This is a genomic window from Paraburkholderia sp. GAS199 (assembly GCF_050436585.1).
GTDB lineage: Bacteria > Pseudomonadota > Gammaproteobacteria > Burkholderiales > Burkholderiaceae > Paraburkholderia.
The window spans coordinates 519,044-576,714 of sequence record NZ_JBNDMM010000002.1; the positions used below are offsets into that span (position 1 = coordinate 519,044).

At 63.4% G+C, this 57,671-nt stretch carries 45 protein-coding genes (2 of these 45 running past the window's edge); 10 read left to right on the forward strand and 35 right to left on the reverse strand.

What is annotated here, in order from left to right; translation table 11 throughout:
* From rsmA to P3T18_RS08405, 4 genes are all read right to left on the reverse strand, one after another.
* A protein-coding gene (gene rsmA, locus P3T18_RS08390) for a 16S rRNA (adenine(1518)-N(6)/adenine(1519)-N(6))-dimethyltransferase RsmA (protein WP_429299453.1) crosses the window boundary here: on the reverse strand, positions 1–342 show its 5' portion. It extends 501 nt beyond the left edge of the window; the window shows 342 of its 843 coding nt (coding positions 1–342); the start codon lies at positions 340–342; its stop codon lies beyond the left edge, outside the window.
* A gap of 146 nt (positions 343–488) precedes the next feature.
* Positions 489–1,499, reverse strand: coding sequence for a 4-hydroxythreonine-4-phosphate dehydrogenase PdxA (pdxA, locus tag P3T18_RS08395; protein ID WP_429299454.1), 1,011 nt, complete (start codon positions 1,497–1,499; stop codon positions 489–491).
* Positions 1,500–1,504: 5 nt separating this feature from the next.
* Positions 1,505–2,866, reverse strand: coding sequence for a peptidylprolyl isomerase (locus P3T18_RS08400; RefSeq protein ID WP_429299455.1), 1,362 nt, complete (start codon positions 2,864–2,866; stop codon positions 1,505–1,507).
* 72 nt (positions 2,867–2,938) lie between these two features.
* Positions 2,939–5,305 carry an LPS-assembly protein LptD gene (locus P3T18_RS08405; RefSeq protein ID WP_429299456.1) on the reverse strand — a complete coding sequence of 789 codons (2,367 nt, stop codon included), beginning with the start codon at positions 5,303–5,305 and terminating at the stop codon, positions 2,939–2,941.
* 222 nt (positions 5,306–5,527) lie between these two features.
* On the opposite strand from P3T18_RS08405, the gene P3T18_RS08410 reads away from it, so the two are divergent.
* Both P3T18_RS08410 and murU read left to right on the forward strand, forming a co-directional pair.
* Positions 5,528–6,595: an aminoglycoside phosphotransferase family protein gene (locus tag P3T18_RS08410; protein ID WP_429299457.1), complete on the forward strand. Its 1,068-nt coding sequence runs from the start codon at positions 5,528–5,530 to the stop codon at positions 6,593–6,595.
* Between the two features lie 3 nt (positions 6,596–6,598).
* On the forward strand, positions 6,599–7,312 hold the full coding sequence (gene murU / locus P3T18_RS08415) for an N-acetylmuramate alpha-1-phosphate uridylyltransferase MurU (RefSeq protein ID WP_429299458.1): 714 nt from the start codon (positions 6,599–6,601) through the stop codon (positions 7,310–7,312).
* An 80-nt stretch (positions 7,313–7,392) separates the two neighbouring features.
* Here the strand turns inward: murU and P3T18_RS08420 are convergent, their stop codons facing one another.
* Complete coding sequence (locus P3T18_RS08420; RefSeq protein WP_429299459.1) at positions 7,393–9,273, reverse strand: ABCB family ABC transporter ATP-binding protein/permease; 1,881 nt, start codon at positions 9,271–9,273, stop codon at positions 7,393–7,395.
* Positions 9,274–9,588: 315 nt separating this feature from the next.
* On the opposite strand from P3T18_RS08420, the gene P3T18_RS08425 reads away from it, so the two are divergent.
* Positions 9,589–9,984, forward strand: a complete 396-nt coding sequence (locus P3T18_RS08425; RefSeq protein ID WP_429299460.1) for an acyl-CoA thioesterase — start codon at positions 9,589–9,591, stop codon at positions 9,982–9,984.
* Between the two features lie 30 nt (positions 9,985–10,014).
* Here P3T18_RS08425 and P3T18_RS08430 read toward each other — a convergent pair whose 3' ends face one another.
* The gene (locus tag P3T18_RS08430) at positions 10,015–10,923 is read right to left on the reverse strand and encodes a LysR substrate-binding domain-containing protein (protein ID WP_429299461.1); all 909 of its coding nucleotides are present in this window, start codon (positions 10,921–10,923) and stop codon (positions 10,015–10,017) included.
* 161 nt (positions 10,924–11,084) lie between these two features.
* On the opposite strand from P3T18_RS08430, the gene P3T18_RS08435 reads away from it, so the two are divergent.
* Positions 11,085–11,699 (forward strand): glutathione S-transferase family protein, encoded by a 615-nt coding sequence (locus tag P3T18_RS08435; RefSeq protein WP_429299462.1) that lies wholly within the window; start codon positions 11,085–11,087, stop codon positions 11,697–11,699.
* A gap of 22 nt (positions 11,700–11,721) precedes the next feature.
* Here the strand turns inward: P3T18_RS08435 and P3T18_RS08440 are convergent, their stop codons facing one another.
* Positions 11,722–14,832 carry a sensor domain-containing protein gene (locus P3T18_RS08440; protein WP_429299463.1) on the reverse strand — a complete coding sequence of 1,037 codons (3,111 nt, stop codon included), beginning with the start codon at positions 14,830–14,832 and terminating at the stop codon, positions 11,722–11,724.
* Between the two features lie 192 nt (positions 14,833–15,024).
* Positions 15,025–15,501 (reverse strand): nitrate reductase associated protein, encoded by a 477-nt coding sequence (locus tag P3T18_RS08445; protein ID WP_429299464.1) that lies wholly within the window; start codon positions 15,499–15,501, stop codon positions 15,025–15,027.
* 178 nt (positions 15,502–15,679) lie between these two features.
* Here P3T18_RS08445 and fdhD point away from each other — a divergent pair, with 178 nt between their 5' ends.
* The gene (gene fdhD / locus P3T18_RS08450) at positions 15,680–16,519 is read left to right on the forward strand and encodes a formate dehydrogenase accessory sulfurtransferase FdhD (protein WP_429299465.1); all 840 of its coding nucleotides are present in this window, start codon (positions 15,680–15,682) and stop codon (positions 16,517–16,519) included.
* 45 nt (positions 16,520–16,564) lie between these two features.
* Here the strand turns inward: fdhD and P3T18_RS08455 are convergent, their stop codons facing one another.
* The 18 genes from P3T18_RS08455 to P3T18_RS08540 form a co-directional block, all read right to left on the reverse strand.
* Positions 16,565–17,335, reverse strand: a complete 771-nt coding sequence (locus P3T18_RS08455; RefSeq protein WP_429299466.1) for an enoyl-CoA hydratase — start codon at positions 17,333–17,335, stop codon at positions 16,565–16,567.
* Positions 17,336–17,464: 129 nt separating this feature from the next.
* Positions 17,465–18,664: an acetyl-CoA C-acyltransferase gene (locus P3T18_RS08460; protein WP_429299467.1), complete on the reverse strand. Its 1,200-nt coding sequence runs from the start codon at positions 18,662–18,664 to the stop codon at positions 17,465–17,467.
* A 24-nt stretch (positions 18,665–18,688) separates the two neighbouring features.
* Complete coding sequence (locus P3T18_RS08465; protein ID WP_429299468.1) at positions 18,689–21,124, reverse strand: 3-hydroxyacyl-CoA dehydrogenase/enoyl-CoA hydratase family protein; 2,436 nt, start codon at positions 21,122–21,124, stop codon at positions 18,689–18,691.
* 118 nt (positions 21,125–21,242) lie between these two features.
* Complete coding sequence (locus P3T18_RS08470) at positions 21,243–23,030, reverse strand: acyl-CoA dehydrogenase C-terminal domain-containing protein (RefSeq protein ID WP_429299469.1); 1,788 nt, start codon at positions 23,028–23,030, stop codon at positions 21,243–21,245.
* Between the two features lie 99 nt (positions 23,031–23,129).
* A complete protein-coding gene (locus P3T18_RS08475) occupies positions 23,130–23,729 on the reverse strand; it encodes a TetR/AcrR family transcriptional regulator (protein ID WP_429299470.1) in 600 nt (199 codons plus the stop codon).
* A 227-nt stretch (positions 23,730–23,956) separates the two neighbouring features.
* On the reverse strand, positions 23,957–25,216 hold the full coding sequence (clsB, locus tag P3T18_RS08480) for a cardiolipin synthase ClsB (RefSeq protein WP_429299471.1): 1,260 nt from the start codon (positions 25,214–25,216) through the stop codon (positions 23,957–23,959).
* Entirely contained in the window at positions 25,213–25,713 is a 501-nt protein-coding gene (nudB, locus tag P3T18_RS08485; protein WP_429299472.1) for a dihydroneopterin triphosphate diphosphatase, read from the reverse strand. The genes clsB and nudB overlap by 4 nt, the downstream gene beginning before the upstream one ends.
* A gap of 183 nt (positions 25,714–25,896) precedes the next feature.
* A complete protein-coding gene (gene aspS, locus P3T18_RS08490; RefSeq protein ID WP_429299473.1) occupies positions 25,897–27,696 on the reverse strand; it encodes an aspartate--tRNA ligase in 1,800 nt (599 codons plus the stop codon).
* 64 nt (positions 27,697–27,760) lie between these two features.
* Complete coding sequence (locus tag P3T18_RS08495) at positions 27,761–28,414, reverse strand: DUF502 domain-containing protein (RefSeq protein WP_429299474.1); 654 nt, start codon at positions 28,412–28,414, stop codon at positions 27,761–27,763.
* Between the two features lie 76 nt (positions 28,415–28,490).
* A complete protein-coding gene (locus P3T18_RS08500; RefSeq protein WP_429299475.1) occupies positions 28,491–28,877 on the reverse strand; it encodes an FmdB family zinc ribbon protein in 387 nt (128 codons plus the stop codon).
* Between the two features lie 179 nt (positions 28,878–29,056).
* Entirely contained in the window at positions 29,057–29,680 is a 624-nt protein-coding gene (locus P3T18_RS08505) for a methyltransferase domain-containing protein (RefSeq protein WP_429299476.1), read from the reverse strand.
* A gap of 17 nt (positions 29,681–29,697) precedes the next feature.
* The gene (ubiB, locus tag P3T18_RS08510) at positions 29,698–31,275 is read right to left on the reverse strand and encodes a ubiquinone biosynthesis regulatory protein kinase UbiB (protein ID WP_429299477.1); all 1,578 of its coding nucleotides are present in this window, start codon (positions 31,273–31,275) and stop codon (positions 29,698–29,700) included.
* 15 nt (positions 31,276–31,290) lie between these two features.
* The gene (locus P3T18_RS08515; protein ID WP_429299478.1) at positions 31,291–31,935 is read right to left on the reverse strand and encodes a ubiquinone biosynthesis accessory factor UbiJ; all 645 of its coding nucleotides are present in this window, start codon (positions 31,933–31,935) and stop codon (positions 31,291–31,293) included.
* Between the two features lie 168 nt (positions 31,936–32,103).
* Complete coding sequence (locus P3T18_RS08520) at positions 32,104–33,099, reverse strand: TIM44-like domain-containing protein (RefSeq protein WP_429299479.1); 996 nt, start codon at positions 33,097–33,099, stop codon at positions 32,104–32,106.
* A gap of 38 nt (positions 33,100–33,137) precedes the next feature.
* Entirely contained in the window at positions 33,138–33,869 is a 732-nt protein-coding gene (gene ubiE / locus P3T18_RS08525; RefSeq protein ID WP_429299480.1) for a bifunctional demethylmenaquinone methyltransferase/2-methoxy-6-polyprenyl-1,4-benzoquinol methylase UbiE, read from the reverse strand.
* A gap of 69 nt (positions 33,870–33,938) precedes the next feature.
* Complete coding sequence (locus tag P3T18_RS08530; protein WP_429299481.1) at positions 33,939–34,352, reverse strand: gamma-butyrobetaine hydroxylase-like domain-containing protein; 414 nt, start codon at positions 34,350–34,352, stop codon at positions 33,939–33,941.
* 7 nt (positions 34,353–34,359) lie between these two features.
* Complete coding sequence (locus P3T18_RS08535) at positions 34,360–34,788, reverse strand: HIT family protein (protein ID WP_429299482.1); 429 nt, start codon at positions 34,786–34,788, stop codon at positions 34,360–34,362.
* Between the two features lie 34 nt (positions 34,789–34,822).
* Entirely contained in the window at positions 34,823–38,917 is a 4,095-nt protein-coding gene (locus P3T18_RS08540) for a DUF3683 domain-containing protein (protein ID WP_429299483.1), read from the reverse strand.
* Positions 38,918–39,418: 501 nt separating this feature from the next.
* Between P3T18_RS08540 and ilvA the strand changes: the two genes are divergently transcribed.
* Genes ilvA through queF form a run of 3 tightly spaced genes read left to right on the forward strand, consistent with a single transcriptional unit; the run spans position 39,419 to position 42,689 of the window.
* Positions 39,419–40,942, forward strand: a complete 1,524-nt coding sequence (gene ilvA, locus P3T18_RS08545; protein ID WP_429299484.1) for a threonine ammonia-lyase, biosynthetic — start codon at positions 39,419–39,421, stop codon at positions 40,940–40,942.
* A gap of 23 nt (positions 40,943–40,965) precedes the next feature.
* Positions 40,966–41,868, forward strand: a complete 903-nt coding sequence (locus P3T18_RS08550) for a 5'-nucleotidase (protein ID WP_429299485.1) — start codon at positions 40,966–40,968, stop codon at positions 41,866–41,868.
* Positions 41,865–42,689 carry an NADPH-dependent 7-cyano-7-deazaguanine reductase QueF gene (queF, locus tag P3T18_RS08555; protein ID WP_429299486.1) on the forward strand — a complete coding sequence of 275 codons (825 nt, stop codon included), beginning with the start codon at positions 41,865–41,867 and terminating at the stop codon, positions 42,687–42,689. Before P3T18_RS08550 ends, queF begins: the two co-directional genes overlap by 4 nt.
* A 670-nt stretch (positions 42,690–43,359) precedes the next feature.
* Here queF and P3T18_RS08560 read toward each other — a convergent pair.
* The 3 genes from P3T18_RS08560 to P3T18_RS08570 all read right to left on the reverse strand — a co-directional run bounded on the left by P3T18_RS08560 (position 43,360) and on the right by P3T18_RS08570 (position 46,196).
* Positions 43,360–43,746, reverse strand: coding sequence for a RidA family protein (locus tag P3T18_RS08560; protein ID WP_064265547.1), 387 nt, complete (start codon positions 43,744–43,746; stop codon positions 43,360–43,362).
* Positions 43,747–43,820: 74 nt separating this feature from the next.
* Complete coding sequence (locus P3T18_RS08565) at positions 43,821–45,302, reverse strand: N-acyl-D-amino-acid deacylase family protein (RefSeq protein ID WP_429299487.1); 1,482 nt, start codon at positions 45,300–45,302, stop codon at positions 43,821–43,823.
* 3 nt (positions 45,303–45,305) lie between these two features.
* A complete protein-coding gene (locus P3T18_RS08570) occupies positions 45,306–46,196 on the reverse strand; it encodes a MurR/RpiR family transcriptional regulator (protein ID WP_429299488.1) in 891 nt (296 codons plus the stop codon).
* 152 nt (positions 46,197–46,348) lie between these two features.
* Here P3T18_RS08570 and P3T18_RS08575 point away from each other — a divergent pair, with 152 nt between their 5' ends.
* Positions 46,349–47,626: an amino acid deaminase gene (locus tag P3T18_RS08575; protein ID WP_429299489.1), complete on the forward strand. Its 1,278-nt coding sequence runs from the start codon at positions 46,349–46,351 to the stop codon at positions 47,624–47,626.
* Between the two features lie 67 nt (positions 47,627–47,693).
* On the opposite strand, the gene P3T18_RS08580 is transcribed toward P3T18_RS08575, so the two are convergent.
* Complete coding sequence (locus tag P3T18_RS08580) at positions 47,694–48,170, reverse strand: MarR family winged helix-turn-helix transcriptional regulator (protein WP_429299490.1); 477 nt, start codon at positions 48,168–48,170, stop codon at positions 47,694–47,696.
* Between the two features lie 41 nt (positions 48,171–48,211).
* Complete coding sequence (locus P3T18_RS08585; protein WP_429299491.1) at positions 48,212–49,807, reverse strand: MDR family MFS transporter; 1,596 nt, start codon at positions 49,805–49,807, stop codon at positions 48,212–48,214.
* Positions 49,808–49,944: 137 nt separating this feature from the next.
* Here P3T18_RS08585 and P3T18_RS08590 point away from each other — a divergent pair, with 137 nt between their 5' ends.
* Positions 49,945–50,787 carry an EcsC family protein gene (locus P3T18_RS08590; RefSeq protein WP_429299492.1) on the forward strand — a complete coding sequence of 281 codons (843 nt, stop codon included), beginning with the start codon at positions 49,945–49,947 and terminating at the stop codon, positions 50,785–50,787.
* Here the strand turns inward: P3T18_RS08590 and P3T18_RS08595 are convergent.
* The 4 genes from P3T18_RS08595 to aqpZ all read right to left on the reverse strand — a co-directional run.
* Entirely contained in the window at positions 50,757–51,725 is a 969-nt protein-coding gene (locus P3T18_RS08595; RefSeq protein WP_429299493.1) for an alpha/beta hydrolase, read from the reverse strand. The two genes, P3T18_RS08590 and P3T18_RS08595, sit on opposite strands and share 31 nt — an antisense overlap.
* 79 nt (positions 51,726–51,804) lie before the next feature.
* The gene (locus tag P3T18_RS08600) at positions 51,805–52,239 is read right to left on the reverse strand and encodes a CHRD domain-containing protein (RefSeq protein WP_429299494.1); all 435 of its coding nucleotides are present in this window, start codon (positions 52,237–52,239) and stop codon (positions 51,805–51,807) included.
* Positions 52,240–52,587: 348 nt separating this feature from the next.
* Positions 52,588–57,045, reverse strand: a complete 4,458-nt coding sequence (locus tag P3T18_RS08605) for a transporter substrate-binding domain-containing protein (protein WP_429299495.1) — start codon at positions 57,043–57,045, stop codon at positions 52,588–52,590.
* A gap of 25 nt (positions 57,046–57,070) precedes the next feature.
* Positions 57,071–57,671 carry the 3' portion of an aquaporin Z gene (gene aqpZ / locus P3T18_RS08610; protein WP_429299496.1) on the reverse strand. The gene runs 146 nt beyond the window's last position, so the window shows 601 of its 747 coding nt (coding positions 147–747); its start codon lies beyond the right edge, outside the window; it ends in the stop codon at positions 57,071–57,073.

Here is a 57,671-nt window from a genome sequence, read left to right on the forward strand (position 1 = left end):
CGCTTTCTCGCCCGGCACGGCCAGCGACCCGAAGTCGAAGGCGAGCGCGTCGCCCGCGTGCAGTTCGAGCAGATCGCCAAAGCGCGTTTTCAGACGGCCGATCAGATCGCGGTCGAGTTCAACCGCGTGCAACGGCGCCTCGGGCGTGGCCAGCCGCTCGATCAACGGTTCGGTGAGTGCGCCCAGACCCGGCCCGATCTCGACCATGCGTTCGCCGCGCCGCGGCTGGATCACGTCGACGATCGAATCGATCACGCCCATGTCGACCAGAAAGTTCTGACCGAAACGCTTGCGCGCGATATGGCCCTGGTGGCGGCCCTGTTGCTGTCTGCTGGTGGACATCGAAGAAACGCTAAGAAAAGAGAACTGCGAAAAATAACAATGCGCGGAACGCGCCGCCTGCCGCGAAACGCCGATCGCGCTGCCGCGCCGACGAGGCGATCTAACCTATGCCGCCCGCCCGGCCATGCTACGCCAACTGGAACGGCTTAGCCCGCGCGACGATGCTGCGCCATGGACACCGCCGTGTCGATGGCGGCGATCAGGCTGCCGGCGTCGGCGCGGCCAGTGCCGGCGAGATCGAGGGCCGTGCCGTGATCGACCGACGTGCGGATGATCGGCAAGCCGAGCGTGACATTAATGCCTTCGCCAAAGGTGGCGTACTTCAGGACCGGCAAACCCTGGTCGTGGAACATCGCCAGCACGCAATCGGCGCCTTCGAGATAGCGCGGCTGAAACAGCGTGTCGGCCGGATACGGGCCGGGCGCGTCGATGCCCTGCTCGTTGGCGCGCTTGAGCGCCGGCGAGATGACGTCGATTTCCTCGCGGCCCAGATAGCCGTTCTCGCCCGCGTGCGGATTCAGGCCCGTGACGAGAATACGCGGCGCCGGCAAACCGAAATGATGACGCAGGTCGTGATCGACGATACGCAGCGTGTCGACGATACCGTCGATCGTGAGTGCCGCCGACACGTCTTTCAGGGGCAAATGCGTGGTGGCGAGCGCGACGCGCAGCGGACGCTTGCCGGTGCCGGCCAGCATCATCACCACGCGCGGCGTATGCGTGCGCTCGGCAAGATATTCGGTGTGGCCGGTGAAGGGAACGCCGGCGTCGTTGATGGTGCTTTTTTGCAGCGGTGCGGTGACGATGGCGTCGAACGTGCCGGCCATCGCGCCGTCGATTGCGCTGTCGAGCAGACCGAGCACGTAGCGGCCGTTCGCGGCGTCGAGCTTGCCCGCCTGCGACGGCGCGCCGAGCGGCCGATGCTCGATCTTTACGCGTTGGCCGTCGGCCACGAGCGCAGCCCAATCGACATTCACCGCATGCGCGCGCTCGGCCAGCAGGTTCGCGTCGCCGAGTACGGTGAACTGCGCGCGCGGCCAGTGCGCGGCCGCGCCAGCCAGCGCCTGCACGGTGAGTTCGGGACCGACGCCGGCGGGCTCGCCGGTCGTGATCGCGATCTGCAACGGATGGCTGGCGGACTGCGCGGCGCTTGTCATGACGATCAGTTCAAACCGGTAACGGTGGGCTTCACTTCCACGTAGGCCGTGTCGCGCAGTTCGCGCAGCCAGTCGGCGTAAGCCTGTTCGGCTTTGCGCTGACCGATTGCCTGACGCGCCAGGTCCATCTGCTGCGAAACCGAGCCTTCCGATTCGCGGCGGCCGAGCACCTGGATCAGGTGATAGCCGTACTCGCTGCGCACCGGGTCGCTGATCTGCCCGTCTTGCAGGCTGTTCATCGCGCGTTCGAATTCCGGCACCGTTTCGCCGGGGCTGATCCAGCCCAGGTCGCCGCCTTGCGACGCCGAACCGTCCTGCGAATACGTGTGAGCGAACTTTTCGAAGTCGCCACCCGCTGCGATCTGGTTCTTGATCTCGAGCAGCTTCTGACGCGCTTGCGGCTCGGACATGCCGTCGCCGACGCGCAGCAGAATGTGGCGCACGTGCGTTTGCACGAGCTTCGGTGCATCGGAGCTGTTGCCCTGACCCGAGCGGCGATCGACCAGACGCACGATTTCGAAGCCGTCGTTCGTGCGGATCAGATCCGGATTGACTTCGCCCGGACGCAGCGTGGACGCGGCCTTGACGAACTCAGGCGGCAGCTTGGTCGGCGTCATGAAACCCAGATCGCCGCCTTTCGACGCGTCCGGTGCCTGCGAATTTGCCTTGGCGAGCTTTTCGAAATTGCCGCCGCCCTTGGCTTCCGTCAGCAGACCCTGCGCCTTTTTCTGCGCTGCTTCGATGTCGGTTTCCGACGCGTTCAGCGGCGCCTTCAGGAAAATGTGCTCGATGCGCAGATCGCTCGTCAGACCGGCGCCGGGGCCGCGCTGGCTGGCGATGTAGTTCGCGACTTCCGCGTCCGACACCGTGACCTTGCTGTCCACTTCCTTTTCACGCAGACGCGACAGCGTCAGCTCGGTACGCGCGTCGTTCGTGAACGTGGTCCAGGGCACGCCTTGCGCCTCGATGCGCGCACGGTACATGTCGAGCGTGAGGTTGTTCGCCTGGGCGAGACGTTCGAGCGTTTTCTGCACGGCCGCGTCGTCGATGTTGATGCCGTCTTCCTTCGCCTTCTGCAACTGGATGCGCTCCAGCACCATCTGGTTCAGCACCTGCTGGCGCAACTGGTCCATCGGCGGGACCGGCGCGTTCTGCTGGTTCAGACGGCGCGTGATCAGGCTCATGCGCTCGTCGAGTTCGCGCCGCGTGATGACGCCGTTGTTGACCACGGCGGCGATGGTGTCCACCGTCTGACCGTTGCTGCCCGCGAGGGCCTGCGCCTGAACCGGCGCGACCGACAGGAAAGACGCCGCGGCGGCCAGACCGGCCGCAAGCGTTGCCAAGCGAAGCTTTTTCATGATTGCCACAAATACTCCAATGATGTCGGGCGCGCCTGGCCCGTCTTTTCGCATGCTATGAACGGTCGGATCGGACGAGCGTCATTCGTAGTTGGTGAAACGTGCTTCCGGCGGCGGCGGCGGCGGCAACGGCGTGTAGCCGGCAACACTGCTGCGGAACGCGGAAATCAGCCCGTTGTCGACGCTCGACAAGCCCTTGAACGTCAACTGCGCGAGGAACCGCGTGCTGGACTGCTGCTGCGACGAGGTGTTCAAACCGTTCGCATAGCGCTGGATGCCCGCGCCCAGCGTCCAGCAGTCTGCGTCGTATTGCAGACCGACCAGACCGTCGACGATCCGATGGCCGCCCAGATCGTAGTTGAAGCGGCCGACCCCGAACACGCGATGCGACAGCGGCCATTGCCCCGAGATCAACACCTGGTTGATCGGCTGGTTGTCCAGCGTGGTGTTGGCGCGCGTGTAGCGGTACGCGACGTTGACCACGCGGCCCGTGCCCGGACTGAAGCCGAAACCGACGCTCGTTTTCACCAGCTGATTGTTGTCGGCATTATATTGGAACGCTGTTTCCGACGCGAAACCGGCCCCGAGCTTGAGCGACGCGCCCGCGATCAGGTCCGAGTGCGTGGCTTGTGTGCTGGTTTGCCCAGGCAGCAGCGTGACCCGCTGATCCTGGAAGTAATACTGCTGCGCGATCACGAAGCGCGCGCGTTCGTCGCCCGTTGCCGGGTTGATGAAGCGCGTGGTGATGGCGGCGGTCAGACGGTTCGCGTCCGCGATGCGGTCGTTACCGACGAAGGTATTCGGCGTGAAGATTTCCGCGAGGCCGAAGTCGGAATCCGCGGTATCGAACAGCGGCGCCGATTCCTGATTGCGATACGGCGTGTACACGTAGTACAGCCGCGGCTCCAGCGTCTGGATGTAATCCTCGCCGAAGATGCGCACCGAGCGGTCGAAGACCAGCCCGGTGTCGAAGCTGAGCGTCGGGATCGATTCGGTGAAATTCTTCGGCGTGCCGACCGGGACGTCGTCGCTGATGTTGTGCAGGTTGTACGACGCGAAGTGCCATTGCACCTTCGGCGTGATGAAGTAACCCGGCCCGACCACCGAATACGAAATGTACGGGTTGAACATCACCCGCTGACCTTCGGTCATGTCGGCGGTGGTGATGCGGAAATTCGAGTAGTCGGCTTCCGCGCCGAAGTCGAATCCGCCGACGTTGTACTTCGCGTACTTCACGTTCAACTGCGGTTCGCGGCCGTACGGCGCCGTGGACGGCGCCAGCGTCTGCCAGTGCTGTTCGCGCGCCAGCACGGACCACGGACCGTTGTTGTAGGTCAACCCGGCTTCCTGCTGGTACAGGAGCTGGGTGCCGTTCATGAACTGACTGACCGACGACGACAGGTCTTCCGGATACGTGTTGTCCGAAACCTTGTTGTAGTAGATGTAACCGCCGAACCCGTTGCCGAAGTTCTGGTTGTGCTGGATGTACAGCGCGTAGCGGTTGGTCTTGGTCAGACGGTCGTCCGGCAGGAATTCGCCGGTGATCGAGCCGGAGTACGTAGGCGACAGATAGCGGAACGTCGACTGCAGCTGCACGCCGCGCTTCGAGATCAGGCGCGGCGTGACGGTCAGATCGCGGTTCGGCGCGATGTTGAAGTAGTACGGAACCGACAGTTCCAGACCGTTCGACGAACTGATCGAAAACGTGGGCGGCAAGATGCCGCTGCGCCGCTCGCCCGACAGCGGGAACGACAGCCACGGCGACGCGAATACCGGCACGCCCTGGAAGAACAGCACGCCGTTGTAGGCGACGCCTTCGTCCGCGCCGGTGTCGAAGTCGAACTCGCTGCCCTTGATGTACCAGGCCGGGTTGTCTGTGCACGCGCAGGCCGTGTAGGTGCCCTTGGTGAACACCGAGCGCTCATTGTCGAGCAGATCGACCCGCTCGGCGCTGCCCGAGCCACCCGTCACGTTGAAGCGGTATTTCGGCGTGGACATGAAGCCCTCGCTCGAATCCACCCGCATGTGCGCCTCGGGGCCGGCGAACGTCGCGCCGTTATTGTTCACATGGACCTGGCCATAGCCGTCGGCCATGTCCGTGTCCTGATCGTAGTGCAGCGCGTCCGCCTTGATGACGAACGTATTACGGCGCACCTCGGCCGAGCCTTTGGCCGCCATGTCCTGATCGGTGGTGCCGCTGGTGCTGTCGCCGAGCACGAAGGTGGCCGGCTTCTGTCCCGCCAGCAACGGATGTTCTTCGAGCTGCGGGGCGAGCTGCATGCCCCATGGCGCGTCGATCGGCTGCGGCTGCGCGGCTTCACCCACCAGCTGGGCGTGCGCAAGCGCGGGCATCAGGCCCGGAACGGCGATCAACGCCGCGACGAGCCGCCTTTTGCGCGGCACAACGGCACAAGAGGGAGTCGTTTGGGAAAGCTGTCTAGGCGGCATGTATCGTTTGGCGAATCGGCCCGTTCGTCAGCCTGTGTAGTCACGATCCACCGCCTGCACATCCCGACCGTGACAGTCGGTTGCACATCGAAATTTCAAATTTGTCGAACGGTGCGGCGGGCGGTAAAGCGGAATACGCGAAAGCTGGCGTGAGTCGCGTCAAAAAAGTCGTGGGGTATTATATGGCAAGACGTTGCCCCTCTGAATTTGCTGCCGGTTTTCATGACGCCCCCCTCTTCAAAAGACTCCACCGATACCCGCCTCGAACTGCTCAATGTCTGGCTGCAAGGCCATGCCGGGCGCTACGGGCTCGAACTCGACACCCTCGCGCCGGCGTCGTCCGACGCCAGTTTTCGCCGTTATTTCCGCCTCGCCGGTAAGGCGGCGGAAGGCGAAAGCATCGGCACGCTGATCGCCGTCGACGCCCCGCCGCCCGAAAAGTGTCGCGAATTCGTGCAGATCTCGCAGTTGCTCGACGCCGCCGGCGTTCACGTGCCACGCGTGCTGGAGGTCGATTCCGAGGCCGGCTTCATGCTCGTCACCGATCTGGGCACCGAGGTGTACCTCGGCGCGCTCACGAAAGCGCAAACCGACGGAGAACCGCGCGTGGCCCGCACGCTGATGCGCGACGCGCTCGACGCGCTGATCCGCTGGCAACTCGCCACGCAGGAAGACGTGCTGCCGCCGTTCGACGAAGCCTTCCTGCGCCGCGAGATGGAATTGATGCCGGAGTGGTTCATCGGCCGCCATCTGGGCCGCGAGATGGACGACAAGACCCGCGGCGTGCTCGACCGCACCTTCGCGCTGATGGTGGCGAGCGCCCGGTCGCAACCGCAGGTCTTCATGATGCGCGATTTCATGCCGCGCAATCTGATGATCGCCACGCCGAATCCCGGCCTGCTGGACTTCCAGGACGCGGTCTACGGCCCGATCACGTACGACGTCGCCTCGCTTCTGCGCGACGCCTTCATCAGCTGGGACGAAGAATTCGAACTGGATTGCTTCGTCTACTACTGGGAACGCGCGAAGAAAGCCGGCCTGCCGGTCGATCCGGATTTCGGCGAGTTCTACCGTCAGCTCGAGTGGATGGGCCTGCAGCGGCACATCAAGGTGCTCGGCCTCTTTTGCCGGATCAACTATCGCGACGGCAAACCGCATTACATGAAGGATCTGCCGCGTTTCATCGGCTACGCCCGCAAGGTTGCCGAACGCTACGCGCCGCTGCGCCCGTTCGCCAAGCTGCTCGACGACCTCGAAGGCCGCGCGAACGAAGTCGGCTACACCTTCTGATCCATGACGATGTCCCTGACTAAAGCGATGATTTTCGCCGCGGGCCGCGGCGAGCGTATGCGTCCGCTGACCGACACCTGCCCGAAGCCGTTGCTGGAAGCCGGCGGCAAGCCGCTGATCGTGTGGCAGATCGAACGGCTTGCGCGCGCGGGCTTCACCACGATCGTGATTAACCATGCGTGGCTCGGCGAACAGATCGAAACGTCGCTCGGCGACGGCTCACGCTGGGGCGTGCAATTGCGCTACTCGGCGGAACACCAGGCACTGGAAACGGCGGGCGGAATCGTGCAGGCGCTGCCGCTGCTCGAAGACAACGGCGCGCCTGAAGTGTTCGCCGCGGTCAGCGGCGACGTCTACGCAGACTTCGATTACACGTCGCTGGAGGCGCATGCGGCGAGGCTCGCGGCATCGCGCGAAGCGGGCATGCATCTGGTGATGGTGCCGAACCCGGCGTTTCATCCGGATGGCGATTTCGGTCTCGTGGAAGGCACGCTCTCACTCGACGCGCAACCGCGCTTCACGTTCGGCAACATCGGCCTTTACGACACCCGCATGTTCCGCGATCTGCCGCGTGGCACGGCGCGCGCGCTGTCGCCGTATTACCGCGAAACCATTACACGCGGTCTGGCGAGCGGCGAGCTTTATGAAGGCATGTGGGAGAACGTCGGCACGCCCGCGCAATTGCGGGCGCTCGACGCGCATCTGCGCGCGCAGTAACAGCGTCATGCAGGATCAGGACGAACGGCGGCGCGCTTCGTCCTGATCGTCGCGTCACTTCGGCTCACTCGCGGCTCACCTCAATGGCCGCCGCTCACCTCTTCCGCCGATTCCGGCGCCTGCTCCGCGCGTTGCTGCTGCAACGCCCACATCTGCGCGAACAGGCCGTTCGCTCGCAGCAACTCGGCGTGCGTGCCACGCTCGACGATGCGCCCTTTGTCCATCACAATGATCTGCTGTGCGTGCACCACGGTCGAGAGACGGTGCGCGATGATGAGCGTCGTGCGCTCGCGGGCAATCTGGTCGAGTTCGTGCTGGATCGCGCGCTCCGAACGCGAATCGAGTGCGGACGTCGCTTCGTCGAATAGCAGAATGGGCGGATTTTTCAGAATCGTGCGCGCAATTGCGACGCGCTGCTTTTCGCCGCCGGACAGCTTCAAGCCGCGTTCGCCCACCGGCGTGTCGTAGCCGTTCGGCAGTCCTTCGATGAACTCGTGAATATGCGCCGCGCGCGCCGCCGCGATCACTTCATCGCGCGTCGCCGACGGACGGCCGTAGGCGATGTTGTAGTAGATGGAATCGTTGAACAGCACCGTATCCTGCGGCACGATGCCGATCGACGCGCGCAGCGAATCCTGCGCCACGTCGCGGATATCCTGCCCATCGATGGTGATCGCGCCGCCCGTGACGCGATCGAGATCGTAGAAGCGGAAGATGAGTCGCGCGAGCGTCGATTTGCCCGAGCCGCTATGGCCGACCACCGCCGTGGTGGTGCCCGCCGCGATCGTGAAGCTCACGTCGTGCAGAATCTGCCGCGCCGGTTCGTAGGCAAAATTCACATGTTCGAAACGCACCTGCGCGCCGCTCACTTGCAGCGCCGGCGCATCGGGCGCGTCGGGCACTTCCTGCGCCGCGCCGAGCAGCGTGAACATGCGATCCATGTCGGTCAGACTTTGCTTCAACTCGCGATACACCACGCCGAGGAAATTCAGCGGAATGTACAGTTGCAACATGAACGTGTTGATCAACACCAAGTCGCCGAGCGTGAGCCGTCCGGCCATCACGCCCTGCGTGGCGCGCCACAGAATGAACACCAGCCCCGTGCCGATAATCGCCTGCTGACCGAAGTTCAACGCCGACAGCGAGCGCTGCGATTTGATCGCCGCCGTGCGATAACGCTTGAGGTTTTCGTCGTAACGCGATGCTTCCCACTCTTCGTTGCCGAAGTATTTGACGGTCTCGTAGTTGAGCAGCGAATCGATCGCGCGCGAGTTCGCCTTCGAATCGAGATCGTTCATCGTGCGGCGGAAATGCGTGCGCCACTCCGTCACCTTCACCGTGAAGGTGATATACGCGGCCAGCGCGATGAACGTGACGATCGCGTAATACGCCTCGTATTTGACGACGAAAAAGCCGAGCACGAGACCGACTTCCACCAGCGTCGGCAGAATGCTGTAGAGCGAATACGAGATCAGTTGCGTGATGCCGCGCGTGCCGCGTTCGATATCGCGCGACATGCCGCCGGTCTGCCGTTCGAGGTGAAAGCGCAGCGAGAGCGCGTGCAGATGGCGGAACACTTTGAGCGCGAGTTGACGCACCGCGCTCTCGGTCACTTTCGAAAAGAGAATTTCGCGCAACTCGGTAAAGAGCGACGTGGACAGCCGCACCACCGCATACGCCACCACCAGCAGCCCCACTCCGCCGAGCAACACGATGCCGGGAGAATCGTGCGCACGGCCAAGCGCGGTCAGATGCTGGACGGAGGCGAGACTGTCGACGATCCGCTTCATCACGATCGGCACGCCGAGATTGGCAACCTTGGCGCCGATCAGGCAACTCAGTGCGAAGCCGACGCGCCATTTGTACGTGGCGAGATAAGGCAGCAGCGACAGAATCGTCTGCCAGTCGTTGCGAGGCTGGGTGGAGATTGGCGAGAGTTCGGGCGAGGGCGTACGGCGCATGGGATCCGGCTGGGGAGAGTGTGGAAGCGACGGAGTTCGCAGCGGCGCGCCGACCTGCAGCAGCCGCCCTGACAAGCCCGGCGCACTGCTTTTTGTCGCGCGACCTTGGCTGGGCGCTTTCCCGTACAATTCCTGATCTTTCTATTGTCGCAGAAGCCGGCTGGCGCCGCTTTTAATGGAATGGCCGGCCGTGGTTGCAGATAGTCCGTGCCGCTGCGCCGTACAGCTTGCCCGCAGCCGCGCTGTGCAGTTGTCGTGCAATCCCCGCCCGCTGGTCGAACCGACCTGGCCTATACGTTTTTCAAGGGTGCCCCGATGACCGATCTTCTCCAACTTCCGCAAAAACACTGTGCGCTGCGCGTCGTGCCGCAGCCGTCGGACGCGAATGTTCACGGCGACGTGTTCGGCGGCTGGATCATGGCGCAGGTGGATATTGCCGGCTCGATTCCAGCAAGCCGGCGCGCCAATGGCCGGGTGGCGACCATCGCCGTCAATTCGTTCGTCTTCAAGCAGCCCGTGTTCGTCGGCGATCTGCTGAGTTTCTACGCGGACATCGTCAAGACGGGCAATACGTCGGTCACGGTGTCGGTCGAAGTTTACGCGCAGCGCATGAGCCTGACCGAAGACCTCGTGAAGGTGACCGAAGCCACGCTCACCTACGTCGCCACCGACAGCGACCGCCGTCCGCGCGCGTTGCCGCTGCTCGACTGAGCGGCCGCAAAACGCTCACGCACTATCCATTCAATTGCGCGCGGCGCGCAGATACGCATCGACCTGCGCGTCGATCCACTGCGCGAAATGCGCCTGTTTGGCATTCAGAAACTCGCGTTGCTGCCACACCAGCCAGTACGGATAACGATACGGCACGCGAATCTCCGTGATCTGCACCAGGTCGCCGCGCGCCAGCGCATGCGCGACCAGACTGCGCCGTTCGAGCGCCACACCTTGCCCTAGCAGCACCGCGCCGATCACGATGTTCGAATCGTTCGCCGACAACACCATCGCCTCGGCGGCGGGTTCGCCGATCTGCGCGGCGCGGCACCACTCGCTCCACGGCGCGTCGGGGCTCGAGATCAGCGGACAGGCGAGCACGTCGGCGGTGCTCTGCGGCAAGCGTCCATTCGGACCGAGTGCGAAATGCGGCGCCGCGACCACCACCATCTCGTCGTCGAACAGCTTTTGCTGCGCCACGTCGGGCCAATGGCCCTGGCCCATGCGAATGCCGATGTCGCTCGTACTTTGCCGGAAGTCTTCGATCTGCAAATTGGTCAGCAGACGCACGCGATAGTACGGATGCGCCTCGCGAAAACTCGCCAGGCGCGGCATCAGCCAATGCTGCGCGAACGACGGCAAGGTGGAAATCACCAGTTCGCTTTCCTGCGGACGCGCCTGCGCGCGCCGTGTCGCGTGCGTGAGATCGCGCAGCGCCGCGCGGATATCGAGCGCGTACAGACGCCCCTCTTCCGTGAGACGCAAGCCGCGCGCTTCGCGCACAAACAGCGCGACGCCCATCGACTCTTCCAGTACCTTGATCTGCTGACTCACCGCCGAATGCGTGACGTGCAACTCGCGCGCCGCCGGCGTGACGCCGCCGAGCCGGGCGACGGCCTCGAAGCAGCGCAATGCCGTGAGAGGTGGAATGATCTTCATGTAAGCAATTCTGACGAAAATCGTCGAATAATGTCGCTTTTTTTGGCGCCACGTGTCGGGTTAATCTATAGGTCGATCGCCTATCGCGCCGAGCCGGCCGGAGATAAGTCCACGACGCAGGCGGTTCGGCCGGACCATAAAGATCTTCTAACGGGAACGACATGAAACTGATCGGAATGCTGGATTCGCCCTACGTTCGCCGGGTGGCGATCTGCCTGAAGTTGCTGAAGCTCGACTTCGAGCATCAGTCCATTTCCGTGTTCAGCACCTACGACGCCTTCGCGAAGATCAATCCGGTCGTCAAGGCGCCTACGCTGGTGCTCGACAATGGCCAGACCGTCATGGATTCCACGGTGATTCTTCAGTACGTGGCAACGCTCGCGGCTCCCGAACATCGAATCTTCCCGACCCTGGCCGAGCATTGCCTGCGCGCCGCCCGTCTGACAGGCCTCGCGCTCGCCGCCTGCGACAAGAGCGTGCAGATCGTCTACGAACGCAATCTGCGCCCCGCTGAAAAGCAGCACGAACCGTGGATCGAGCGCGTGACCGAACAGTTGCACGCGGCTTACCGTGAACTCGAAGAGGAATTGACGGCCGCCGCGTTGCCCGTCGAGCCCGGTCATATGGGCGCGGCGGATGTCGCGGTGGCGGTGGCATGGAGCTTCACGCAGATGATGCTGCCGGACTTCGTCTCGCCCACGGCGCATCCGCGTTTGCAGGCGTTCGCGCAAGCGGCCGAGCAGACACAGGTGTTCCTCGACACGCCCGCCGTCTGATGCGGGCGAGCAGCGCGGCGCATTACGCCAGCGCCGTTTCCCGTCGAAGACCGTCCTGGAACAGCGCCGAAATCGCCTCGGTCGACAAGGGCTTCGCGAAGTAGAAGCCCTGCATTTCGTCGCACGCGCGCTCTTTCAGGAAGTCGAGTTGCGCCGACGTTTCCACGCCTTCCGCGATGACCTGCAGCTTCAGCGAATGGGCGAGCGCGATGATCGCCGAGGTGATCGTTTCGTCGTCGCCCGAGACGCCGATATCGGACACGAACGAGCGATCGATCTTCAGCCGGTCCACCGGGAAGCGCTTCAGATAGCTGAGGCTCGAATAGCCGGTGCCGAAGTCGTCGATGGCGAGGCCGATGCCTAGCGCGTGCAGTTCGTTGAGCATCGACACCGCCTCTTCGGCGTTGCGCATGATGGTGCTCTCGGTCAGTTCCAGTTCGAGATACTGCGGCTCGAGTCCGGTTTCGGCGAGCACCTGCATCACCAGCTTGGCGATATCGCGTTGCTGGAAAACGCGCGCGGACAGATTCACCGAAACGCGCGCCGGCGGCAGACCTTCGTCCTGCCAGGCCTTGTTCTGCCGACATGCCTCGCGCAGCACCCATTCCGACAGCGGTCCGATCAAACCGCTTTCCTCGGCCATCGGAATGAACGACGACGGCGGCACGAGTCCGACTTCCGGATCGCGCCAGCGCACCAGCGCCTCGGTGCCGACGATCTGTCCGCTGCCGATATCCACCTGCGGCTGATAGTGCAGCAGGAACTCGTTGTCGCGCAGCGCGCGGCGCAAACGCCGCTCCAGATTCAGACGCGCACCGGCGCTGGCGTTCATTTCCGGCTGATAGAACTGGAAAGTGTTGCGGCCCATGTCCTTGGCGCGGTACATGGCCAGGTCGGCCTTCTTCATCAGCGTTTCCGCGTCTTCACCGTCTTGCGGGAAGAGGCTCGCGCCCATGCTGCAGCCCACGTACAGTTCGGTGCCGTCCAGCCAGACCGGTTCGGAAATCGACGCGCGCACGCGCTCCATCCACGCGATCAGCGACTGCTCGTCGACGGTGTCGGTCATCACCACCACGAACTCGTCGCCGCCGTGACGCGCCACCGTGTCGCTGGTTCGCGTGCAGCGAGCAAGCCGCTCCGCCACCACGGTCAGCAGTCGGTCGCCGACACTATGGCCGAGGCTGTCGTTGACGTTCTTGAAGCCATCGAGGTCCATGAACACGACGGCCACGCCCTTGTGATGCCGTTGCGCGACGATCAGCGCATGCTGCAAACGGTCGCGCAGCAGATTGCGGTTCGGCAGACGCGTGAGGCTGTCGTAATTGGCCTGATATTCGAGCTGCTCCTGATAGCGCATCAGATCCGTCACGTCGTTAATGACGCCGATGTGGTGCGTAATCACGCCTTCGGCGTTCGGCACCGGCGCAATGAACAGCTGATTCCAGAACAGCGCGCCGTCCTTGCGATAGTTGCGCACCACGGCGCTCACTTCGCGATTCGCGGCAAGCGCCTGACGGATCAGCGCGACGCCTTCCTGCTCGCGGTCGTCGCGCTGCAAGACGCGGCAATCCTGGCCGAGCAGTTCGGCCGGATCGTAGCCGGTGATGCGCTTGAACGCCGGGTTCACGTATTCGATCAGATTGCCCGACGGCGACGGCGCCGTGATCAGAATCGCGTTGACGCTCGCGTCGAGCGCGCGGCTTTGCAGACGCAAGGCAAGATCGGCGCGCTTGCGCTCGGTGATATCCGTGTACGAACCCAGCACGCCGATGATGCGGCCGTCGCCGTCGGTGAACGGCAGCTTGCTCGTCACCGTGGTGCGGTGCACGCCGTCGATCACGAGATCCACCTCGAAATTCATCTTCGGCACGCCGGTGTTCATCACTTCCTGGTCGTGCGTCTGCAGCAGATCGGCAAAGCCGCGCCACGGCATGTCGGCGTCGACCTTGCCTTCCACCTGCTCCGGATAGGAGAGCCCGGCGTCCCGTGCAAACGCCATGTTGCAGCCGAGGTAGCGCGAGTCCAGACCCTTCCAGAAGATGCGCTGCGGAATGTTGTCGATCACCGTTTCGAGCATCTGGTTCGAACGATGCGCTTCGGCTTCGGCGTTGATCTGCTCGGTGACGTCGTCGGCGAGCACGAAGAACGAAGCGCGGCCCATGAAGTTCAGCGCGTGGTACGAGATATCCGCGCTGATGGTCGAGCCGTCCTTGCGCCGGTGATGCCACACGCCCGCCATGGTGCGGCCGGGCGAGGCAGCGTCGCTGCGCTGCAGATGCGATTCGAGACGCGTGATTTCTCCGCTCGGCCGGATCGCGCGGATCGTCATGCCGAGAAATTCGCTTTCCGTGTAGCCGTATTGCTGCACCGCCGCCGCGTTGACGGCGAGAAAGCGCAGCGTCTCGCGATCGAAAATGTACATCGGCACCGGATGATCGTCGAACAGACTGCGGAAGCGCTCGTCGTTACGGCCGAGCGCGCGGACCGAGCGCAGCTTTTCGCGCGCGCTGATCTCGCGCATGCCGAACGTGAAAATCAGCAACGCGCTGCCGGCCAGCATCGTCGCGATCAGCAGGAACATGGCGCGCTGCGTCCGGCTCGCGGAAGCCGCCGCCGACGTCTGCAAGGCGCGGTTTTCCTGCTCGCGCAAGGTCGCGAGCGCCGCTTCGACGCGATCGAGTCCGAGCCCGAGATGCGTGTAGGTCGAGGCCGCCCAGGCGCGCGAGTCGTTGGCGCCCGCGCTGGCGCTCTTCAGCAGCGCGTCGTCGATGTCGTGTTGCAGGGCCTGACTGTCGGCGCTCAGACGCGCGAGCGTGTCGAGCATTGCCGGTTCGCCGGCCAGTTCCTTGCGCAGATCGCGCTCCAGTCCGGCAATCGAACTCGACATCGCGACCGCCGCATTGACCGGCGCGGCCTGCCCCGACGCTTCGAAGCGGCCGAGCGCAGCCAGTCCGCCGTCGAGGGCGGTATGGTAGGCGTCGAGATGCTGACGCACGCTCGTCGAACGCAGCAGGCGCGCGTCGGCGTCGCGTTGACCGCAAATCTGCGTGTAGGCGACGAACGCATTCGTGCCGACCGCGATAGCGACGACCGCGAGATTGATCAGCAGCCGCTTCGAGAAAAAAGGAGTCATGGGTTCCGAACGTCAATCGTTCTGCTGACGGGAGCGCGTGGTCGCCACCGGTGCGTCGGGCCACACCGGTCGAGTGCTTTACGCGCCAACCCATGGATAACGGCAGCGATCGGAACGGGGTTGAGGGTGTAGGGTGAAATTAATTCATTCTATTGCCGGCGCGCCTGGCCGGCTGCACCTAGCCGGCCGCGCCTAGCCGGCAGCGCCAAATTCCTTCATTGCGGGGATGAAGTCGTGGTTGGCTTCGGGCTTGCGCGACAGTTTGGCGAGCACGTAGCGTTTGAACGGCGGCAAGTCCGCCCATTGCGCGACGCCGGGCACCGGCAGGCTGGCCAGCCCCGCCTGCCGCACGACGCCTTCCGGCACGCTGTCCGTACGCCGCCACGCCGGATCTTCCTCCGGCGTGAACCATTCGGGCTCGACATTGGCATGCGTGCGCAGCATTTCGAACAGCGCGTGATCGAAGTTCGGCTCGATTTCCGCGTCGTCTTCGACCGGGAAACGCGCCAGCAGCTTGCGGTCTTCGAGCGGCAACAATTGCCACTGTTCGAGCGAGATGCGCAGCCCGAAGCGGTCGAGGTTGAATCGCACCGACATCGGGATGAAAGTGAAATTCTCCGAAGACGCGACTTCGAAGTCGAACAGAAGCGGTGCTTCGCTGAGTCCCATGACAGTGTTCCTCGTTGATGATGGGCGACGCTCGGGCCCGGCTTGAGGTATTTTAGAACCTTATTCGCGCGATAGCGGGCCGGCCTGCCGTCGCTTCGGGCCGTGACACGAGGCCCGAAGCCCGACCGAAAGGCAGGCGGCCCGCCGTTGCGCGAGCATGAAACGAAGGAGTCAAGCAGTGAACGAACTGGAAACGGCCGGGCAGCCGGGCGCCGTCGAGCGCCGTGTGCACCGTCATCGCGGCGCGGGTGTCGAAACCGTGACGGATCACGTCGGTCAGGAATGGCCTGTCGCGCTCGTCTTCAACGGCATTTCGCACGCCGTCATGATGTGTACGCCGCGCGATCTGGAAGCGTTCGCGGTCGGCTTTGCGATTTCGGAAGGCATCGTGGAGCGCGGCAGCGACATCCGCGACATCGAGGTCGAGCTACACGACGACGACGAATTGCCGCATGCCGAAGTGCAGTTGCAGGTGGTGCAGCAGGCGTTCGTCGCGCTGAAGGAAAAACGCCGCGCGCTGGCGGGACGCACCGGCTGCGGCGTGTGCGGAATCGAAAGTATCGATCTGCTGGATCTGGAACCCGAACGTGTGCCGGACACCGGTTTTCTGCAGCGCCTCGCGCCCGATGCCATCGCGCGCGCCGCCCGCGATCTGCCGGAACATCAGGCGCTCACGCGATTGACGGGCGGGCTGCACGCCGCCGCCTGGTGCGACGCGGCGGGCGCGATCCAGTACGCGTTCGAAGACGTGGGCCGCCACAATGCGCTCGACAAACTGATCGGCCAGCTGGTGCTCGACCGGGTGGATACAAAGGACGGCTTCGTGTTCCTGTCGAGCCGCGCCAGCTACGAGCTGGTGCGCAAGGCCGCGCGCGTCGGCGTGCCGATGGTCGCGACCATTTCGGCGCCGTCGTCGCTGGCCATCGCGATCGCTCGCAAGGCCGGCGTGCGGCTCGTGAGCTTCTGCCGCGAAACCAGCTACGTCGATTACGACACCTTGCAGCCGGCGCAGCCCTGATCCGGGAAAGTTTGCCGGGGCCGAAAAACGGCCCCGCTCGCGCAATCAGTCGAACTGGCGGAAATCCGGCTTACGCTTTTCGAAGAACGCCTTGAAGGCTTCGCGCGCCTCGGGGGCGAGCAGCATCTTGCCGAAGTGCAGCGCTTCGTCCGTCATCTGCGTCTGCAATTCCTGGTGGCTGGCGCGCTTCATCAGGCTCTTGGTGACGCGCAGCGACGAAGCCGGCAACGCCGCCAGCCTGGCTGCCTGCGCCGCGGCAAACGCCTCGACCTCGGCGGCCGGCAGTACGCGATTCACGAAACCCATGCGCAGCGCCTCGGCGGCGTCGAATGCTTCGCCGAGCAACAGCTTTTCCGCCGCCGCCTGATAACCTGCCACGCGTTGCAACAGCAGGCTCGACGCCGCCTCCGGGCAGAGACCGAGCTGCGTGAACGGCAACGAAAAGCTGGCGGTGTCGGCAACGTACACCAGGTCGCAATGCAGCAACAGCGTCGTGCCGATGCCGACCGCCGGACCCCCGACCGACGCCACCACCGGCTTCTCCGCCGAACTGATCGCGCGCAGAAACTGGAAGACCGGCGCGTCTTCGCCCATCGGCGGCGATTTCATGAAGTCTTCGAGATCGTTGCCCGCGCTGAAAATGCCGGCGCTGCCGCGAATCAGGATGGCGCGGATCGACGCGTCGCCCTGCGCTTCGACCAGCGCGTCGGCCATCGACTGATACATCGCGGCCGTGATCGCGTTTTTCTTGTCGGCGCGGTTGAAGGCGATTGTCAGCACGCCGTCCGCGCGCTCGACCAGAATGTCCATTGTCATCTCCTCGTACTCCTGCTGAATGTAAAAACGGTTCGCGAGCCACGTGGCCGGCGAACCGTTTCTGCGATTCCTACGCGCTCGCCGCGGCCGAAACTGCCGCGAGCGCCGTCGAAACCGTGGCGAACACGATTACAGACGCTCGATGATGCCCGCCGCGCCCATGCCGGTGCCGACGCACATCGTCACCATGCCGTACTTGTAGTTACGGCGACGCAGGCCGTGCACCACCGTCGACGCACGAATCGCGCCCGTTGCGCCCAGCGGGTGGCCGAGTGCGATCGCGCCGCCAAGCGGGTTGATCTTCGACGGATCGAGACCGAGGTCCTGAATCACGGCGAGCGACTGCGCGGCGAATGCCTCGTTCAGCTCGATCCAGTCCATGTCTTCGATCTTCAGACCGGCCGCCTTCAACGCAGCCGGAATCGCTTCCTTCGGACCGATGCCCATGATTTCCGGCGGCACGCCGCGCACGGCGAAGCTGACGAAGCGTGCGAGCGGCGTCAGGTTGAATTCCTTGAGCATCTTCTCCGACACGACGATCAGCGCACCCGCGCCGTCCGATGTCTGCGAGCTGTTGCCCGCCGTCACCGAACCCTTGTTGGCGAACACGGTGCGCAGCTTCGCGAGACCTTCCATCGACGTATCACCGCGCGGACCTTCGTCCAGCGATACTTCGCGCGTCCTGACCTTCACTTCGCCGGTGGCGAGATCGGGGAAGCGTTCGGTGATCGTGTAGGCGGCGATTTCGTCGTTGAATTCGCCGGCCTGCTGCGCGGCGATCGCACGGCGGTGCGATTCCACCGAGAACGCGTCCTGCGCTTCGCGGCTGATCTTCCAGCGCTCGGCGACCTTCTCGGCCGTCAGGCCCATACCGTAAGCGATGCCGATGTCTTCATTGCGATCGAAGATATGCGGCGACATGGACGGCTTGTTGCCCATCATCGGCACCATGCTCATCGATTCGCAACCGGCGGCGATCATCGCGTCCGATTCACCGACGCGAATGCGGTCGGCCGCCATGGCGAGCGCCGTGAGACCGGACGCGCAGAAGCGGTTCACGGTCACACCGCCCACCGTATTCGGCAGACCGGCCAGCAACGCGCCCATGCGCGCCACGTTCAGACCTTGCTCGGCTTCCGGGATCGCGCAGCCGACGATGGCGTCTTCGATCACCTTGGTGTCGAGGCCGGGCACTTGCGCCACGGCCGAGCGGATCGCGTGCACCAGCAACTCATCCGGGCGCGTGTTCTTGAACATGCCGCGCGGCGCCTTGCCGATCGGCGTACGGCTCGCGGCGACGATGTATGCGTCTTGCAATTGCTTTGACATTTGGAGTTCCCCTATCCGCGTCGCTTAGTTGCGCACCGGCTTGCCGGTTTGCAGCATGCCCATGATCCGTTCCTGCGTCTTTTGCGTGCCGAGCAGATCGACGAACGCACGACGCTCGAGCTTCAGCAGCCATTCTTCGTCCACCAGGCTGCCCGCTTCGACGTCACCGCCGCACACGGCTTCGGCGATGCGGCTCGCGATCAGGAAATCGTGCTCGCTGATGAAGCGGCCGTCGCGCATGTTGACGAGCGACGCCTTGATGGTCGCGATGGCCGAGCGTCCCGCCACCGGCACCTGCGTGACACGCAGCGGCGGACGATAGCCCGCGGCCGACAATGCGCGCGCTTCTTTCTTCGCGACGTCGAGCAGTTCGAACACATTGAACACGATCGTGTCCGACGGCTTCAGATAACCCATCGCGCGGGCGTCCAGCGCGGAGGCCGAGACCTTCGCCATGGCCGCGTTTTCGAACGACTTCTGCACGAACTTCAGCAGGTCGCTGGTAGCGCCGACCTGCGTGGCGGCTTCCGCCGCGCGCAGTGCCGCTTCCTTCAGACCGCCGCCCGCCGGCACGAGACCCACGCCGACTTCGACCAGACCGATATAGCTCTCGATGTGCGCGACGCGCTTCGCGCTATGCAGCGCGAGTTCGCAACCGCCGCCGAGCGCGATGCCCGAGACCGCCGAGATGACCGGCACGCTGGCGTACTTCACGCGCAACATGCCTTGCTGGAACTTCTGCACGAACGGCTCGATGCCCTTCGCGCCGCCCATCATGAAGGCCGGCATGGCTTCTTCGAGGTTCGCGCCTGCCGAGAACGGGCCGCCCGGCGTGCCGAGCTTCAGCGACGTGGGCTGCCACACCACCAGACCCTTGTATTCCTTCTCGGCGAGTTCGATCGCCTGCGTCAGGCCGTCGATTACCGACGGTCCGATCGTGTTCATCTTGCTCTTGAACGAGACGATCAGAACGTCGTTCTCGCCAGCGCGGTCGTCCACCCACGCGCGAACCGCATCGGTTTCGAACAGCGTCTTGCCGTAGGTTTTCGGATCAGCCGAGGTTTCGCCGACCAGCGGCGCGCGGAACACCTGCTTGTCGTAGACCGACAGCGACGAGCGCGGCACGAACGTTTTCGAAGCCGGCGACCACGAACCGTCGTTCGTGTGCACGCCGCCCTTCTCGGCGACCGGGCCTTCCAGCACCCACGAAGGCAGCGGCACGCTGGAGAGCGCCTTGCCCGCCGCGATGTCTTCCTGCACCCATTCGGCGACCTGCTTCCAGCCGGCCGTCTGCCAGCCTTCGAACGGACCTTCGTTCCAGCCGAAGCCCCAACGGATCGCGAGATCGACGTCGCGCGCGTTGTCGGCGATCGATTCCAGATGCACGCCGATGTAGTGATACACGTCGCGGAAAATCGACCACAGGAACTGCGCCTGCGGATGCTGCGATTCGCGCAACAGCTTCAGACGCTCCGCCGGCGGACGCTTCAGGATGCGGCCGACCAGTTCGTCCGCCTTTGCGCCGCCGTCCACGTACTCGCCCGTCTTCGGGTCGAGCACCTTGATCGCCTTGCCTTCTTTCTTATAGAAGCCGCCGCCGGTCTTCTGACCGAGCGCGCCCTTCTTCACCAGTTCGGCCAGCACGGCCGGCGTTTCGTAGACCGGGAAGAACGGATCGTCGGGCAGCGTGTCCTGCATCGTCTTGATGACGTGCGCCATGGTGTCGAGACCGACCACGTCAGCGGTACGGAACGTCGCCGACTTGGCGCGGCCCAGACGCGAGCCCGTCAGATCGTCCACTTCGTCGAAACGCAGGCCGAATTTCGCGGCTTCGGTAATGACGGCGAGGATCGAGAAAATACCCACGCGATTGGCGATGAAGTTCGGCGTGTCTTTGGCACGCACGACACCCTTGCCGACCACGCTGGTCAGGAACGATTCGAGCTGATCGAGGATTTCCGGACGCGTGGTCGCGGTCGGAATCAACTCGACGAGATGCATGTAACGCGGCGGGTTGAAGAAGTGCACGCCGCAGAAGCGCGCCTTCAGTTCGTCCGAGAAACCGTTCGACAGTTCGGTAATCGACAGGCCCGACGTGTTGGTCGCGAAGATCGCGTTCGGCGCGATGTGCGGCGCGACTTTCTTGTACAGGTCGTGCTTCCAGTCCATGCGTTCGGCGATCGCTTCGATCACGAGGTCGCATTCGGCGAGCTTGGCGATGTCGTCGTCGTAGTTGGCGGGCTGGATGTACTGCGCGTCGTCCTTCACGCCGAACGGCGCCGGCGACAGCTTCTTCAGGTTCTCGATCGCCTTCAGGGCGATGGCGTTCTTCGGGCCTTCCTTGGCAGGCAGGTCGAACAGCAGCACGGGCACCTTGGCGTTGATCAGGTGCGCGGCGATCTGCGCGCCCATCACGCCGGCGCCGAGCACGGCTACCTTGCGAATGATCAGATTGCTCACGTCGTTCCTCCGGGGGAGTTATGCGGTGTCGCGAATGTCTCTTGTGTGTCGCGATGATGGTCTGACGGAGCGCCGCGCCCTGTGTCGAATCGCGCGGCGCCCGTCGTGACGGGGCGGCTTAGAACAGCGCTTCGTCGACTTCCATCATCGACTTGGAACCGGCGCGCGCCTGACGGATGGTCATGGCGGTTTCCGGCAACAGCTTGGCGAAGTAGAAACGCGCGGTGGCGAGCTTCGCCTTGTAGAACGGGTCGCCCGACGCTTCGTTGTCGAGTGCGATGCGCGCCATGCGCGCCCAGAAGTACGAGAACACCAGATGGCCGACGGTACGCAGATACGGCACGGCGGCAGCGCCGACTTCGTCCGGGTTCTGCATGGCCTTCATGCCGATTTCCATCGTCAGCTTCTGCACCTTTTCACCGATGTCGGCGAGCGGGTTGATGAACTCCTGCATTTCCGGCTTCACGCCTTCGGCTTCGACGAACTCCGACACCAGCTTTCCGAACTTCTTCATCTTGGCGCCCATGTCGCCGAGAATCTTGCGGCCCAGCAGGTCCAGCGCCTGAATCGCGTTGGTGCCTTCGTAGATCATGTTGATGCGTGCGTCGCGCACATACTGCTCCATGCCCCACTCGGCGATGAAGCCGTGGCCGCCGTAGATCTGCATGGCGTGGTTGGTGCTCTCGAACGCGTTGTCCGACAGGAACGCCTTCAGAATCGGCGTGAGCAGCGCGACCAGATCGGCGGCTTCCTTGCGCACCGATTCGTCGGCGTGCGAGAGTTCCTTGTCGATATGCAGCGCGGACCAGTACGAGAAAGCGCGCGCGCCTTCCGCATAAGCCTTTTGCGTGAGCAGCATGCGGCGCACGTCCGGATGGACGATGATCGGGTCGGCGGCCTTTTCCGGCGCTTTCGGGCCCGTCAGCGAACGCATTTGCAGACGCTCTTTCGCGTACACCAGCGAGTTCTGGTAGCCGACTTCCGTCAGACCCAGACTTTGCATGCCCACGCCCAGACGCGCGGCGTTCATCATCACGAACATGGCGTTCAAGCCCTTGTTCGGTTCGCCGACCAGCCAGCCCGTCGCGTTGTCGAGATTGATGACGCAGGTAGCGTTGCCGTGAATGCCCATCTTGTGTTCGATGGAACCGCACTTCACGCCGTTACGCTCGCCCGGCTCGCCCGCTTCGTTCGGGATGAACTTCGGCACGATGAACAGCGAAATGCCCTTGGTGCCCTTGGGCGCATCCGGCAGACGCGCGAGAACCAGGTGAACGATGTTCTCCGAGAGATCGTGTTCGCCGCTGGAGATGAAAATCTTGGTGCCGCTAATCGCGTACGAACCGTCGCTGTTCGGTTCGGCCTTGCTGCGCAGGATGCCGAGGTCGGTGCCGCAATGCGGCTCGGTCAGGCACATGGTGCCCGTCCACACGCCGGCCACCAGCTTCGGCAGATAGCGCTGCTGCAGTTCCGGCGTGCCGTGCGCGTGCAGACATTCGTACGCGCCGTGCGACAGGCCGGGATACATCGTCCACGCCTGATTCGCAGAGTTGAGCATTTCGTACAGCGCGTTGTTGACGAATGCGGGCAAGCCCTGACCGCCATATTCCGGGTCGCAGCCGAGCGCCGGCCAGCCGGCTTCCACGTACTGCTTGTAGGCTTCCTTGAAACCCTTCGGCGTGGTCACGACGCCGTCGCCGACGTACGTGCAGCCTTCCTGGTCGCCGCTGTGATTGAGCGGGAACAGCACTTCGGAGCAGAACTTGCCGGCCTCTTCGAGCACGGCGTTGATCGTGTCCGCGTCGAGATCCGCGTGCTTCGGCATCTGCTTGATTTCGGCTTCGACGTTAAGCAGCTCGTGCAACACGAATTGCATGTCGCGCAGCGGCGCGGCGTACTGTCCCATGACTCTCTCTCCCAAGTTTGACAAGGAGCCAGGCTGCTAGCTGAGTCCGTGGATCGGATCTTTAGGCGCCGCTGGAATGGATGAAATCCGGCGGCCCCGCTAACGGCTTTCGCTCTGATACGAAACAATCAATTTTTCCAGCGCGGCCCACGTCAGGCGCACTGCATCCGGCAAGTGCAGGAAGCGTGCGTCGTGATGCAGACCGAGCGTGAAGCTGTACAGTTCGAACAGCATCAGCTGCGGATCGGTGTCGGCTCGCAGATGCCCTTCTTCCATTGCCTGCGAAATTGCGCGCGTGAGCGCCGCACGCCAGATCGTCACGCTCGACACCAGTTGCTCGCGCACCGGGTTATCGCCACGATCGTCGTATTCGACGGCGCCGCTGATATAGATGCATCCCGTGGTGACTTCCTGAATGCGTTTCTCGATCCAGCGGGAAATCATCGCGCGCAAGCGCGGCAAGCCGCGGGGCTCGCGCAAACTCGGGAAAAACACCTCTTCTTCAAACCGGCGGTGATATTCGCGCACGACTTCGACCTGCAAATCTTCGCGCGACCCGAAATGCGCGAACACACCGCTTTTGCTCATTTGCATGCGCTCGGCCAGCAGCCCAATCGTCAGACCTTCCAGTCCGTCGCGGCTTGCCAGATCGAGTGCTGCATCGAGAATCGCGGCTCGCGTTTGTTCGCCTTTTCGCATAGCTTTTTACCGTTCTAATGTGACCGAAAGAAAATCGAACGGCCGTACTATTATTGAGTGCTGCCGTCCGCGAAACAAGGACTTTATTAGAAACCGGTTTCTAACCGAGTTTCAATTCTGCGACATCCTGCAATCAGACGAAGTGGATTTTTTTAGAGGCATTTGCCTTCTCTTTTGTCTTCATCCTGGCGTCGCGTCCTTGCGCGTATCAGAGAGGAAAGGAGCGCCTAGTCATAACCGCCTACTGTCAGCAGTTTCATGACCGCGCGGTACGTGTTGTAGGCCAGCCAGTTCACCAGCCGCTCGCCGGCCGGACGAGCTTCGTAGCGCGCTTCGTCGATCCGGCGCGAGTCTTTGAAGGCGGCGATGATGGCTTCGCGCAGGGCGTCGATCGCGGCGTCGTTGACCAGCACCACGTTGGCTTCGTTGTTGAGCATGAGGCTCAGCGCGTCGAGATTAGACGAACCAACGGTTCCCCAATTCGAATCCACCACGGCCACTTTGCCGTGCAGCAGGGTTTTCTCGTACTCGGCGATCTGCACGCCGGCCTTCAGCAAGGAACGGTACAGAAACGGCACGGCGTAATCCAGCGCCGCGAACTCCTTGCGTCCGATGATGAGTTTCACCTCGACGCCACGCCGCGCCGCCAGCACCAGCGCCCGCCGCAGCTTGCGGCCCGGCATGAAATACGGATTGGCGAGCAGCACCTCACGTCGCGCCTGGCCGATTGCCGTCAGATACGCTTTCTCGATCGCACGACGATTGACGAGGTTGTCCCGCGCGACGAACGCGACACACGGCTGGCCGCCGGCCCACAGCGCTTCGTTGCGGCTGCGGCGACGCCGCCGCAAGGTGCCCAGCGACGCGACAGCCTGCGGCCCGAGGTCCGGTCCGAGCGCTTCCAGCGGACGATGTCCGAGGCGAATGCGCCGCCATTGCAACTCGAAGGCCTGACGCACGTCGGCCACGACGGGTCCGCGCAATTCGAGCGCGAAATCCCAGCGCCGGAACGGCAGGCGGTGGCCGTTGTTTTCGTAGTCGTCGACGATGTTGATGCCGCCGCAATAAGCGAACTGGTCGTCCACGACGGCCAGCTTGCGGTGCGTGCGCGAGAAACCGAAGCGTCCGAAAATATGCGGGTTATAGATGCGATGGTCGATGCCGGCGACCGGCCACTCGTTGAACAGATCGAGCCGCGCGGTGCCGATGCCGTCGGTAATCACGCGCACTTTCACGCCGCGCGAGGCGGCGCGCAGCAATGCCGCGCTGACGGTCTGGCCGGCTTCGTCGTTGCAGAAAATGTAGGTTTCGAGAACGACGTCGCGCTGCGCTGCGTCGATGCGCTCGACCAGTGCCGCGAAGAATTCGTCGCCGGAGCGCAAGAGTTTGACTTCGTTGCCGCTCGTGAAACGGTAACGCTGCCAGTAGCGGCGACCGAGAAGCGACTGCCGGAGTCGCGCGAAGCGGCGTGCGCCGCCGATACTCATCGGGAACGCTCCCCGGCGCGACCGGCCTGACGCTTGTCGAGTCGGCGCGGCAATTGCAGAATCGCATCGGCATTCGACGACGAGAAGCAACGCTCGGCCGCCTCTTCGAACGGCAGCCAGACGAACGCCGTGTGCTCGCGCGGCGCGAGAACGACGTCGAGCTGCTCCGGTACGCACAGGCTGAACCAGTGCTCGGTGTTGTGGATCACGCCTTCCGCATAACGATGGCGGAACTCCAGATAGATTTCGTATTCGATCGAGTACTGCCAGTCGAATAGACAATCGGCCGGTACCAGCCTGCCGCCCACGGTGATTCCGGTTTCTTCCGCCACCTCACGCGCCGCGGTTTCGACGAGCGGCTCGTCCAGTTGGTCTTTCGAGCCCGTGACGGATTGCCAGAAGCCCGGATGATCGGCGCGTTCGATCAGCAGCACCTCGAGCGCGGGCGTATGAATGACGACGAGAACGGATTGCGGGATCTTTGGCGGTTTCGGCATGGCGTGGAAACTGGGCGCAACGCTTGGCGCGCTACATGTCGCAAGTGGTCCAGGTGAGCGGTCGAGACCGGTTGCATCGACTGTAACGCAAAAAACGAAAAAGGCGCATGACGCGCCTTTTTCGTTTGCTTGAAACTGCCGATGTTCTGGCAGTTCCGATCTTGCCGCTCGATACCGGGACCGTTATGCCTTCGGTTCCGGCGTACGCAGACGGATGTGCAACTCGCGCAACTGGCGCTCGTCGACTTCGCTCGGCGCCTGCGTGAGCAGACACTGCGCGCGTTGCGTCTTCGGGAACGCGATCACGTCGCGGATCGAATCGGCGCCGGCCATCATCGTGACGATGCGGTCCAGACCGAATGCGATACCGCCGTGCGGCGGCGCGCCGTATTGCAGCGCGTCGAGCAGGAAGCCGAACTTGGCCTGCGCTTCTTCGGCATTGATCTTGAGCGCGCGGAACACCTTGCTCTGCACTTCTTCACGGTGGATACGCACCGAGCCGCCGCCGATTTCCCAACCGTTCAGCACCATGTCGTAAGCCTTGGCGAGGCAGCGCGCCGGATCCGTTTCCAGATACTCGAGGTGCTCGTCTTTCGGGCTCGTGAACGGGTGATGCGCGGCGACGTAGCGGTTGTCTTCCTCGTCGTATTCGAACATCGGGAAGTCGATCACCCACAGCGGCTTCCAGCCGGTTTCGACCAGGCCGTTGGCCTTGCCGAATTCCGAATGGCCGATCTTCAGACGCAGCGCGCCCAGGCTGTCGTTCACCACCTTCGCGCGATCCGCTGCGAAGAAAATGATGTCGCCGTCTTGCGCACCGGTGCGCTCGATGATCGCCTTGACCGCTTCGTCGTGCAGGTTCTTGACGATCGGGCTTTGCAGACCGTCACGGCCCTTGGCGACTTCGTTGACCTTGATCCACGCGAGACCCTTTGCGCCATAGATGCGCACGAATTCCGTGTAGCTGTCGATATCGCCACGCGAAAGCTCGCCGCCCTTCGGCACGCGGATCGCGGCAACGCGGCCGTCTTTCGTGTTGGCCGGCGTGCTGAACACCTTGAAGTCGACGTCTTTCACGGCGTCGGTTAGGTCCGTGAATTCGAGCTTCACGCGCAAGTCGGGCTTGTCCGAACCGAAACGGCGCATGGCTTCCGAATACAGCATGACCGGGAATTTTTCGTCCAGCGTGACGCCGATCGTTTCCTTGAAGACGTGACGGATCATCGCTTCGAACAGATCGCGGATTTCCTGTTCCGACAGGAACGAGGTTTCGCAGTCGATCTGCGTGAATTCCGGCTGACGGTCGGCACGCAGGTCTTCGTCGCGGAAGCACTTGACGATCTGGTAGTAGCGATCGAAGTTCGCCACCATCAGCAACTGCTTGAACAGTTGCGGCGACTGCGGCAGTGCGAAGAACTGGCCCGGGTTGGTACGCGACGGCACCAGGTAATCGCGCGCGCCTTCCGGCGTGCTCTTGGTGAGCATCGGCGTTTCGATGTCGATGAAACCGAGCGAGTCCAGATACTTGCGCACTTCGATTGCGACGCGGTAACGCAGACGCAGGTTGTGCTGCATCTGCGGACGGCGCAGGTCGAGCACGCGATGCGTGAGACGCGTGGTTTCCGAGAGGTTGTCGTCGTCGAGCTGGAACGGCGGCGTGATCGACGCGTTCAGCACGATCAGCTCGTGACACAGCACTTCGATCTTGCCGCTCTTGAGCGCGGCGTTCGTGGTGCCTTCCGGACGAGCGCGAACCACGCCCTTGATCTGCAGGCAGAACTCGTTGCGCACGCCTTCGGCGGCCTTGAACATCTCGGCGCGGTCCGGGTCGCACACGACCTGAACGAGGCCTTCGCGATCGCGCAGGTCGATGAAGATGACGCCGCCGTGGTCGCGGCGACGGCTGACCCAGCCGCACAGCGAAACGGGTTGGCCCAACAGTTCTTCGGTCACCAGACCGCAGTATTCAGATCTCATCGACATGATGTTTGTCTTTCGTTTTGCATGGGTTGAACGGCGCGCAGCGGCGAAGCACTGCGCACCGGCATTACAGCGGAGGCTCGACTGTCGTGCGGCGCACCGGCGCCGGCGGCGCGGACGGCGCCACGACGCCCATCGAGACGATGTACTTGAGCGCAGCGTCGACCGTCATGTCGAGTTCGATCACTTCGCTCTTGGGCACCATCAGGAAGAAGCCGGACGTGGGGTTCGGCGTAGTCGGCACATACACGCTGACGTGATCTTCTTTCAGGTGGTTGACCACGTCGCCGCCCGGAATGCCGGTCAGAAACGCAATCGTATAGGAACCGCGACGCGGATATTCGATCAGCAAGGCCTTGCGAAACGCGTTGCCGCTGCTCGACAGCAATGTGTCGGACACCTGCTTGACGCTGGTATAAATCGGGCCGACCACCGGAATGTGGGCAACGACGACTTCCCACCATTTCACGAGCTTCTGCCCGATGAAGTTCTGCGTCAACAGCCCGACGACAAAAATGAACGCCAATGTAAGCACCGCGCCGAGACCCGGCAAGCGGAAGCCGAACACCCGCTCCGGCTGCCACGAACGCGGCAACAGCAACAGCGTCTGGTCCATCGTGCCGATGATCAGGCCGAGCACCCACAGTGTGATGGCCAGAGGCACCAGCACCAGCAGGCCAGTCAGAAACACCGATTTGAGCGTCGTTTTTTTCGTCGTCATGTGTACCGCCAGAAAGCCGCGCGAGGCCGAAAAACGTCGCGCGGCGTGTGCGCCGCCCTAATGGACGGCTGTTCCGCTAGGCGTTGCCGGAACCGCTCGTGCTCGCCGGAGCGGCCGCTGCGGCTGCAGGCGCGGCCGGCGTTGCAACCGCGGCCGTGCCGCTGGCAGGAGCCGAATCGGACTTCGCGGCGTTGCCATTCGAGGTAGCGGCGCTCTCGCCCGCATTGCCATTCGAGGCACCGTTCGCGTCGGGCTTGGCAGGCGCACTCGCGCCGCCGTTGCCGCCGCGGAAATCGGTGACGTACCAGCCGGAGCCCTTCAACTGGAAACCGGCTGCAGTCACCTGCTTGCGAAAACTGTCTTTCCCGCATTCGGGACATTGCGTCAACTGGGGGTCGCTCATCTTCTGAAGCACGTCCTTCCCGAAGCCGCATGATTCGCAACGATAAGCGTAGATCGGCATGATCTTTTCCCTACTGAAATCTTGTAAACGCTTGCAAAGCCTTGAATTATAGCCGCAAACGACACCCCTTCCCCGGATTTTGGGGACGAACGCCCGACGCAGCCGCCGTTCGCATAAATGGGGGCGACCGCTCGCGAATCAAGTGCGGCCGCATGGCGCTCGAAGCCGGCGCCGACGCTTCAGGCTCGGCGACGCCACGTGAGCCAGCGCTCACGTCCTGCGAAAACGGCTATCGAATCGTTCACGGCTTCGTCTTCGATCAAATCGAAGTACGGCGTGAGCAGCGCGTCGAGTTCCGGCCGCTCGATGCCGAACGGCGGTCCTTTCGGCGTGGCGCCGAGAAAATAGAAGCCGGCCAGCAACGCGCCCGCCGGCAGCAGTTCGGCCATACGCCGCGCGTAGTCTTCGCGACGCGCCAGCGGCAACGCGCACAGGAAAGCCCGCTCGTAAATCCACGCGCATTCGAAAGGCGGCGCGTAGGTGAAGAAATCGGCCTGCTCGACCAGGTCCGCATGCTGCGCGCCGAGTTGCTCGCGCGCCGCCGCTACGGCCGCCGGCGAAAAGTCGATTGCACGCACGGGGTTGCCGCGGCCGGCGAGCCATAGTGCCTCGTAAGCACTGCCGCAGCCGGGAATGAGAACCGGTGCGCCGGGATGCCGGTCGGCGAACGCCTTGAACGCGGCCGGCACGCCTGCCTGATCCCACGGCATGAAACGGCGCTCGAAGCGCTCGCTCCAGAACTCAGGCGAGTTGGGATCGCGGGACTCGAATTCAGGCACGGGCGCCTGCTTAGGATCGCTCATTTGCCACTCCTTGCGGATCAACCGCCGTATGCGAACGCGAGGAACGCGCGTGCCAGCACGGCACCGACGCCGACCGCCACGCCGAACAGCAGCAGTCCCTGCAGCAGCCGGTTGGTGCGTTTCTGTTCGAGCAGAATCTGCCGGATCATGTCGTCGTTGGCGCCGCGGGTATTGTCGTGACGCTCGGCCAACACGTGATGAATCAGACGCGGCAACTGCGGCAGGGTCTTGCTCCACTGCGGCGCCTCGATCTTGAGCCGCTCGTACCAGCCGCGCAGACCGATCTGTTCGTTCATCCAGCGTTCGAGGTAAGGCTTGGCGGTCTTCCACAGGTCGAGTTCGGGGTCGAGCGAACGGCCGAGACCTTCCACGTTGAGCATGGTTTTTTGCAGCAGCACGAGCTGCGGCTGGATCTCGACGTTGAAACGGCGCGAGGTCGAGAAGAGGCGCATGAGCACCTGACCGAGCGAAATATCTTTCAGCGCGCGGTCGAAATACGGCTCGCATACCGCGCGGATCGCGCTTTCGAGTTCTTCGACGCGCGTAGTGGGCGGCACCCAGCCCGACTCCAGATGCAGCGTGGCAACGCGATGGTAATCACGCTTGAAGAAAGCAAGGAAGTTCTGCGCGAGGTAGTTTTTATCGAAGTCCGACAACGCGCCGATGATGCCGAAATCTAGCGCGATATAGCGGCCGAAGTGCGCGGGATCGAGGCTCACCTGAATATTGCCCGGATGCATGTCGGCGTGAAAAAAGCCGTCGCGAAACACCTGGGTGAAGAAAATCTCGACGCCCTCGCGCGCCAGCTTCGGAATATCGACGCCCGCCGCGCGCAAGGTCTCCACCTGGCTGATCGGCACACCGACCATGCGCTCCATCACCAGCACGGTGGGCGTGCAGAACTCCCAGTACATTTCCGGCACGAGCAGCAAGTCGAGCCCGGCGAAGTTGCGGCGCAACTGGCTGCCGTTGGCCGCCTCGCGCATCAGATCGAGTTCGTCGTGCAGATATTTGTCGAACTCGGCGACCACCTCGCGCGGTTTGAGACGTTTGCCGTCCGCCCACAGGCGCTCGGCCCATACGGCGATGTCGCGCAGCAAGGCAAGGTCGGAGTCGATCACCGGCAGCATGTTCGGGCGCAGCACCTTGACCGCGACCGCCTTGCCCGCGTGCTGACCAGCCTTCACCTTTGCGAAGTGGACCTGCGCGATCGACGCGCTCGCCACCGGCACGCGCTCGAAGTCGTCGAACAGGACGTCGACCGGCGCGCCAAGCGACTTCTCGACCAGCCCGATCGCGACCGCGGAATCGAACGGTGGCACCTGATCCTGCAGCTTGGCGAGTTCGTTGGCGATGTCGACCGGCAACAGATCGCGCCGTGTGGACAGCACCTGACCGAACTTCACGAAGATCGGGCCGAGGCTTTCCAGCGCAAGCCGCAGACGCACACCCGGCGGTGCGTCGAATTTGCGGCCGATCGTGGTGATACGCAACAGCAGACGCACGCGCCGGTCGTTGACGCGGCTGAGCATCATCTCATCGAGACCGAAACGGATGACGGTAAAGAAAATCTTGAGGAAACGCAGAAAACGCATAGTTGTGCCCGGTGACTAGCGCGTGCCGCGCGACGTGGCGGCGCCGCCCGGCGCATTCTCGCCGCGGGCTTCGACCTTCTGTTCAAGACGCTCGATGCGCTTTTCGACCCGCGCCAGCGCGTCGCGCGCGCGGGCGAGTTCGACGTTGAAGCCGTCGAGCGCGGCGCGCCGCACCAGTTGCGGGTTTTCGTCCAGCAGATACTCGGCGGCCGTATCGAGCAGATTGCGCCCGCTGCGCTGCACGTGTTCGCCGACCGAGCGCACCACTGACGCCACCCGCCACGCCGGACCGTCGCCGATCAGCTTGGCCAGATCTTCCTCCGGCTCCCAGCGCAGATGCTCGGCCAGCTTCGCGATCACGGTTGCGAACTCGGCGTCGCCTTCGATCTTCACGTGCTTCATGACGGCCGCCTGACCGCCTTGCACGAAGGCCGGCAGCGCATCCGAGGGCACCGAAATCGTGACGTCGAACTGCTGCGCCCCGGTTTCATCGACCGCGGCCAGATAGCCGTCGGGCTGCACGAGCAAGCTCAGCACGACCGGCGGACACGACAACCGGGCGGTTTTGCCCGCGTAGGGGGCAAGGCGCTCACGAGCCCACGATTCACGGGCGAGCAGATGATTGACGGCAGCGGCGAATGGCTTGGCGGCGAGGGTCATTGAAAGTGGCAAGAAAAAACCCGCGCAGGCGAGGTGCCCGCGCGGGTTCCTATTGTAACGTCCGTTCGCTTCGCGGCCTGCTATGCCGAACGGCCAATCCTGTGCGCAAAATCAAGGCGGCCGGCCAGCGCCGCCCTGCTCTTGCGGTGTTGCCGCAGCGGCGCCGGCTCAGTGCTGCTGCACTTGCTGGATACCAGCCAGCAGCCAGCCTTCGCCGGGACGGTTCGCCTTCGACAGATTCCACACTTCGACGAACGGTTCGGCCGCCGCGCCCGCCGACTCGCGGATCAGGCCGGAGAAGCGCACGCTCGCGAAATACTCGTTGGCGCGCTCCTCGACGCCGAGCAGGTCAGCATTCAACTGGACCACGTCGGTCTGGTTCGAACCCGCCCCGCGCGACGACAGATCCACCCGCACCTCGGCGAACATCTCCGGCGTGGTGAATTCGCGGATGTCTTCGATGTTGCCGACGTCCCACGCTGCCTGCAGGCGCACGAAATAAACCTTGGCGTTGCGCAGGAAAGCTTCCGAGTCGAAGCCGGCCGGAACCGCAGTCGGCGTGGCGATGGACGGCGTGCTCAGCGGATTGCCTTGCGGCTCGAGGTAAGAGCCGGTGGGCGGAGCGTTGTAGCGCGGTTCCTGCGCATAACCGGTGCCGCCGGCGTTCAGCGACGGCGAGCCGCCCGCGTAAGCCGGCTGCGCCGTGTCGCGCTTGCGGCCCATGAAGCGGCGGATCAGCCAGATGCCGATCATTGCGATCAGCGCGATCACGATGATGTTGGCCATGGCGCCCGCGAACGCGCCGCCCAGACCGAAGTGCGACAGAAGCGCCGCGATACCGAGACCCGCCGCGAGACCCGCGATCGGTCCGAGCCAGCGCGAGCGGTTCGGCTGCGCCACGGGCGGCGTCGGCGACGGCGCGGGCTGCGCGCGCTGCTGCATGGCCTGATTGCTTTGGGAAGGTTGCGACGGCGTCGCCTGATGCTGCTGTTGAACAGTGTTCGACTGACGGCCAATGCTACGGCCACCGCCCATGCGACGAGCTTCCGCATCGAGCGAAGCGACAGAGCCGGCCACGATCAGACCGACCATCGCGATCAGTCCGATTCTTCTCGCCAGCGACCGCCCAACCTTACGGGGAGATAACACACCTGAATCGGACATTTTCGTACTTTCCTTTAAAAATCGATGGGTTAGGGACCCTAGTATTTGGTCCCCACATGTAAAGCTACCACGCCAGCTGACAAATTGTAATATTTGACGCCGTCCAGGCCAGCTTGTTCCATCATTGTTTTTAAAGTTTCCTGGTCAGGGTGCATCCGGATCGATTCGGCGAGGTAACGGTAACTCTCCGCGTCTTTCGCAAACCGGTCGCCCAACCACGGCAGCACCTTGAAAGAATAGACGTCGTAGACTTTTTTGAGCGGATCCCACACCTTCGAAAATTCCAGCACGAGCAAACGCCCGGCCGGCTTCAGCACGCGGCGCATTTCCGCCAGCGCAACATCCTTGTGCGTCATGTTGCGCAAGCCGAATGCCACGGTCACGACGTCGAAGTAGTTGTCGGGGAACGGGATTTTTTCAGCGTCGCAGAGCAGCGCCGGGGTGATGACGCCCTTGTCGAGCAGACGGTCGCGGCCCACGCGCAGCATCGATTCGTTGATGTCGGTATGCCAGACCTCGCCGGTGTCGCCTGCCTGTTTGGCGAAAGCCTTCGACAGATCGCCCGTGCCGCCCGCGATGTCCAGCACCTTGTAGCCCGGCCGGACGTTGGCCTGGGCGATCGTGAACATCTTCCACGCCCGGTGCAACCCGCCCGACATCAGGTCGTTCATCAGGTCGTAGTTGGCGGCGACGGAGTGGAACACGCCCGCCACTTTCTGCGCCTTTTCCTGTTCGTCGACCGATTGAAAGCCGAAGTGGGTTTTGCTCATCGCGCTCGTCCTTTCGCGTATTCTGGAATGTTGCGCCGCATCAGTGCGACGACCAAGGGGCGAATCGTATCAGTGACAGTGTCCGTGCGCAGCACCCGCGGGCGCCATCGGTGCGTCGCGATCGAGACCGGCCGCGGCCAGCCTCGCGAGATAGTCACGCCAGAGTTCGTCCTGGCGAAGCGCGAAGTCGTGCAGCAGATCCCACGAATAGATGCCGGTGGAATGGCCGTCGGAGAACGTCGGCTGCAACGCATAGTTGCCGACGCCTTCGATCATGGTGATGGTCACGTCGCGCTTGCCGGTCTGCAAGGTTTCCTGACCGGGACCATGCCCCTGCACTTCCGCCGACGGCGAATACACGCGCAGCAGTTCGAACGGCACGCGATACGATTCGCCGTTTGCGTACTGCAGTTCGAGCACGCGCGATTTCGAATGCACGACGACACCGGTCGGCACCGGGGTATCGGGAGTCAGTCCGCTCATGATGACCTCAGGCTAGAGCTTGTTCGATTTCCTGCCGCACCGCTTCGCGCAGCAGGGTTGCCTGCGCGCGGCGCGACGACAGCATGGCCTCGGACACCGTGCGCTGGCGCGGCGCCCAGATGGGCAGGGGAAAATGAGCGTCGTTCGAATAACGCGGGATCACGTGCCAATGCACGTGCGGCACCTGATTGCCGAGACTCGCCAGATTGACCTTGACCGGCTGCATGATGCGCCGCGTGGCGCGTTCCACCGCGTACACGGCTTTCATCACACGGTCACGCTCACCGGCGGCGAGATCGGAAAACTCGGCAACGTGCGCGTTCCAGATTACCCGGCAGAAGCCGGGGTAATCGTGTTCGTCGGCAAGGACGACACGCAGGGTGTCGTCCTGCCACAGCACATCGCCGCCATCTTCACGGCAAAAAACGCAGTCCATCGTCGTCCTCAGGCAAAAATCGTCAGTCGTGCCATTAAACCAGCACGCGCTCGATTCCGCCATTGTTCGCCCGCTGGACGTAATCCGCCATCCAGTCTTCGCCCAGCACGTGACGCGCCATTTCGACGACGATGTAGTCCGCCTCGGTGCCCGCGTCTTCGTTGTAGCGCGACAGACCTTGCAGGCACGACGGGCAGCTCGTGAGGATCTTCACGTCGGTGGCGCCCTTCGGCTGCGGACCGTCGCCGGCCTTGAGCACCGACCCGTCCGGCGCACCCGCCGCACCGGCGGACGCATTGGCCGTGTTGATGCCGTTGGCGCCGGCCTCGGCCAGCAGCGGAATGCCGCGCAGCTTGGCCGCGCCTTTGCGCATTTCCTCTTCCTTGCGGAACCTGACCTGCGTCGAGATATCCGGACGCGTGACGGCGAGTGTGCCGGATTCGCCACAGCAACGATCGTTCTTCTCGATCTTGTAGCCGTCTTTCTCCGAGCCCATCAACGAATTGACGAGCTTGACCGGGTCGATCGTCTTGATCGGCGAGTGACACGGATCGTGGTACATGTAGCGCACGCCGTTCACGCCTTCCAGCTTGATGCCCTTCTCCAGCAGGAATTCGTGGATGTCGATGATCCGGCAACCCGGGAAAATCTTCTCGAATTCGTAGCCGGCCAACTGGTCGTAACACGTGCCGCACGACACCACCACCGTCTTGATGTCGAGGTAGTTCAGCGTATTCGCGACGCGGTGGAACAGCACGCGGTTGTCCGTGACGATCTGCTCGGCCTTGTCGAACTGACCCGAGCCACGCTGCGGATAGCCGCAGCACAAATAGCCCGGCGGCAGCACGGTTTGCACGCCCGCTTCCCACAGCATGGCCTGGGTGGCGAGACCGACCTGCGAGAACAGCCGCTCGGAGCCGCAGCCCGGGAAGTAAAACACCGCTTCCGTGTCGGCCGTGGTGGTCTTCGGATTGCGGATGATCGGGACGATCTTGTTGTCTTCGATGTCCAGCAACGCGCGCGCCGTTTTCTTCGGCAGATTGCCCGGCATCTTCTTGTTCATGAAGTGGATCACCTGCTGCGTGACCTTCGGCTTGCCGACGGTTGCGGGCGGGTGCGCCGTCTGTTTCTTCGCGAACTTCTTGAGCACGTCGTTGCCGAGACGCTGGGCCTTGTAGCCGATGCCCATCATCGCCGTGCGTGCGAGGTTGATGGTCTGCGGGTTCGTGGCGTTCAGGAAGAACATGCCGGCCGCGTTGCCCGGATTGAACTTCTTCTTGCCCATCTTGCGCAACAGGTTGCGCATGTTCATCGTCACGTCGCCGAAGTCGATCTTCACCGGGCACGGCGTCACGCACTTGTGACAGACGGTGCAGTGATCGGCGACGTCGTTGAACTCGTCCCAATGCTTGATCGACACGCCGCGGCGCGTCTGTTCCTCGTAGAGGAACGCCTCGACCAGCAGCGAGGTCGCGAGAATCTTGTTGCGCGGGCTGTACAGCAGGTTCGCGCGCGGCACGTGGGTCGCGCACACCGGCTTGCACTTGCCGCAACGCAGACAATCCTTGATCGACTCGGAAATCGCGCCGATATCCGACTGCTGCATGATGAGCGATTCGTAGCCCATCAGGCCGAAGCTCGGCGTATAGGCGTTGCGCAGGTCGGCGCCTTCGAGCAGCTTGCCCGCGTTGAAGCGGCCATGCGGATCGACGCGTTGCTTGTACGCGCGGAATTCGCCGATCTCGTCCTCGGTCAGGAATTCGAGCTTGGTGATGCCGATACCGTGTTCGCCGGAGATCACGCCGTCGAGCGAACGCGCCAGCTTCATGATGCGCGCAACCGCCGTGTGGGCGTCCTGCAGCATCTCGTAATTGTCCGAGTTCACCGGCAGGTTCGTGTGCACGTTGCCGTCGCCGGCGTGCATGTGCAGCGCCACGAACACGCGGCCACGCAGCACCTTTTTGTGGATCGCCTGAGCTTCGTCGAGGATCGGCTTGAACTCGCCGCCATTGAAGATCTGACGCAGTTCGGCGCGAATCTCCTGCTTCCAGGACACGCGGATCGTGCGATCTTGCGTGATATGGAACACGGTCGCGTCCGTCTGCGTGTCCGCGCGGTCGGCGAATTTCTCGGCGAGCGCTTCGTAGCCCAGACCGACGAGGTAATGCTGCGCCTCGCGCAACGACAGATCGAGCTTGTCGCGCAGGAATTCCCAGCGCGTGCGCACGCGCTTGAGCAAATCGAGCGCCTGCTGCACGCGGTCTTCGAGCAGTTCCGCGCTCGGAATTTCGTTGGCGTCGTCGCTCTTGCCGAGCGGCAGCTTGCCGCCCTTGAAAAACGCTTCGAGCGCGTCGACCAGTTGCAGCTTGTTCTTGATCGACAACTCGATGTTGATGCGCTCGATGCCGTCGGTGTACTCGCCCATGCGGTCGAGCGGAATCACCACGTCTTCGTTGATCTTGAACGCGTTGGTGTGCTTGGCGATCGCGGCCGTGCGGCTGCGGTCGAGCCAGAAACGCTTGCGCGCCTCGGCGTTGACGGCGACGAAACCTTCGCCGCTCTTGCCGTTGGCCATGCGCACCACTTCCGAGGTGGCTTGCGCGACCGCGTCGGCGTCGTCGCCGACGATATCGCCGATCAGCACCATCTTCGGAAACGCGTTGCGCTTGCTCTTGGTCGCGTAGCCGACCGCGCGCAGATAGCGTTCGTCCAGATGCTCCAGACCCGCGAGAATCGCGCCGCCCTGTTTCGATGTTTCAAACAGATAGTCTTTGATTTCGACGATGCTCGGGATCGCCTCGCGCGCCTGGCCGAAAAATTCGAGGCAAACCGTGCGCGTATGCGCGGGCATCTTGTGCAGCACCCAGCGCGCCGACGTGATCAAGCCGTCGCAGCCTTCTTTCTGCACGCCCGGCAGACCGGCGAGGAATTTGTCCGTGACGTCCTTGCCGAGCCCTTCCTTACGGAACACGCGGCCCTTGATGTCGAGCGCTTCCGTGCGCAGCAGCTTTTCGCCCGGCGCGTAGTTGCCGTCGAACCACTTCAGTTCGAAGCGCGCCACTTCGATGTCGTGAATCTTGCCGAGGTTGTGGTCGAGGCGGGTGATTTCCAGCCAGTTCCCTTCCGGGTCGACCATGCGCCACCAGGCGAGGTTGTCGAGCGCCGTGCCCCACAACACGGCCTTCTTGCCGCCCGCGTTCATGGCGACGTTGCCGCCGACGCAGGACGCGTCCAGCGAGGTCGGGTCGACCGCGAACACATAGCCGGCCTGCTCGGCCGCCTCGGTGACGCGGCGCGTGACGACACCCGCACCGGAGAAAATGGTCGGCACCTTGCGCTCGACACCCGGCAATTCGGTCAATTCGACCGCGCCGAGCTGCTCGAGCTTTTCCGTATTGATGACGGCCGAGAACGGCGTGAGCGGCACCGCGCCGCCCGTGTAGCCCGTGCCGCCCCCACGCGGAATCACGGTCAGTCCGAGTTCGAAACACGCCTTGATCATGCCGGCGATTTCGGCTTCGGTATCCGGCGTCAGCACGACGAACGGGTACTCCACGCGCCAGTCGGTCGCGTCGGTCACGTGCGACACGCGCGACAGTCCGTCGAACTTGATGTTGTCCTTTTCCGTGACGCGGCCGAGCACCTTGGTGGCGCGGCGGCGCAGATCGTAGGTCTTCTGGAATTCGCTTTTGAATTCGTCGACCGCGCGACGGGCGGCCTCGACCAGCGTCTCGACGCGCGCCGCGCGGTCCACGCCGGCTTCGTCGCCGTGTTCGACCAGATCGGCGCGGCGGCGCTTCTCGATCTCGCTCAGACGGTGATGCAGCGCCTCGATCAGCATGGCGCGGCGCTTCGGGTTGTCGAGCAGGTCGTCCTGCAGGTACGGATTGCGGCGGACCACCCAGATATCGCCCAGCACTTCGTACAGCATCCGCGCCGAGCGGCCCGTGCGGCGTTCCGCGCGCAGTTCGGCAAGCGCCGCCCAGGCGTCGTCGCCGAGCAGACGGATGACGATTTCGCGGTCGGAGAACGAGGTGTAGTTGTAGGGAATTTCGCGCAGACGCGCTTCTGGATCGGCAGCTACCGTGGCGGCGGCCCCGTGAGGATCGAATACTTGAGGTGCGTTCATGTTTGGACGACTCGGTGGGTCAACCGGGCGCGCTCCTGGTGGAGGCGTCGGCGACGGTGCGCGTGGGGCGCAATGCTGGAAATCTTCTTGGGAGCGAAGCGTGATCGACGGCCAGACTCACGTCGGTCGCTTCGCGGCGCTCAGAGACAGCTACACGATCGTGCCTGACGGACGTGACGCTCCGCCGCGGGGCAACACTCACGCGGGCTGGGCATCAAATGGGCAATCCGAGGCTGCCAGTGCATCTTCCGGTCCTTATTCCAAAAAGGAATTCTACCGCATGATCCCAAGCCGCGTTGACGGTGGAATTGCGCTTCCCACCGCGACCCGACGCTTTTTGTAGTGAAAATGCACCATTTGGTACATTGGCGGAATTAGCCGACCGAACGGTCGGCCTGACTTGCTGCCCGTGTTCCGCACGACGCGTTGCCCGTCAGCGCGTGCACCGTTGGCGCTATCATTGTTGTTTTCCCGTCTCGCACAGCGCACCGCGCCCATCGCATGGCTTCCCACGACTACCTCAAGAAAACCCTGACCGCGCGCGTCTACGACGTGGCCCGCGAGACCGAACTCGAACGCGCGCCGAACCTGTCGGCGCGGCTGCGCAATCCGGTCTATCTGAAGCGCGAGGACAACCAGCCGGTGTTCTCGTTCAAGCTGCGCGGCGCGTACAACAAGATGGCGCACATCCCGGCCGACGCGCTCGCGCGTGGCGTGATTACCGCCTCGGCGGGCAATCACGCGCAGGGCGTGGCGCTGTCGGCGGCGCGCATGGGCGTGAAGGCGATCATCGTCGTGCCGGTCACCACGCCGCAGGTGAAGGTCGACGCCGTGCGCGCCCACGGCGGACCGACCGTCGAGGTGGTGCAGTTCGGCGAGTCGTACAGCGATGCCTACGGGCACGCCGTGCAATTGCAGGAACAGCGCGGCCTGACCTTCGTGCATCCGTTCGACGACCCGTACGTGATCGCCGGTCAGGGCACGGTGGCGATGGAAATCCTCAGCCAGCATCAGGGTCCGATTCACGCGATCTTCGTGCCGATCGGCGGCGGCGGACTCGCGGCCGGCATCGCGGCCTACGTCAAATCGGTGCGTCCGGAGATCAAGGTGATCGGCGTGCAGACCGACGACTCCTGCGCGATGGCCGCCTCGCTCAAAGCGGGCGAGCGCGTCACGCTCAACGAAGTCGGCCTGTTCTCGGACGGCACGGCGGTGAAACTCGTCGGCGAGGAAACCTTCCGGCTGTGCAGCGAATATCTCGACGACGTACTGCTCGTGAACACCGACGCCCTGTGCGCCGCGATCAAGGACGTCTTCCAGGATACGCGCAGCGTGCTGGAGCCGGCCGGCGCGCTGGCGGTGGCGGGCGCCAAGCAGTATGCCGAGCGCGAAGGCATCGAGGACCAGACGCTGATCGCGATCACCTCGGGCGCGAACATGAACTTCGACCGCATGCGTTTCGTCGCCGAGCGCGCGGAAGTGGGCGAAGCGCGCGAGGCCGTGTTCGCCGTGACGATTCCCGAAGAGCGCGGCAGCTTCCGGCGCTTCTGCGAACTGGTGGGCACGCGCAGCGTCACCGAATTCAACTACCGCATTGCAGACGCGCATTCCGCCCACATCTTCGTGGGCGTGCAGATCCGCAATCGCAGCGAGTCGGCGCAGATTGCGGGCGCCTTCGAGGCGCACGGTTTCGCCACCGTCGATCTGACCTTCGACGAATTGTCGAAGCAACATATCCGCTACATGGTGGGCGGACGCTCGCCGCTCGCGCACGACGAACGGCTGTTCCGTTTCGAGTTTCCCGAGCGGCCGGGCGCGCTGATGAAATTCCTCTCGTCGATGGCGCCGAACTGGAACATCAGCCTGTTCCATTACCGCAACCAGGGCGCGGATTACAGCTCGATCCTGGTCGGCATTCAGGTGCCGGAGAGCGAGAACAGCGAGTTCGAACGGTTTCGCGCCACGCTCGGGTATCCGCATTGGGAAGAGACGCACAATCCGGTTTACCGGTTGTTTCTCGCTTGATCGTTCAGGAGTCGCACGTACACATGGCTATTTCGCTCGTCGACAAACTGGTGGTGGCGATCTCGTCACGCGCGCTGTTCGACTTCGAGGAAGAGAACCGCGTGTACGAGCAAGGCGACCTGCAGACCTACGAAGCGCTGCAGCGTCAGCGGCTCGCCGTTCCCGCCAAGCCGGGCGTGGCGTTTCCGCTGATACGCAAACTGCTGGCGCTGAACGCGGGCGGTCATCGCGTGGAAGTGGTGATCCTGTCGCGCAGCGATCCGATCAGCGGGCTGCGCGCGTTTCATTCGTGCCGTGAGCACGGCCTCGCCATCGAGCGCGGCGTTTTCACTCGCGGACGCCCGCCGTTTGCTTATCTGAAGCCGTTGAACGCGTCGCTGTTTCTGTCCGCGAATCAGGAAGACGTACGCGACGCGCTGGCCGCCGGTTTTCCCGCCGCGCGCGTGTTGCCGGAATCGGCGAAAATGGCGAGCAAGTATCCGGACGAGATCCGCATTGCTTTCGACGGCGACGCCGTGCTGTTTTCCGACGAAGCCGAACGCGTGTTCCAGAAAGACGGCCTGCGCGCGTTCGTCGGTCACGAGATTCACAACAAGGATCTGCCGCTCGCGGACGGTCCGCTCAAGCCGCTGCTCGAAGCGCTGCACCGGCTGCAAAAACTCGCGGACGACGCCGCGCCGATGCATATTCGAACGGCATTGGTGACTGCACGCTCGGCCCCCGCGCACGAACGCGCGATCCGCACCTTGATGGCGTGGAACATCGAAATCGACGAAGCGATGTTCCTCGGCGGCCTCGACAAGAGCGCATTCCTGCGCGAATTCGAGCCCGATTTTTTCTTCGACGACCAAATTGGCCATTGCGAATCGGCCCGCGTCGTAACGGCGACGGGGCACGTGCTGAGTGGCATCGTGAACGCATCATGACACCTGAACAGTCACCGCTGGGTAAGCCATCCGCTTACACCGAACAATACGACGCCTCGCTGCTGTTTCCGATTGCGCGCCGCAATGCGCGCGAAGCGATCGGCATCGGCGCGCAGCTGCCGTTTTTCGGCACGGACATCTGGAATGCCTACGAGCTTTCCTGGCTGAACGCGCGCGGCAAACCGCAGATCGCGGTGGCCACCTTCTTCGTGCCGGCCGATTCACCGAACATCGTCGAATCGAAGTCGTTCAAGCTTTACCTGGGTTCGTTTGCGCAGACCGCATTCGAGTCGATGGATGCGGTGCGCGACATCATCAAGCGGGACGTGTCCGCGTCATGCGGCGCGACGGTATCGGTTCATCTGAGCGCACCGTATGAATTCGGCAAGTTGCAGATGGAAGAATTCGAAGGTTTGTCCCTGGACCGACTCGATCTCGACACGGACATTTACCATCCCGACGCATCGCTGCTGACGGCCGCCCACGACGAAGCGCCGGTGGAAGAGACGCTGGTGTCCAACCTGCTGAAGTCGAATTGCCCGGTGACGGGGCAACCGGATTGGGGCAGCGTACAGATTCACTACGTCGGACCGCAGATCGATCATGCGGGACTACTGCGCTACATCATTTCCTACCGGAACCATACCGGCTTCCATGAGCAGTGCGTCGAGAGAATTTTTATCGACGTGTTGAAGGCATGCAAACCGGTGAAACTGGCGGTTTATGCGCGCTATACGCGGCGCGGAGGGTTGGATATTAATCCGTTCCGGACGAATTACAATTTGCCGATGCCGGATAATTTTAGGTTGGCTCGGCAATAAAGGTTGTGGCTTGCTGGTGGCTGTTTTTCTGCCATGCTGGCGGGTTTTGTTGTTATGCCTTTGGCGGTGGTGTTTCTGTTCTTATTGGTTTATTAGTGTTGCCCCTGTGCGGGGCGGCACTTACTTTCTTTGCCGCGGCAAAGAAAGCTAAGCAAAGAAAGCCGCTCAAACCGCTAACCCTAAGCGGGCATCTCTCATAACGACACGGAGTGGCAGCCGATAGGGCCGACCGTGGATCGTCATTTCTAGTGGTACAGCAGTCATCCGTTCCGGCGACGCTGCGCGCGCCGGAGCGGTACTTCCCAAACCCCTCACTTCGTTTGCCGTTAGCGGGGCCATCGGCTTCGCCTCGGCGAAATGCTCAATGGAAACCTTCGGTTTCCCTCGCATGCCGCTCGGCGCGCGGAGCGCCGCCGGAACTGATGACGGCCTTGTCACTCACGCGGAGTGTGCGACGGCCCGGACGCTCCGGGGCCACCGCAGTAAAGAGCCGCCACCGATAACGAATAGCATTAGCGGTTTGAGCGGCTTTCTTTGCTTACCTTTCTTTGCCGCGGCAAAGAAAGTAAGTGCCGCCCCGCACAGGGGCAACACTAATAAACCAACAACGCAAAGAAAGAACCCCGCGCGCAGCCATAACAACAACAAGCTGCCAGCAAGGCAAAAAACCTCAAGCTGCTGGCTTCTTATAAGCCACACAATCAACTTCAACCCGGCAATCGATCACCATCGACGAAACCACACAGGCCCGCGCCGGCGGATTCTCGCCAAAATACTCGCGGAACACCTTGTTGAACGACGCGAAATCGCGCGGATCGTCCAGCCACACGCCGCAGCGGACCACGTGCTCCGCGCCATAGCCGGCTTCCTTCAGAATCGCGAATACGTTCTGAATCGCCTTGTGCGATTGCTCGACAATTCCGCCATTGATCACTTCGCCGTTTTCCATCGGCGTCTGACCGGAAACGAACAGCCAGCCGTCCGCCTCGACAGCACGCGCAAACGGCATGTGTTGGCCGCCCGTTCCCTTCCCACCTTCAACGCCATATCGCTTCATCACTCAACTCCTTTAAAAGTCCGGCAGACGGGCAAGCCATGTCGCCGCTGTCTGCCGTATCGATAACAAAAACTTCAGAATGCGCCGTGCTCGTCGCCCTTCGACGCCGCGCCGCGCGCCACGAATTTCCCCGCCCGCTCGCCCGTGACCTGGCCGTCGCGGTACGACAGCACGCCATTGACCCAGACGGCGTCGATGCCGTCGGCGGCCTGCTGCGGCTTCTCGAATGTCGCCGCGTCACGCACTCTGGCCGGGTCGAACAGCACCAGATCCGCGTGGTAGCCGATATGGACCTCGCCACGCTGCGCGAGACCAAAACGCCGCGCGGACAAACCCGTCATCTTGCGCACCGCTTCTTCCAGCGGCAGGAGTTTCGCGTCGCGCGCGTAATGGCCGAGCACACGCGGAAACGCACCCCACAGGCGCGGATGCGGCAGCGGATCGTTCGGCAGGCCATCGGAACCGACCATGGTCGCTGGATGCGAGAGGATGCGGCGCACGTCGTCCTCGGACATGTTGTGGTACACCGCGCCCGCCGGTTGCAGCCGCTTGCCGGCTTCCTGCTGCGTCACGCCCCACTCGGCGGCAATATCCTTGACGAGCTTGCCCGCCATTTCCGGATGCGGCTCCGACCACGTAATCGTGATGTCGATGTCGCCCGTGACCTGCTTCACATCGAGCGTCGAGGAACTGCGGTTGTACGGATAGCAATCGCAGCCGATCGGCTGCAAACGGCGCGCGCCTTCCAGCGACTTCAGCACCTCTTCGCTGCGCCCCCAGTTCGACGGCCCCGCGCATTTCAGATGCGAAATCACCACCGGTACGTGAGCGTGCCGCCCGACGCGATAGGCTTCGTCCATGGCGTCGAGAATCGCGTCGAACTCGGTGCGCATGTGCGTGGTGTACAGCGCGCCGGCAGCGGCGAGCCGCTCGGCCAGCGCCATCACTTCCTCGGTCGGCGCGGCAAAAGCCGAGCCGTAAGCGAGCCCCGAACTCAGACCCAACGCACCGTTCGCCAGCGCCTCTTCGAGCTGTGCGCGCATGCCTTCGATTTCTTCGGCGGTGGCCGCGCGGTCGAGCCGGTCCATCTGGTTGCTGCGCAAGGCCGTATGGCCGATCAACGCGCCGACGTTCACCGCCGGTTGGGCTGCGTTGACCGCCTCGACGTACGCGGCGAAGGTCGGATATTTGAAGGCGTCGCGCTCGCCGAGCAGATTCATCGGATCGGGCGGATCGCCCTTCAGCGCCACTGGCGACGCACTGATCCCGCAGTTGCCGACGATCACCGTGGTCACGCCCTGCGTGATTTTCGGCAGCATCTGCGGCGAGCGGATCACGTGCGTGTCGTCGTGCGTGTGGACGTCGATAAATCCCGGTGCCAACGCGCGGCCTTCGGCCTCGATCACTTCTTCGGCGAGCCAGTTCGACAGATTGCCGATGGCCACGATGCGGCCGTCGCGGATCGCGACGTCGCGTTCGACAGGCGGCGCGCCCGTACCGTCGTACAGCTGCGCGCCGACGATCAGCGTATCGGCCACTTCGGGATGCGAATGCATGAATCAGTCTCCTAACGGTTGTCGATCGCCGCCGCCGCGATGCGTGTCGAGCGCGTGTTTCATGCGGCGCAGCAATTCGCGGCTCTCGTCGCCCTGACTGACCGCGAGTTCGGTGACGAGCACATCGAGCGCCATCATCATCGCGTAGCGCGACGACGACGGCTTGTAAATGAAATCGGTTTCGAAGGCGACGATCGGGATCACCCAATCGGCCAGTCGCGCCAGCGGCGACGCGGGCGCGGTTAGTGCGATCATCGTGGCGCCGTAACTGCGCGCGATCTTGCAGTTCTCGACCATCTCGGGCACGCGGCCCGTGGTGGACAGCGCGATCACCACGCAGTCGCGCGACACGGTACTCGCCACCATGCGCTGCAGCAGGCCGTCCTGGTACGTCGCGACGGGCCTGCCGAGGCGCACCAGACGAAAGCGCATTTCGTCGGCGAGCGCGGTCGACCCGCCGCCCATGCCGAACACGTAGATCATCTGCGCGCCGCGCAATGCCGAGGCGGCTTCGCTCAGCGGCGCCTGACGCAACAACTGATGGTTGTGCGCCAATGCGGTCTGCAACTCGTCGAATACACGCGTGGCAATCGGCTCGGGCGCATCGGGCGCGCCGCCCGGTTGCAGGAAACGCTGACCGACCGCCGCCGCCTGTGCGAGACGCAGCTTCAGTTCGCGCACGTCGCGACAGCCCACCGCTTTGGCAAAGCGCGTGACCGTGGCGACGCTCACACCGGCCTGCTGCGCGAGCGCGCCGATGCTGGCACGCGACGCGCCGGTCAGATCGTCGAGGATCAATGCGGCGACCTTGCGTTCGGCCGATCGCAACTCGGGCGCGCATTCGGCGATGCGCGCGACGATGTCGAAAGCAAGCGGTTCGGCGGTCGAGTTCACGGGATAGGCGGTGTGGGGTCACGTCACACGGAGCTTGCAATCAGCTTCCGGCAAGCCGTGGTACTAAATAACATTTCTCCATCCATCGTACTTTCGGTAACATGATAAAGTCAACTTTGATTCAATTTAACTGGACGATGGAGCAGGGAGACATGAAAGTTACAAACTATCAGGGCGCAACGATTGATCCTTATAGCAAGGGCTTGGGCATGGTTCCGGGCGCCAGCATCCAACTCACGGACGCACCGCGCCTGGAGTGGAATCTGCTGAACGAAGACGTCAGCCTGCCGGCCGCCGTGCTCTATGCGGATCGCGTGGAACACAATCTGAAGTGGATGCAGGCGTTTGTCGCGGAATACGACGTGAAGCTGGCACCGCACGGCAAAACCACCATGGCGCCGCAACTGTTTCGCCGTCAGCTGGACACCGGCGCGTGGGGCATCACGCTCGCCACCGCACATCAGGTGCGCGCGGCGCATCACGGCGGCGTCATGCGGGTCTTGATGGCTAACCAGTTGGTCGGCCGTCACAACATGATGATGATCGCCGAGTTGCTGAGCGATCACGATTTCGAATTCTTCTGTCTGGTCGATTCGGTCGACGGCGTCGAGCAGCTCGGCGAGTTCTTCAAGTCGGTCAACAAGCCGCTGCAAGTGCTGCTCGAACTCGGCGTGCCGGGTGGCCGCACCGGCGTGCGCGACGCGGCACAGCGCGAGGCCGTCCTCGCAGCGATCGCCCGCTACCCGGACACGTTGAAGCTCGCGGGCGTGGAACTGTACGAAGGCGTGCTGAAAGAAGAACACGAGGTACGCGAGTTCCTGCAAAGCGCGGTGGCCGTGACGCGCGAACTCGTCGAAGCAGGCCGCTTTGCGCGCACGCCGGCGGTTCTGTCAGGCGCGGGCTCGGCCTGGTACGACGTGGTCGCCGAAGAGTTTTCGAAAGCGTCGGAGTCGGGCAAGGTCGAAGTGGTGCTGCGTCCCGGCTGCTATCTGACGCACGACGTCGGCGTTTATCGCAAGGCGCAGACGGACATTTTCGCGCGCAATCCGGTGGCGAAGGAAATGGGCGAAGGCCTGCTGCCGGCGCTGCAATTGTGGGCCTACGTGCAGTCCATTCCTGAACCGGACCGCGCGATCATCGGCCTCGGCAAGCGCGATTCCGCGTTCGACGCGGGCATGCCGGAACCGGCGCGCCACTACCGTCCGGGCAGCGAAGCGCCACGCGATATCGCGGCGAGCGAAGGTTGGGAGATTTTCGGTTTGATGGATCAGCACGCGTATCTGCGGATTCCCGCCGGTGCCGATCTGAAAGTGGGCGACATGATCGCGTTCGACATCTCGCATCCGTGTCTGACGTTCGACAAGTGGCGTCAGGTGCTGGTGGTCGATCCGTCGTATCGCGTCACCGAAGTCATCGAAACGTTCTTCTGATTCTTAGGCACTGGCTCAGGCTTCACGCCTCGTACCAGTCAGGCGCTTCGCCGCGCGGCGAAGCGCGTCACGAACCCGATGCAATGTCTGCGGCCGCCGACGCGGCGTGAGCCGTTGCGGCCACCTCGCCGATGCGTGCTTCGAGCAGCTTCAACGCGCCCGACAGCGCGTTGAGCGCTTCGTCGGGCAACGGCTCCATGGCGTCGCGCAGAAACTGATTGCGGCGCGGCAGGCTCTCTTCCGTTGCCGCACGCCCTGCTTCCGTCAGACGCACATTCGTCACGCGGTTATCACGCGTGTCCATGCTGCGCGCAATCCAGCCCAACCCTTCCAGCGTTTTCAATTGCCGCGTGAGCGCGCCTGGATCGACGCGCAAGCGCTCGACCAAGCGCTTCTGCGACGACTCGCCGTTCTGGTCGTGCAGCGCCAGCAGAATGCGCCAACGCGGCAACGGATGGCCGACGTGCGCCTCGAACGCCGACATGAACGCACGATAAGTGCGCCCGAATTGCTGCATGACGGCGACGCGATCCTGTTGTTCCATGATGATCTTTTAACGCTTCAGTAAAACGATGAATCTGACGATCAGTCGGCGTGAATCACCGGCTCGATCTTGCGCAGAAGCTTGATCGGCGGCACACGGCGGCATTGCCACACCGACACCACGGCGATGATCGCCGCGAGTGCGAGGCCGAGGTGAATGGCTGCGACGAGCGACTCGCGCGCGCTTTCCAGCAGCATCGCACCATTGTGACCGGCGTGCGTCAACGCGCCGAGCAAGCTGTCCTGCGCGTCGCGATTGATCAGGATTTGCGGGTCGCCGAGATCGCTGAACCATTGCGACGCGTGATCGTTGGCGAGCGCGCCGCGCACGCCGCTCGCGTACATGTGACTGATGAGCGTGCCGGTGATCGCGGTGCCGATCATGCCGCCGATCATCCGCAACGATTGCAGCAGAGCCGTCGCAATGCCGAGATGCTCGCGGCCGGCGGTTTGCTGCGCGAAGATGGTCAGGTTCGGCATCACGAAACCGAGACCGAGGCCGCCCAGCACCATGAAGAACATCAGCATCCATTGCGGCATGGCGCGCGTGGCCACGACCACGCCGAGGCACGACAGCGCCACCAGCGCGAAGCCGACGTAAAGCATCAGATTCGGATTACGCACGCGCGTGACGATCCGGCCGTTCGCGATGCTGCCAAACGTGATGAACACGACCAGCGGCGTAATGACGATCCCCGCGTCTTTCGGCGACATGCCGAAGCCGCCCTGGAACAGCAAAGGCGCGTAGAACAGCAGCGAAAACATCGTGAAGCCACCGAGCACGGCCAGCGTGAAGAGCGCGGCCAGACTGCGATTGCGGAACATGTCGATCGGCAGGATGGCGGTTGGGCAACGCTTTTCCCATTGCCATAGCGCGTAGGCGCACGCGGCGCTCAGCGCGAGCAGTCCCACTGCGCTCAGCGTCACGCCGTGCTTCGGCAGCAGTTCCACGAACAGTTGCAGCGAGCCGAGCGCCACCGCGATCAGCAAGGCGCCGGGCCAGTCGAGCCGCATCTTGCCTTCGTGCTCCACGTGTCGCAGATGCGGCAGAAAACGCCAGACGAAGAAAAGCGACACCAACCCGACCGGCAGATTCACGTAGAACACCGAACGCCAGCCGTAGTACTGCGTGAGAAAGCCGCCGAGCGACGGCCCGACCGCATTGGCGATGCCGAAGGCGGAACTCATCAACACCTGCCAGCGCAGACGCACGACCGAGTCGGGGAAGAGATCGGCGATGCAGGCGAACGCCGTGCCGACCAGCATGCCGCCGCCGATGCCCTGCAGACCGCGCGCGAGCACGAGAAACAGCATGTTGTTGGCCATGCCGCACAACACCGACGCCGCCGTGAACACGACGATCGACGCGATCACGAACGGTTTGCGTCCGTAGTAATCACCGAGGCGCCCGAAGATCGGCACCGTGATGACGGAAGTCAGCAGGTACGACGTGGCGACCCACGCGTAGAGTTCAAAACCTTTGAGTTCAGCGACGATGGTAGGCAACGCCGTGCCGACCACGGTCTGGTCGAGCGCGACCAGCATCGTGACGAAGGAGACGCCGAGCATCGCGAGCAGCGATTCACGGAAAGGTAAAACTTGCCCACTGGAGTGATGGGCGGCGGTATGGACAGCCATTTTTGATAGCGCAACAGTTGACTCGTCAAACAATAATGAATCATAGCACGACGTTGCGCTCTAAGCTGCAATGCATCGACACGGCGCAGATGTCGTAGTCGACGGAAAAATGCACACACATGACGCCAGGGAGGCACATGGAGCCGAGTCCGCTCGCAGCACAAGTTTTATCGAACGAAGACCTGATCGCGCTGCGGCGCGCGAAACACGAACTGGAAAGCCCAGCGCTTGCGATGAAGCTGGCGAGCATTGTCGGCGCGCCGCTCGAAAAGCTGCTGGCACGCATGCCGGCGTTCGCCAACGAGAAGGTCACGGATGCCACGGAGCTGGCGTTGCGCAAATGCCTGTCGATCGCGCTGCGCACGCTCGGCCGACAGGACGGCGCCTCGCCGCTGATCGTGCCCGACAAACCCAGCAACCTGCTGCACAAGTTCGCCGTCGCCACGACGGGCGCAGCAGGCGGTGCATTCGGCCTGTTCGCGCTGCCCGTCGAGTTGCCGGTCACGACCACCTTGATGTTCCGCTCGATCTGCGACATCGCGCGCAGCGAGGGCGAGGATCTGAGTTCGATCGACACGCAGTTGCAATGTCTGACCGTGCTCGGCATGGGCGGCACGTCGAAAACCGACGACGACGCCGACTTCGGCTACTTCATCATGCGCGGCGCGCTGGCTCAGGCGGTGTCGAAGGCGTCGTCGGAAATTGCGACGAAGGGCTTCACCGCGCACGGCTCAGCCGCCCTGCTGCGATTACTCAACACGATTGCCGGGCGTTTCTCGGTGCAGGTAAGCGAGCAGATCGCCGCCAAGTCGATCCCGGCGATCGGCGCCGTGCTGGGCGCGATGGTCAACACCGTCTTCATCGACCACTTCCAGCAGGTCGCGCACGGCCACTTCACCGTTCGCCGGCTGGAGCGGCAGTACGGCCAGCCGGCGGTCGAAGCGGCGTATCAGACGCTCGACATCGCGCTCGACGGCTGAGTCGCGGCGTGTTGCGGCGCGCTGGTCACACGCCGCACGAAGCTGGCCGCGCGATCGAGCGCCCGATTCGCCTCGGGAATGAACGGCGCGAACATCGGCCAGACGTGCGGCATCTTCTTCCACACCTCCAGCTCGCATTCGACACCGGCCGCGCGCGCTTTGTCGGCGACGCGCCGGGAGTCGTCGAGCAACACTTCCGTGCTGCCCGCGAGGATGAAAAGCGGCGGCAAACCGTGCAGGTCCGCGTAGACTGGCGACGCCAGCGGATGATCGGCAGGCGTTTCGCCTAGATAGAGTTTCGCGGCGAGCGCAATGGCCGGTCCGCTGAACATCGGATCGAGACCGTCGTTCGTGCGAATGCTCGCGCCGGTGGCGGCGAGGTCGGTCCATGGCGAGAACAGCAGGCATCCCGCCGGCAAAGGATCGCCTGCGTCGCGCAAGGCCAGCAGCGTCGCCAACGCGAGGCCGCCGCCCGCCGAGTCGCCCGCCACCACGATTTTTTGCGGCGCATAGCCGTCCGCAATCAGACGACGATAGGCCGCGACGGCGTCGTCGAGCGCAGCGGGAAAGCGATGCTCGGGAGCAAGGCGATAGTCGAGTGAAAAGATAGGCAGGCCGGCGCGGGTCGCCAGCGGAAACACGATCGAGCGATGCGTGCGTGGTGAGCAGAAGTAATAGCCGCCGCCGTGGCAATAAAGTACGACGGCGGCATCAGCGCCCGCACGAGCACCGCCGACCGGCTCGACCCACTCGCCGCGCAACGGCGTATCGGTGGCGCCGTACACTTCGCGCAACTGCCAGTCTTTCGGCACACGCGGCACCCAGGCGCGCTTCGCGGTCAGCGCGCGCGCCCTCTCGACGTTGATGCGCGGTTTGAGGGTTTCCGGCCGAAACTGCCTGCGCATGTACCAGCATGCGAGTGCACTTTGCCAACTCATCGGGACATGCTCCTCGGATAGTGTCCCGCAATGTTACGTGCGTTCGGCCGGACGCCGGTGGGCGACCGCTTCTAAACCGCTAGTTTGCCGGCATGACCTGACCGCGAATCTCGCCGGTCGGGTTTTGCGCCGTGTGCACGTTGAAGTACCATTGACCGGCCATGAGGTCCGTCACCTGTTGATCGGTCAATGCTGCCGATCCCTTGATCGGACTGGCGAGCGCGTTCTTATCGATCGGTACCTGCACTTTCGCGTTCTGCCCGACGGGCGCGGGTCCGTGGAAATGAGCCGCGGTCGCGGGACCGCTCAAGCCTTCATAACTCGCGGTCCATTGCAACGACTTGGTGGCCGTGTCGAACGTGGCGTTCAACATGCCGTGGCCGTGACTGACGCGCGGCGGCACTTCGCTCGACGGCTCGAGATCCGCCTTCAACGCCACCGTATCGGCAAAGGCGACACCCGACGCCAGGGCCCACAACACCACGGCAAGATTCAACTTTCGAAATGCAATCATGGTCTTCTCCGGACTTTGATGCGCCGCCGCACCGAAGATCGGCGACGCGCGGGGCAAACACATACTAGTGCAAATCCAGTTGTGCCGTTTGAGTCGCCGAACCCGTTGAACTGGCGGTGTCCGGCATGCGCGCTCAAGCGCTCGCAGTAACGAAAAAAGCACCGCGGGCGGTGCTCTTGTCGATATTTTCAAACAGTTAATTGCGCTTTTTGTAATGAATCTTTTGCCGTCGTCCGGGTATGCTTCCACCTGCGAGAAGTGACTCCTTCATCGAGGGATGTCTCCAAATCTTTAACGCGGCTTCGGCCGCGTTTTTTTTCGCCTGACGCTTATTCACGCGTGCCGTTGTTACGCGAGCAACGCGGCCTGCTCCTCGATACCGTCGAGCATCGCATTGCATTTTCGCGCGAGGAACATGCCCTCGATCCGCAAACGCTCAGGCGTTTTCTTGTCCATATCGCGACGGTAATCTTCCAGCGCTTTCAGCAAGGGCGGATATTGCAGCACGCTCGCTGCGCCCGCGACACGATGATGCCACTCGCGCAGGCGGGCCGCCTCCGGCTGATCCAGCAGCGGCGCCAATCCTTGCACGTCTTCCCGCACCGATGACACGAACGAGTCGAGCAACGCTTTCACCGTCGACTCGCTGCCCCAGAGTTGCGTCATATGACCCAGATCGACTGGTACGAACGGCTCGACAGCGCCGCCTGAATCCGCGCCGGCAGTTTCTTGCGTGCTGGACGCGCCGACCGTTTCGGCGGGCGCCGCCTGCCACGCGCTGTCGGCACCGAACCAGCGGCTGAGATAGTCGCGCAAGGTGGCAAGGCGGGTCGGTTTGACCAGGCTGTCGTCCATGCCCGCCTCGCGGCACAGGTTCAGGTCTTCGGGCGCCGTGTTCGCGGTGATGGCAAGAATCGGCAGCCGATGCGCGCCGCCCTGCTCGCGTTCGCGAATACGACGCGCGAGTTCATAGCCGGACAGGTTCGGCATATGACAATCCGTGATCAGGCATCCGTAACTCGTGCGTTCGAGCGCGGCTAGCGCTTCCAATCCGTCATTGGCGACGTCGCACGCGAAGCCGAGCAACGCGAGTTGATGGCGGATCAACTCCTGATTCACCGGATGATCTTCCGCAACGAGGATCAGGCGGCCGCTGGCGATCGCCCGCTCGCGGTCGGGCGGAACGGCTCCGTTGTCGGGGACGCGCGGCTTGCGGGACGCGCTCGGCACGACCGACGGCAATCCCGTCATGGCGGCCGCGCACGCCGCTCCAAGGCCGCGCCATGAAATAGGATTGACGCTGACGCGCACGACGTGATCCAGAATCCGATAACCGGTCGGCTTCGCCTTTTCGGTCAGGCAGATGATGCGCGACGCCGGTTTGACGCGGGAAGGCAACGTCGCGTCTTCCGCGACGAAGATCATGTCGGCGTCGGCGAACGTGGCGGGGTCGGCGAATTCGGGCGAGCCGGGCGGCACACTGCGCAGGTCGAGCCCGAGCGCCTGGCCGAAATGCATCAGCGCCCGACCGACCCGCACGTCCGCGGTCGATACGATGCCGCGCTTGCCAAGCAGGCCACTCACGGAATTGCGCTGCGATTCGACCGGCATGGAGAGTCGCACGGTCATGCGTGTGCCGACCTGCGGCTCGCTGTGCAACTGAAGCGTGCCGTTCATCAGATCGATCAGCTTGCGGCAAATCGTCAAGCCGAGACCGGTGCCGCCGAAACGGCGGGTAGTCGATGTCTCCGCCTGGACGAACGGCTCGAACAACCTTGCCTGCACCTCGGGCGCGATGCCGATGCCGGTGTCTTCGACCGTCATTTCGAGCACCTGCCCGTCCGCACTTTCCCCGACTAGCGCGACACGCACGTCGACCTCGCCCTGCGGCGTAAATTTGATGGCGTTGCCGAGCAGATTGAAAAGAATCTGGCGAAGGCGCACGCTATCGCCACGCAGCGTGGCCGCGACATTGGGCTCGATATCGACGCGCACCTTCAGCCCTTTCTCGTGAGCGCGCCCGGCCAATAGTCCCACCGCGTTGTCGACCAGTTCCCGGATGTCGATCGGCTCGGCTTCGATCGTCAGTCGCCCTGCTTCGATTTTCGAAAAATCGAGCAGGTCGTCCAGAATCTGCAGGAGTGCTCCGGCGGATTCGTGGATCATGCTCAGCATTTCGCCTTGATCCGCGTTGAGCGGCGTGCGTTCGAGCACCTCGACGAGGCCGAGCACTCCGTTCATCGGTGTGCGGATTTCGTGGCTCATCATGGCGAGGAAATCGTCTTTGGCACGCGAGGCCGCTTCCGCCTCGTCGCGCGCTCGCGCCAGCTCTTCCGAGCGCGCATGCTCGACGCTGGCGTCGACCCAATATCCGCTCCACACCACGCCGCCGTCGTTCTCGCGACGCGGAACCAGCTCCGCGCGCGTCCACCGACGGTCGCCGACGGTCTGATAGCGGAACTCCATGTGCACCGGCGACGCGCAACGAGCCGACCGGTCCAGCTCCGCCAGCACGAACGCGCGATCTTCCGCACACACTCGCCCGAAGTGGACTTCCTCACGCGCGGTCAACGACGCGCCGCTGTCGCCGAGCAAAGGCTGCGTGTCGCCGCCGACATAGGGGAACGAATAGATGCCGTCGGCGCTTCGGCGCAACTGAAACACCACCGCCGGCAACGAACGCGTGACGTCGAAGAGACGCCGTTCGGTCTCTCGCGCGCGCATTTCGGCGCGCCTTATGTCGGTGATATCGACCACCGTGGCAAGCACACAACTCGCTTTGCCGTCCGGGCCGTGACACACGCGATTCCAGAACAGGCCATGCCGGAGGTCGCCGGCGGTTCCCTGGAATTCGAGTTCGATCTCCGCCGGACCGCCGCTGTTCAGCATGTCCTGCGTCAAGTCGTGAAGCACCAGACTATTCGCGTCGCCCCACGCTCGCACCTTCCACGCCGAGCGCCCAATGATGGTCTGCCGGCTCAGCCCGCACGCCTCTTCATAAGCGCGATTGACGGCGATATAACGCCCTTCCAGATCGCGCGCGACGAGCGGATAGGGCACCATCTCCATCATGGTTTCCTGGAAATTCAGTTGAAGCGCGAGTTCACGCTCGGTCTGCTTGCGCAGTCTGACCTCGCGCTGCAGAAGAAGATAAGCACGCAACGTGACCAGCAGGACAATGCCGATCGCGATCAGCACGGGCAATAGACGTACAGCGGTGACGCTCCACGTGCCTGCGTCGGCCGCGCTGGCGGCGACCCATTTCTGACGGATACGCTGCTTTTCCGCTGCGGGCATGGCGATCAATGCCCGGTCGATCAGACCGGCAAGCGGCTCGAGATCGGCACGAACCGCAAAGCCCAAAGCGTCCGCGCCGCCGACCGTGCTCAAGATCTTGAGCGTACCGGCATAGCGCTGCTGCAGCAGGATATCGACGGCGGCGACGTTACCCACCAGCACGTCGGCCTGACCGCCTACGACCATTTTGAGCCCGTCGTCCAGACTCGCCGCGACGATCAGATGATCGGGCGGAATCTTCTCAAGCACGTGCGGAATCGAACCCGCGATATGCGATGAAATGACGATGCGCCTCGACGCGAAATCGCTAATGGCATGCGCGGCCGGTTCATCCTCGCGACCGACGATCACGAGCGGATAGCTTTCGTAGGCCTGGGTGTACCGCGCATTGTTCAGGCGCGAATCTTTATTCGACGACGTGGCGAGCAACGCGAGTTCGCCGCGCCGAAAGGATTCGATCGCGGCCGGCCAGTCGGTCGTGTGCGCGCGCGTGAATGTCACGCCGAGCGTGTGGCTCAGGTATTCCAGATATTCGGCGGCGATGCCCGCCGGATGGCCGGAGTCGTCGATGTAGCTAAACGGTGCCCAATGATTGTCGAAGCCGACTTGCAGCGGCGGCAGCGTTGCAAGCCAGGCCTGCTCCTGCGGCGTCAGCACGAGCCGGGACGATGCCACTTGCGTATTGAATCCACCTGAAAGCCAGCGCGCGCGAATCGCCGATATCTCGGCGGGACTCATCGAGGCAAGCGCCCGGTCGAGTTGGTCGCGCAATGCGCTTGCGTCGCGTGGAACCGCGAAGCGCAGTTCGGAAATGCGGCCGCTTTCCTCGAAGGCCACGTGCAGATCACGGAGGTTTTCGGCGTCGAGAATGTACTGAACCGCGGGAGTGAATCCGAAATACGCATCAGCCTCGTCTTGAGCCACGGCCTGAAGCGCCGCGCGCGTATTCACGAACGTCTTGATCTGCGCATGCGGAAACCGCTCGCGCAGCGAACGTTCTTGCGCGAAGCCCTGCTCGACCGCAATGCGAGCGCCGGCCAACTGATAGGCGAACTCGTATGGCTTGCCGTCACGCCGCGTGACCACGGACGCCGTGGCGCGCATATACGGCGCGCTAAAACTGAAGCAGCGCTCACGCCCCGGCATGCGGGCCACGCTCATCACCAGATCGACCTTGCCTGCGCACGCAGCGGCAAAAAGTTGTGCCACGTCTGGATACGGTTTCGCTTCGATCGTGACCTTCGGGCCGACCATCGCACGGAGATAGTCGGCACTCAACCCGGTCAGCCGACCATTCTGCAGCGACTCGAACGGCATCCAGCCATCGGCGAGCACGCCGACTGTCAGCGTAGCGGGAAACGCCTTTGTGATTTGCTGGGCCGACGCATTCGAAAAAGGCTGCGCCATAGCCGGCAAGCTCTGAACGAAAGACAGCGCAAGCGTCAGCAACAGCCATTGAATCAGACGCCGAAAGGCGAACCTGGAGATGAGACTGGATTGAAACTTCATGAGGGACATCCGCAAAGGGCAGCGATCACGCGACTTCGCATTGACCGTTGGCCGGCGCGGGACGGCGGCGCCGACACTTGCGACGCAGTACCGAGAACAGCACGCCGGCGAGTACGCCGCCGAGCATCGGCGCGGCCCAGAACAACCACAACTGGTCGAGTGCCCAATCGCCGACGAACAGCGCCTGGCCGGTCGAGCGAGCGGGATTGATCGAACCGTTGGTCACTGGAATCGACACGATGTAGACGAGCATCAGGCACGCGCCGATGAACAGCGGAGCGATCGGCCGCAGACGGCGCCGGCTGGCGGCCGTCAGGCTCGCCATTACGAACACGAACGACAGCACCACCTCGACGGCCAGCGCCGCATGCAGCTGGTAGTCGGCGGGAGAATGTTCGCCGAAGCCGTTGGCGGCAAATTCGCTGGCGGCCAATTCGAAGCCTGGACGACCGCTGGCCACGTAGGCCAGCAGCGCCGCCGCGACGATGGCGCCGAGAATCTGGGCGGCGATGTAGGGCACGAGGTCTCTGACCGGAAACCGATGCGCGACGGCGAATCCGACCGTCACCGCCGGATTGAAGTGGCCGCCGGAGATTCCGCCGAACACGAAGCCGCCCGTGGCAAGC

What these genes read in the sequence shown, in the direction of transcription:
- pdxA (WP_429299454.1), bottom strand. Translation starts at nt 1,499, where the DNA reads ATGACAAGCGCCGCGCAGTCCGCCAGCCATCCGTTGCAGATCGCGATC.
- P3T18_RS08405 (WP_429299456.1), bottom strand. Translation starts at nt 5,305, where the DNA reads ATGCCGCCTAGACAGCTTTCCCAAACGACTCCCTCTTGTGCCGTTGTG.
- P3T18_RS08410 (WP_429299457.1), top strand. Translation starts at nt 5,528, where the DNA reads ATGACGCCCCCCTCTTCAAAAGACTCCACCGATACCCGCCTCGAACTG.
- murU (WP_429299458.1), top strand. Translation starts at nt 6,599, where the DNA reads ATGACGATGTCCCTGACTAAAGCGATGATTTTCGCCGCGGGCCGCGGC.
- P3T18_RS08420 (WP_429299459.1), bottom strand. Translation starts at nt 9,273, where the DNA reads ATGCGCCGTACGCCCTCGCCCGAACTCTCGCCAATCTCCACCCAGCCT.
- P3T18_RS08425 (WP_429299460.1), top strand. Translation starts at nt 9,589, where the DNA reads ATGACCGATCTTCTCCAACTTCCGCAAAAACACTGTGCGCTGCGCGTC.
- P3T18_RS08430 (WP_429299461.1), bottom strand. Translation starts at nt 10,923, where the DNA reads ATGAAGATCATTCCACCTCTCACGGCATTGCGCTGCTTCGAGGCCGTC.
- P3T18_RS08435 (WP_429299462.1), top strand. Translation starts at nt 11,085, where the DNA reads ATGAAACTGATCGGAATGCTGGATTCGCCCTACGTTCGCCGGGTGGCG.
- P3T18_RS08440 (WP_429299463.1), bottom strand. Translation starts at nt 14,832, where the DNA reads ATGACTCCTTTTTTCTCGAAGCGGCTGCTGATCAATCTCGCGGTCGTC.
- P3T18_RS08445 (WP_429299464.1), bottom strand. Translation starts at nt 15,501, where the DNA reads ATGGGACTCAGCGAAGCACCGCTTCTGTTCGACTTCGAAGTCGCGTCT.
- P3T18_RS08455 (WP_429299466.1), bottom strand. Translation starts at nt 17,335, where the DNA reads ATGACAATGGACATTCTGGTCGAGCGCGCGGACGGCGTGCTGACAATC.
- P3T18_RS08460 (WP_429299467.1), bottom strand. Translation starts at nt 18,664, where the DNA reads ATGTCAAAGCAATTGCAAGACGCATACATCGTCGCCGCGAGCCGTACG.
- P3T18_RS08470 (WP_429299469.1), bottom strand. Translation starts at nt 23,030, where the DNA reads ATGGGACAGTACGCCGCGCCGCTGCGCGACATGCAATTCGTGTTGCAC.
- P3T18_RS08475 (WP_429299470.1), bottom strand. Translation starts at nt 23,729, where the DNA reads ATGCGAAAAGGCGAACAAACGCGAGCCGCGATTCTCGATGCAGCACTC.
- clsB (WP_429299471.1), bottom strand. Translation starts at nt 25,216, where the DNA reads ATGAGTATCGGCGGCGCACGCCGCTTCGCGCGACTCCGGCAGTCGCTT.
- nudB (WP_429299472.1), bottom strand. Translation starts at nt 25,713, where the DNA reads ATGCCGAAACCGCCAAAGATCCCGCAATCCGTTCTCGTCGTCATTCAT.
- aspS (WP_429299473.1), bottom strand. Translation starts at nt 27,696, where the DNA reads ATGTCGATGAGATCTGAATACTGCGGTCTGGTGACCGAAGAACTGTTG.
- P3T18_RS08495 (WP_429299474.1), bottom strand. Translation starts at nt 28,414, where the DNA reads ATGACGACGAAAAAAACGACGCTCAAATCGGTGTTTCTGACTGGCCTG.
- P3T18_RS08500 (WP_429299475.1), bottom strand. Translation starts at nt 28,877, where the DNA reads ATGCCGATCTACGCTTATCGTTGCGAATCATGCGGCTTCGGGAAGGAC.
- P3T18_RS08505 (WP_429299476.1), bottom strand. Translation starts at nt 29,680, where the DNA reads ATGAGCGATCCTAAGCAGGCGCCCGTGCCTGAATTCGAGTCCCGCGAT.
- ubiB (WP_429299477.1), bottom strand. Translation starts at nt 31,275, where the DNA reads ATGCGTTTTCTGCGTTTCCTCAAGATTTTCTTTACCGTCATCCGTTTC.
- P3T18_RS08515 (WP_429299478.1), bottom strand. Translation starts at nt 31,935, where the DNA reads ATGACCCTCGCCGCCAAGCCATTCGCCGCTGCCGTCAATCATCTGCTC.
- P3T18_RS08520 (WP_429299479.1), bottom strand. Translation starts at nt 33,099, where the DNA reads ATGTCCGATTCAGGTGTGTTATCTCCCCGTAAGGTTGGGCGGTCGCTG.
- ubiE (WP_429299480.1), bottom strand. Translation starts at nt 33,869, where the DNA reads ATGAGCAAAACCCACTTCGGCTTTCAATCGGTCGACGAACAGGAAAAG.
- P3T18_RS08530 (WP_429299481.1), bottom strand. Translation starts at nt 34,352, where the DNA reads ATGAGCGGACTGACTCCCGATACCCCGGTGCCGACCGGTGTCGTCGTG.
- P3T18_RS08535 (WP_429299482.1), bottom strand. Translation starts at nt 34,788, where the DNA reads ATGGACTGCGTTTTTTGCCGTGAAGATGGCGGCGATGTGCTGTGGCAG.
- P3T18_RS08540 (WP_429299483.1), bottom strand. Translation starts at nt 38,917, where the DNA reads ATGAACGCACCTCAAGTATTCGATCCTCACGGGGCCGCCGCCACGGTA.
- ilvA (WP_429299484.1), top strand. Translation starts at nt 39,419, where the DNA reads ATGGCTTCCCACGACTACCTCAAGAAAACCCTGACCGCGCGCGTCTAC.
- P3T18_RS08550 (WP_429299485.1), top strand. Translation starts at nt 40,966, where the DNA reads ATGGCTATTTCGCTCGTCGACAAACTGGTGGTGGCGATCTCGTCACGC.
- queF (WP_429299486.1), top strand. Translation starts at nt 41,865, where the DNA reads ATGACACCTGAACAGTCACCGCTGGGTAAGCCATCCGCTTACACCGAA.
- P3T18_RS08560 (WP_064265547.1), bottom strand. Translation starts at nt 43,746, where the DNA reads ATGAAGCGATATGGCGTTGAAGGTGGGAAGGGAACGGGCGGCCAACAC.
- P3T18_RS08565 (WP_429299487.1), bottom strand. Translation starts at nt 45,302, where the DNA reads ATGCATTCGCATCCCGAAGTGGCCGATACGCTGATCGTCGGCGCGCAG.
- P3T18_RS08575 (WP_429299489.1), top strand. Translation starts at nt 46,349, where the DNA reads ATGAAAGTTACAAACTATCAGGGCGCAACGATTGATCCTTATAGCAAG.
- P3T18_RS08580 (WP_429299490.1), bottom strand. Translation starts at nt 48,170, where the DNA reads ATGGAACAACAGGATCGCGTCGCCGTCATGCAGCAATTCGGGCGCACT.
- P3T18_RS08585 (WP_429299491.1), bottom strand. Translation starts at nt 49,807, where the DNA reads ATGGCTGTCCATACCGCCGCCCATCACTCCAGTGGGCAAGTTTTACCT.
- P3T18_RS08590 (WP_429299492.1), top strand. Translation starts at nt 49,945, where the DNA reads ATGGAGCCGAGTCCGCTCGCAGCACAAGTTTTATCGAACGAAGACCTG.
- P3T18_RS08595 (WP_429299493.1), bottom strand. Translation starts at nt 51,725, where the DNA reads ATGAGTTGGCAAAGTGCACTCGCATGCTGGTACATGCGCAGGCAGTTT.
- P3T18_RS08600 (WP_429299494.1), bottom strand. Translation starts at nt 52,239, where the DNA reads ATGATTGCATTTCGAAAGTTGAATCTTGCCGTGGTGTTGTGGGCCCTG.
- P3T18_RS08605 (WP_429299495.1), bottom strand. Translation starts at nt 57,045, where the DNA reads ATGAAGTTTCAATCCAGTCTCATCTCCAGGTTCGCCTTTCGGCGTCTG.